The 54,580-nt window shown below is 65.4% G+C and carries 54 protein-coding genes and 3 pseudogenes (1 of these 57 running past the window's edge); 31 read left to right on the top strand and 26 right to left on the bottom strand.

All coding sequences use genetic code 11. The features are described 5' to 3' along the window. Positions 1–798, top strand: partial view of an NAD(+) diphosphatase gene (gene nudC / locus ACYQR9_RS02565; protein ID WP_461228583.1) — the 3' portion only. 108 nt of this gene lie to the left of the window's left edge; 798 of the gene's 906 nt are visible here — the last part of the coding sequence; its start codon lies off the left edge, out of view; it ends in the stop codon at positions 796–798. Positions 799–987: 189 nt separating this feature from the next. Continuing rightward, positions 988–1,848 (top strand): outer membrane protein, encoded by an 861-nt coding sequence (locus ACYQR9_RS02560; protein ID WP_461228582.1) that lies wholly within the window; start codon positions 988–990, stop codon positions 1,846–1,848. Between the two features lie 48 nt (positions 1,849–1,896). Here the strand turns inward: ACYQR9_RS02560 and ACYQR9_RS02555 are convergent, their stop codons facing one another. From ACYQR9_RS02555 to ACYQR9_RS02545, 3 genes are all read right to left on the bottom strand, one after another. Further along, entirely contained in the window at positions 1,897–2,409 is a 513-nt protein-coding gene (locus tag ACYQR9_RS02555) for an ureidoglycolate lyase (RefSeq protein WP_461228581.1), read from the bottom strand. Continuing rightward, positions 2,409–3,245 carry a bifunctional allantoicase/(S)-ureidoglycine aminohydrolase gene (locus ACYQR9_RS02550; RefSeq protein WP_207414044.1) on the bottom strand — a complete coding sequence of 279 codons (837 nt, stop codon included), beginning with the start codon at positions 3,243–3,245 and terminating at the stop codon, positions 2,409–2,411. The genes ACYQR9_RS02555 and ACYQR9_RS02550 overlap by 1 nt, the downstream gene beginning before the upstream one ends. A 127-nt stretch (positions 3,246–3,372) precedes the next feature. Continuing rightward, positions 3,373–4,674 carry a dicarboxylate/amino acid:cation symporter gene (locus ACYQR9_RS02545; protein ID WP_207414045.1) on the bottom strand — a complete coding sequence of 434 codons (1,302 nt, stop codon included), beginning with the start codon at positions 4,672–4,674 and terminating at the stop codon, positions 3,373–3,375. 214 nt (positions 4,675–4,888) lie between these two features. Between ACYQR9_RS02545 and ACYQR9_RS02540 the strand changes: the two genes are divergently transcribed. Both ACYQR9_RS02540 and ACYQR9_RS02535 read left to right on the top strand, forming a co-directional pair. Then, positions 4,889–5,788, top strand: coding sequence for a LysR family transcriptional regulator (locus tag ACYQR9_RS02540; RefSeq protein ID WP_207414047.1), 900 nt, complete (start codon positions 4,889–4,891; stop codon positions 5,786–5,788). A 465-nt stretch (positions 5,789–6,253) separates the two neighbouring features. Continuing rightward, positions 6,254–6,526 carry a hypothetical protein gene (locus tag ACYQR9_RS02535; RefSeq protein ID WP_156467623.1) on the top strand — a complete coding sequence of 91 codons (273 nt, stop codon included), beginning with the start codon at positions 6,254–6,256 and terminating at the stop codon, positions 6,524–6,526. A 19-nt stretch (positions 6,527–6,545) separates the two neighbouring features. Here ACYQR9_RS02535 and ACYQR9_RS02530 read toward each other — a convergent pair whose 3' ends face one another. Beyond that, the gene (locus tag ACYQR9_RS02530; protein WP_207414049.1) at positions 6,546–6,785 is read right to left on the bottom strand and encodes a hypothetical protein; all 240 of its coding nucleotides are present in this window, start codon (positions 6,783–6,785) and stop codon (positions 6,546–6,548) included. A 348-nt stretch (positions 6,786–7,133) separates the two neighbouring features. Here ACYQR9_RS02530 and ACYQR9_RS02525 point away from each other — a divergent pair, with 348 nt between their 5' ends. The 3 genes from ACYQR9_RS02525 (at position 7,134) to ACYQR9_RS02515 (ending at position 10,682) form a co-directional block, all read left to right on the top strand. Next, a complete protein-coding gene (locus tag ACYQR9_RS02525; RefSeq protein WP_461229719.1) occupies positions 7,134–9,227 on the top strand; it encodes a M48 family metalloprotease in 2,094 nt (697 codons plus the stop codon). Continuing rightward, positions 9,227–9,733 carry a hypothetical protein gene (locus tag ACYQR9_RS02520; protein WP_461228580.1) on the top strand — a complete coding sequence of 169 codons (507 nt, stop codon included), beginning with the start codon at positions 9,227–9,229 and terminating at the stop codon, positions 9,731–9,733. The genes ACYQR9_RS02525 and ACYQR9_RS02520 overlap by 1 nt, the downstream gene beginning before the upstream one ends. Before the next feature lie 307 nt (positions 9,734–10,040). Beyond that, positions 10,041–10,682, top strand: coding sequence for an HD domain-containing protein (locus ACYQR9_RS02515; protein ID WP_461228579.1), 642 nt, complete (start codon positions 10,041–10,043; stop codon positions 10,680–10,682). Positions 10,683–10,687: 5 nt separating this feature from the next. Here the strand turns inward: ACYQR9_RS02515 and ACYQR9_RS02510 are convergent, their stop codons facing one another. Further along, positions 10,688–10,852: a hypothetical protein gene (locus ACYQR9_RS02510; protein ID WP_461222146.1), complete on the bottom strand. Its 165-nt coding sequence runs from the start codon at positions 10,850–10,852 to the stop codon at positions 10,688–10,690. Positions 10,853–10,869: 17 nt separating this feature from the next. Then, the gene (locus ACYQR9_RS02505; RefSeq protein WP_461228578.1) at positions 10,870–12,009 is read right to left on the bottom strand and encodes an HPP family protein; all 1,140 of its coding nucleotides are present in this window, start codon (positions 12,007–12,009) and stop codon (positions 10,870–10,872) included. Between the two features lie 340 nt (positions 12,010–12,349). Here ACYQR9_RS02505 and ACYQR9_RS02500 point away from each other — a divergent pair. Further along, positions 12,350–13,270 (top strand): annotated as a pseudogene (locus tag ACYQR9_RS02500) (IS1595 family transposase). Positions 13,271–13,273: 3 nt separating this feature from the next. Here ACYQR9_RS02500 and ACYQR9_RS02495 read toward each other — a convergent pair. Both ACYQR9_RS02495 and ACYQR9_RS02490 read right to left on the bottom strand, forming a co-directional pair. Next, positions 13,274–13,555 carry a hypothetical protein gene (locus ACYQR9_RS02495; protein ID WP_461228577.1) on the bottom strand — a complete coding sequence of 94 codons (282 nt, stop codon included), beginning with the start codon at positions 13,553–13,555 and terminating at the stop codon, positions 13,274–13,276. A 252-nt stretch (positions 13,556–13,807) separates the two neighbouring features. Continuing rightward, entirely contained in the window at positions 13,808–14,077 is a 270-nt protein-coding gene (locus ACYQR9_RS02490) for a hypothetical protein (RefSeq protein WP_461228576.1), read from the bottom strand. Positions 14,078–14,285: 208 nt separating this feature from the next. Between ACYQR9_RS02490 and ACYQR9_RS02485 the strand changes: the two genes are divergently transcribed. The 4 genes from ACYQR9_RS02485 to ACYQR9_RS02470 all read left to right on the top strand — a co-directional run bounded on the left by ACYQR9_RS02485 (position 14,286) and on the right by ACYQR9_RS02470 (position 17,983). Next, the gene (locus tag ACYQR9_RS02485; protein ID WP_461228575.1) at positions 14,286–14,726 is read left to right on the top strand and encodes a hypothetical protein; all 441 of its coding nucleotides are present in this window, start codon (positions 14,286–14,288) and stop codon (positions 14,724–14,726) included. A gap of 39 nt (positions 14,727–14,765) precedes the next feature. Further along, on the top strand, positions 14,766–15,011 hold the full coding sequence (locus ACYQR9_RS02480; protein WP_461228574.1) for a hypothetical protein: 246 nt from the start codon (positions 14,766–14,768) through the stop codon (positions 15,009–15,011). 803 nt (positions 15,012–15,814) lie between these two features. Further along, a complete protein-coding gene (locus tag ACYQR9_RS02475) occupies positions 15,815–17,437 on the top strand; it encodes a Na+/H+ antiporter (protein ID WP_461228573.1) in 1,623 nt (540 codons plus the stop codon). 279 nt (positions 17,438–17,716) lie between these two features. Further along, a complete protein-coding gene (locus ACYQR9_RS02470; protein WP_311275739.1) occupies positions 17,717–17,983 on the top strand; it encodes a hypothetical protein in 267 nt (88 codons plus the stop codon). 34 nt (positions 17,984–18,017) lie between these two features. Here the strand turns inward: ACYQR9_RS02470 and ACYQR9_RS02465 are convergent, their stop codons facing one another. Together ACYQR9_RS02465 and ACYQR9_RS02460 are read right to left on the bottom strand one after the other, a co-directional pair. Further along, positions 18,018–20,033, bottom strand: coding sequence for a hybrid sensor histidine kinase/response regulator (locus ACYQR9_RS02465; RefSeq protein WP_461229718.1), 2,016 nt, complete (start codon positions 20,031–20,033; stop codon positions 18,018–18,020). A 137-nt stretch (positions 20,034–20,170) separates the two neighbouring features. Next, positions 20,171–20,581: a DUF1236 domain-containing protein gene (locus ACYQR9_RS02460; protein ID WP_207413376.1), complete on the bottom strand. Its 411-nt coding sequence runs from the start codon at positions 20,579–20,581 to the stop codon at positions 20,171–20,173. 296 nt (positions 20,582–20,877) lie between these two features. On the opposite strand from ACYQR9_RS02460, the gene ACYQR9_RS02455 reads away from it, so the two are divergent. Next, positions 20,878–21,102, top strand: a complete 225-nt coding sequence (locus tag ACYQR9_RS02455) for a hypothetical protein (RefSeq protein WP_056422077.1) — start codon at positions 20,878–20,880, stop codon at positions 21,100–21,102. 88 nt (positions 21,103–21,190) lie between these two features. Here the strand turns inward: ACYQR9_RS02455 and ACYQR9_RS02450 are convergent, their stop codons facing one another. After that, positions 21,191–21,427 (bottom strand): DUF6894 family protein, encoded by a 237-nt coding sequence (locus ACYQR9_RS02450; RefSeq protein ID WP_056422073.1) that lies wholly within the window; start codon positions 21,425–21,427, stop codon positions 21,191–21,193. A 255-nt stretch (positions 21,428–21,682) separates the two neighbouring features. Continuing rightward, positions 21,683–22,648, bottom strand: coding sequence for a calcium-binding protein (locus tag ACYQR9_RS02445; protein ID WP_461228572.1), 966 nt, complete (start codon positions 22,646–22,648; stop codon positions 21,683–21,685). A gap of 388 nt (positions 22,649–23,036) precedes the next feature. On the opposite strand from ACYQR9_RS02445, the gene ACYQR9_RS02440 reads away from it, so the two are divergent. Continuing rightward, positions 23,037–23,309 (top strand): hypothetical protein, encoded by a 273-nt coding sequence (locus ACYQR9_RS02440; protein WP_461228571.1) that lies wholly within the window; start codon positions 23,037–23,039, stop codon positions 23,307–23,309. Positions 23,310–23,412: 103 nt separating this feature from the next. Here ACYQR9_RS02440 and ACYQR9_RS02435 read toward each other — a convergent pair whose 3' ends face one another. Next, positions 23,413–23,772: a hypothetical protein gene (locus ACYQR9_RS02435; RefSeq protein WP_461228570.1), complete on the bottom strand. Its 360-nt coding sequence runs from the start codon at positions 23,770–23,772 to the stop codon at positions 23,413–23,415. 295 nt (positions 23,773–24,067) lie between these two features. Here ACYQR9_RS02435 and ACYQR9_RS02430 point away from each other — a divergent pair, with 295 nt between their 5' ends. Together ACYQR9_RS02430 and ACYQR9_RS02425 are read left to right on the top strand one after the other, a co-directional pair. Then, positions 24,068–24,955, top strand: a complete 888-nt coding sequence (locus ACYQR9_RS02430; RefSeq protein ID WP_461228569.1) for an MBL fold metallo-hydrolase — start codon at positions 24,068–24,070, stop codon at positions 24,953–24,955. Between the two features lie 266 nt (positions 24,956–25,221). Beyond that, on the top strand, positions 25,222–26,115 hold the full coding sequence (locus ACYQR9_RS02425) for a hypothetical protein (RefSeq protein WP_082470613.1): 894 nt from the start codon (positions 25,222–25,224) through the stop codon (positions 26,113–26,115). 106 nt (positions 26,116–26,221) lie between these two features. On the opposite strand, the gene ACYQR9_RS02420 is transcribed toward ACYQR9_RS02425, so the two are convergent. Next, positions 26,222–28,273 carry an ATP-binding protein gene (locus ACYQR9_RS02420; RefSeq protein WP_461229717.1) on the bottom strand — a complete coding sequence of 684 codons (2,052 nt, stop codon included), beginning with the start codon at positions 28,271–28,273 and terminating at the stop codon, positions 26,222–26,224. Continuing rightward, positions 28,273–29,790 (bottom strand): ATPase domain-containing protein, encoded by a 1,518-nt coding sequence (locus tag ACYQR9_RS02415; RefSeq protein ID WP_207413394.1) that lies wholly within the window; start codon positions 29,788–29,790, stop codon positions 28,273–28,275. The genes ACYQR9_RS02420 and ACYQR9_RS02415 overlap by 1 nt, the downstream gene beginning before the upstream one ends. Positions 29,791–30,124: 334 nt before the next feature. Between ACYQR9_RS02415 and ACYQR9_RS02410 the strand changes: the two genes are divergently transcribed. Continuing rightward, a complete protein-coding gene (locus ACYQR9_RS02410) occupies positions 30,125–31,015 on the top strand; it encodes an NAD(P)H-dependent oxidoreductase (RefSeq protein ID WP_461228568.1) in 891 nt (296 codons plus the stop codon). Between the two features lie 154 nt (positions 31,016–31,169). Here the strand turns inward: ACYQR9_RS02410 and ACYQR9_RS02405 are convergent, their stop codons facing one another. Next, on the bottom strand, positions 31,170–31,910 hold the full coding sequence (locus tag ACYQR9_RS02405; protein ID WP_461229716.1) for a 3-oxoacyl-ACP reductase family protein: 741 nt from the start codon (positions 31,908–31,910) through the stop codon (positions 31,170–31,172). Between the two features lie 81 nt (positions 31,911–31,991). Here ACYQR9_RS02405 and ACYQR9_RS02400 point away from each other — a divergent pair, with 81 nt between their 5' ends. Both ACYQR9_RS02400 and ACYQR9_RS02395 read left to right on the top strand, forming a co-directional pair. Then, on the top strand, positions 31,992–32,639 hold the full coding sequence (locus ACYQR9_RS02400; protein ID WP_461228567.1) for a TetR/AcrR family transcriptional regulator: 648 nt from the start codon (positions 31,992–31,994) through the stop codon (positions 32,637–32,639). 510 nt (positions 32,640–33,149) lie between these two features. Next, positions 33,150–33,383: a hypothetical protein gene (locus tag ACYQR9_RS02395; protein WP_207413358.1), complete on the top strand. Its 234-nt coding sequence runs from the start codon at positions 33,150–33,152 to the stop codon at positions 33,381–33,383. A 115-nt stretch (positions 33,384–33,498) separates the two neighbouring features. Here ACYQR9_RS02395 and ACYQR9_RS02390 read toward each other — a convergent pair whose 3' ends face one another. The 6 genes and pseudogenes from ACYQR9_RS02390 to ACYQR9_RS02365 form a co-directional block, all read right to left on the bottom strand. Then, the gene (locus ACYQR9_RS02390) at positions 33,499–33,768 is read right to left on the bottom strand and encodes a DUF6894 family protein (RefSeq protein WP_461228566.1); all 270 of its coding nucleotides are present in this window, start codon (positions 33,766–33,768) and stop codon (positions 33,499–33,501) included. 235 nt (positions 33,769–34,003) lie between these two features. Beyond that, positions 34,004–34,222: pseudogene (locus ACYQR9_RS02385) on the bottom strand (nitrate ABC transporter substrate-binding protein); the annotation flags it as partial. Positions 34,223–34,430: 208 nt separating this feature from the next. Beyond that, on the bottom strand, positions 34,431–37,007 hold the full coding sequence (locus ACYQR9_RS02380) for a TonB-dependent siderophore receptor (protein ID WP_461229715.1): 2,577 nt from the start codon (positions 37,005–37,007) through the stop codon (positions 34,431–34,433). A gap of 119 nt (positions 37,008–37,126) precedes the next feature. Beyond that, the gene (locus ACYQR9_RS02375) at positions 37,127–38,071 is read right to left on the bottom strand and encodes a FecR family protein (protein WP_461228565.1); all 945 of its coding nucleotides are present in this window, start codon (positions 38,069–38,071) and stop codon (positions 37,127–37,129) included. 96 nt (positions 38,072–38,167) lie between these two features. Continuing rightward, a complete protein-coding gene (locus ACYQR9_RS02370) occupies positions 38,168–38,677 on the bottom strand; it encodes an RNA polymerase sigma factor (RefSeq protein ID WP_056422051.1) in 510 nt (169 codons plus the stop codon). Between the two features lie 329 nt (positions 38,678–39,006). Further along, positions 39,007–40,947, bottom strand: a complete 1,941-nt coding sequence (locus tag ACYQR9_RS02365; RefSeq protein WP_461228564.1) for a methyl-accepting chemotaxis protein — start codon at positions 40,945–40,947, stop codon at positions 39,007–39,009. 574 nt (positions 40,948–41,521) lie between these two features. On the opposite strand from ACYQR9_RS02365, the gene ACYQR9_RS02360 reads away from it, so the two are divergent. Both ACYQR9_RS02360 and ACYQR9_RS02355 read left to right on the top strand, forming a co-directional pair. After that, positions 41,522–41,788, top strand: a complete 267-nt coding sequence (locus ACYQR9_RS02360) for a hypothetical protein (RefSeq protein WP_461229714.1) — start codon at positions 41,522–41,524, stop codon at positions 41,786–41,788. Positions 41,789–42,049: 261 nt separating this feature from the next. After that, positions 42,050–42,388, top strand: a complete 339-nt coding sequence (locus ACYQR9_RS02355; protein ID WP_056422045.1) for a hypothetical protein — start codon at positions 42,050–42,052, stop codon at positions 42,386–42,388. Between the two features lie 134 nt (positions 42,389–42,522). Here ACYQR9_RS02355 and ACYQR9_RS02350 read toward each other — a convergent pair whose 3' ends face one another. Next, complete coding sequence (locus tag ACYQR9_RS02350) at positions 42,523–42,672, bottom strand: hypothetical protein (RefSeq protein WP_156467615.1); 150 nt, start codon at positions 42,670–42,672, stop codon at positions 42,523–42,525. Positions 42,673–43,203: 531 nt separating this feature from the next. Here ACYQR9_RS02350 and ACYQR9_RS02345 point away from each other — a divergent pair. The 9 genes from ACYQR9_RS02345 (at position 43,204) to ACYQR9_RS02305 (ending at position 49,355) form a co-directional block, all read left to right on the top strand. Beyond that, on the top strand, positions 43,204–43,713 hold the full coding sequence (locus tag ACYQR9_RS02345) for a ferritin-like domain-containing protein (protein WP_056422041.1): 510 nt from the start codon (positions 43,204–43,206) through the stop codon (positions 43,711–43,713). Positions 43,714–43,889: 176 nt separating this feature from the next. Beyond that, a complete protein-coding gene (locus tag ACYQR9_RS02340) occupies positions 43,890–45,044 on the top strand; it encodes a zinc-dependent alcohol dehydrogenase (protein ID WP_056422038.1) in 1,155 nt (384 codons plus the stop codon). 92 nt (positions 45,045–45,136) lie between these two features. Then, positions 45,137–45,577: a hypothetical protein gene (locus ACYQR9_RS02335; RefSeq protein ID WP_461228563.1), complete on the top strand. Its 441-nt coding sequence runs from the start codon at positions 45,137–45,139 to the stop codon at positions 45,575–45,577. 98 nt (positions 45,578–45,675) lie between these two features. Continuing rightward, a protein-coding gene (locus tag ACYQR9_RS02330; protein ID WP_461227386.1) for an IS630 family transposase occupies positions 45,676–46,631 on the top strand; the annotation gives its coding sequence in 2 pieces (ribosomal slippage) (positions 45,676–46,015 and positions 46,015–46,631; 957 coding nt in all). Between the two features lie 274 nt (positions 46,632–46,905). After that, the gene (locus ACYQR9_RS02325; RefSeq protein ID WP_207413348.1) at positions 46,906–47,766 is read left to right on the top strand and encodes an SDR family oxidoreductase; all 861 of its coding nucleotides are present in this window, start codon (positions 46,906–46,908) and stop codon (positions 47,764–47,766) included. A 311-nt stretch (positions 47,767–48,077) separates the two neighbouring features. Beyond that, positions 48,078–48,263 (top strand): hypothetical protein, encoded by a 186-nt coding sequence (locus ACYQR9_RS02320; protein ID WP_461228562.1) that lies wholly within the window; start codon positions 48,078–48,080, stop codon positions 48,261–48,263. Continuing rightward, positions 48,263–48,481, top strand: a complete 219-nt coding sequence (locus tag ACYQR9_RS02315; protein WP_056422031.1) for a hypothetical protein — start codon at positions 48,263–48,265, stop codon at positions 48,479–48,481. Before ACYQR9_RS02320 ends, ACYQR9_RS02315 begins: the two co-directional genes overlap by 1 nt. Positions 48,482–48,526: 45 nt before the next feature. Then, positions 48,527–48,847: a hypothetical protein gene (locus ACYQR9_RS02310; protein ID WP_461228561.1), complete on the top strand. Its 321-nt coding sequence runs from the start codon at positions 48,527–48,529 to the stop codon at positions 48,845–48,847. Between the two features lie 148 nt (positions 48,848–48,995). After that, positions 48,996–49,355 carry a hypothetical protein gene (locus ACYQR9_RS02305; RefSeq protein WP_056422027.1) on the top strand — a complete coding sequence of 120 codons (360 nt, stop codon included), beginning with the start codon at positions 48,996–48,998 and terminating at the stop codon, positions 49,353–49,355. A gap of 79 nt (positions 49,356–49,434) precedes the next feature. On the opposite strand, the gene ACYQR9_RS02300 is transcribed toward ACYQR9_RS02305, so the two are convergent. The 3 genes and pseudogenes from ACYQR9_RS02300 to ACYQR9_RS02290 all read right to left on the bottom strand — a co-directional run bounded on the left by ACYQR9_RS02300 (position 49,435) and on the right by ACYQR9_RS02290 (position 51,879). Further along, positions 49,435–49,929: a DUF2243 domain-containing protein gene (locus ACYQR9_RS02300; protein WP_461229713.1), complete on the bottom strand. Its 495-nt coding sequence runs from the start codon at positions 49,927–49,929 to the stop codon at positions 49,435–49,437. Between the two features lie 30 nt (positions 49,930–49,959). After that, positions 49,960–50,904 (bottom strand): annotated as a pseudogene (egtD, locus tag ACYQR9_RS02295) (L-histidine N(alpha)-methyltransferase); the annotation flags it as partial. Positions 50,905–50,922: 18 nt separating this feature from the next. After that, complete coding sequence (locus tag ACYQR9_RS02290; protein WP_461228560.1) at positions 50,923–51,879, bottom strand: methyltransferase; 957 nt, start codon at positions 51,877–51,879, stop codon at positions 50,923–50,925. Between the two features lie 470 nt (positions 51,880–52,349). Here ACYQR9_RS02290 and ACYQR9_RS02285 point away from each other — a divergent pair, with 470 nt between their 5' ends. Then, positions 52,350–54,356 carry an OPT family oligopeptide transporter gene (locus ACYQR9_RS02285; RefSeq protein ID WP_461228559.1) on the top strand — a complete coding sequence of 669 codons (2,007 nt, stop codon included), beginning with the start codon at positions 52,350–52,352 and terminating at the stop codon, positions 54,354–54,356. The last annotated feature ends 224 nt before the right edge of the window (positions 54,357–54,580 follow it).

The raw sequence follows: 54,580 nt of genomic DNA, 5'->3' as shown, positions 1-54,580 counted from the left end.
GTGCTCGTGGCGGGGGACCGCATCGTCCTTGCCGGCGATACGGCGCTCCTCCCCTCTAGGCAGGCGGCGAGTGCCTGCCACGCCGATCTCACGCTGTTCCTCGGCCGCCTCGATGGGGCTCCGGTCTTCGCCTGCGCGGTCTCACCGGAGGCCGCCGACGGGTACGAGTCTGATCCCGGCTTCCGCACCACCGACCTGCGCAGCCTCGCCGCCGAGAACGCGGTGGCGCCGCACGAACTCGGCCTCCTTGCCACGGCGAAATCCATCCTGGCCTGGCATGCTCGCCACGGCTTCTGCGCCAATTGCGGAACGGCCACTCGTTTCGCCGCCGGCGGTTTTCGCCGTGAATGCCCGAGTTGCGAGACCCACCACTTCCCCCGTGTCGATCCCGTGGTGATCATGCTGATCCGCCGTGGAGAAACCTGTCTGCTCGGCCGCTCGCCGCGCTTCAAGGAGGGGATGTATTCCTGCCTCGCCGGCTTCCTGGAGCCCGGCGAGACCATCGAGGACGCGGTCCGCCGCGAGACCCTCGAAGAGGCGGGGCTGAGGATCGGCGCGGTGACCTACCACGCCTCGCAGCCTTGGCCGTTCCCGTCGTCGCTGATGATCGGCTGCGCGGCGGAGGCCCTGGACGAAGCGATCACCATCGATCCGGCAGAGCTCGCGGACGCCCGCTGGTTCACCCGCAACGAGGTGGCGGCGATGATCGCCGGCACCCATGGCGAGGGACTGACCGTGCCGCCGCCTATGGCGATCGCTCATCTGCTCATGCGTGCCTTCGTCGAGGAGCGGCTTTAATGGGCTGTGGAAACCGGTCGACAGACTCACGGCAGTGGCATTTTTGTACCTCCCCGAGGAGGAGTTAGCCACGTCGCGTCATGGTTAAAAATTTCGGACGATCGGTCCGAAATTGTGTCTTCCCGGCACTATCCCAGGATCGCTCCGTTGATTCACGTCGCTGCCGTCAATGGAGGCGGCGAGGGGAAGATGGCGAAAGTTTTGTTGGGTGTCGGCGCGATAATCGGGCTGATGACCGGGACCGCGGCTGCGGCGGACCTACCCCGCCGCGCTGCGCCGCCACCCGTCTTCGTGCCGCTTCCGAGCTTCAGCTGGACCGGCTTCTACGCCGGTGTGCAGGCCGGATACGGCTTCGCCGACCGGCAGACCGTCCGCACGGCGGCGACCTCGGTGAATGGCAGCAACGCCGATCTCTTCATCGAGCGCGCCGGCATCGCCTCCCTGTCCTCCCGGCAGGAAGGCTTCGTGGCCGGCGGTCAGGCCGGGTACAATTACCAGTTCACCCCCGGCGCGGGCCTCGTCCTCGGCGTCGAGACCGACATTGCCTATACCGACCTGGACGAGACCAAGCGCAGGTCGCGTGGCATCTTCGGGTCGGGCAGCGATTCGGCCGTGGTGACCACCACGCGTCAGAGCCTCGATTTCCTCGGCACCGTGCGCGGCCGGCTCGGTTACGCGTTCGATCGCGTCTTGGTCTACGGCACCGGCGGTCTCGCCTACGGCAACGTGAACTACCAGAACGCGTCGAGCTTGCAGTTGGGGGGAACTTCGACCCTCGACCTTTTCGCCGGCGGGATCGACCGTCTCGAGACCGGCTTCGCCTATGGCGGGGGCATCGAATACGCCCTGCCGACCGAGAGTTTCCTCAACGTCTTCCCCTCCTCCGCGGTGACGCTGAAGGTGGAATACCTGCATTACGATCTCGGCAAGCGCAGCGTCCCGCTGACGGGCTCCAGCGGACTCGCCCAGTCCCTCGTGGAGGCGACCTCGCGCTTCCGGTCGGAGGGAAGCGTCGTCCGGGTCGGGCTGAACTACAAGTTCGGCTCCTGAGCCATCGGGACATCCGGCTCGCGATGCCCTCCGGGGCATCGCGGCGGCTTATCCCTCCGACATTGTCGGCAGAGCGACCGTCCAAGGCTCGTCGAGCCGAACCTCTTCCAGGTTGGTGCCCGTCCCGCCGCGATCGATCACCAGAAAGTCCTGGGGCGCACCGAAGGGGGTCAGCACGCCGTGCCACGTGCCGATAGCGTAGCAGACCCCCTGGCCCGGCGCCGTGACGAAGGCCTGTGGTGGTCCGGGCCGCCCGTCCTCGTCGGGGCACACGACGACGAGGAACGGCGCGTCGTTCAGCGGTACGAAGGCCTGCGCGCCGAGGGGATGGCGCTCGATGAGACCGACCCTTAGCGGCAGGGGATAGGGCTCGGCTTCCACGAGGCCGATCACCACGCGCGCGTCCTCGCCGAGGGTACGGACCTCCGCCAGATCGTGGAAGCGGCGCGCCATGCCGGCATTCATGGGGCGCGGATCGACGGCCGCCCTGTCGATGACCGTCCCGAACGGGGCGAAGGCCTCGGGCGTGAGCGGGCGGGCGACGATGTGGCGGGCGCTCATCACCCGATCCTGCGCGGCGTCAGGGCCGGGTGGCGGTTGACGTCCTTGTAGAGCAGGTAGCGGAAGGGACCGGGGCCGCCAGCGTAACAGGCCTGGGGGCAGAAGGCGCGCAGCCACATGAAATCGCCGGCCTCCACCTCGACCCAGTCGCGGTTGAGCCGGTAAACCGCCTTGCCTTCGAGCACGAAGAGCCCGTGCTCCATCACGTGGGTTTCCTCGAAGGGAATCGAAGCACCGGGCTGAAGCGTGACGATGTTGACGTGCATGTCGTGGCGCACGTCGTCGGGAGAGACGAAGCGGGTCGTGGCCCAAACGCCGTTCGTGCCGGTCATGCCGAGCGGTTCGATCTCCGAGTCGTGGCGGATGAAGGCCGGCGGGATGTCGATGCCCAATACGTGCTCGTAGGCCTTGCGGATCCAGTGGAAGCGGGTCGGCTCGTCGCCCTGGTTGCGCAACGTCCAGGCGGCGCCCGGAGGAAGATAGGCATAGCTGCCGGGGCGGAGGGCATGCGTGGCCCCCTCCAGGACGAGGCTGGCATGACCGCCGACCACGAACAGCACGCCCTCGGCGCGGTCGTCGAGTTCCGGGCGCTCGCTGCCGCCGCCGGGCGCGACCTCCATCAGGTACTGAGCGAAAGTTTCGGAAAAGCCGGAGAGCGGGCGGGACAGGATCCAGGCGCGGGTGTCGTCCCAGAACGGCAGCACGCTGGTGACGATATCGCTCATCACGCCTTTCGGGATGACCGCATAGGCTTCCGTGAATACGGCCCGGCCGGTCATCAGCGCGGTCTGGGGCGGCAGTCCACCGCAGGGCGGGTTATAGGAAGAGGCGGTCACGGGCTCGTCTCCAACAATTCATGCGACTCGTTCGAGCCGTTAACGTCGCGGGCCCAGCGCGGATCGTGCCAGGGCGGACCTGGATTGGCCTGTTCCGACCTGGGCGCGCCGGATGTCGCCCCGGAGCTTACGCCTTGGCGAGGGGGCTATCGAGCACCGCCGCCGTGTCGGTGGCGACCTCTCCGTTCAGGACGCGATGGGCCTGAGCCCGATCGATATCGCCCTCCCAGGCGGCGATGACCACCGTCGCCACGCAATTGCCGATGAGGTTGCCGAGCGCCCGGGCGATGCCGACGAACCAGTCGATGGACAGTACCAGCACCAGCCCGATCACCGGGATTTCCGGCACCGCCGACAGGGTCGCCGCCAGGACGACGATGGCCGATCCGGGGACGCCGTGCGCGCCCTTGGAGGTCAGGAGGGCGATGCCGAGGATCAGCATCAGGTGTCCGAAGGACAGGGGCGTGTTGGTGGCCTGCGCGATGAAGACGGTGGCGAGGGTGAGGTAGAGGGAGAAGGCGTCGAGGTTGAACGAGTAGCCCGTGGGGATGACCAGGCCGACGGTGGAATCGCGGATGCCGAGCCGTTCGAGCTTGCGCATGATCTGCGGCAGCACGCTGTCGGAGGAGGCCGTGCCCGCCACCACCATGAGTTCCTCGCGCAGATAGGCCAGGAGCTTCAGGATGCTGAAGCCGGCCGCGCGCAGGATCGCGCCGAGCACGACGAAGACGAAGAAGGCGACGCCCAGATAGAACAGGGCCACCAGCATCCCGAGTTGCCGCAGGGAGCCGATGCCGTACTTGCCGACGGTGAAGGCGACGGCGCCGAGGACGCCGAGGGGGGCCAGCCGCACGATGAAGCCGATGATCTTGAACAGGACGGCGGTGATCCGCTCGATGCTCTGCGCCAGGGGCTGCCCGTGCTCGCCGAGTAACGCCAATCCCGAACCGAACAGGATCGCGATGATGAGGACCTGGAGGATGTCGCCCTTGGCGAAGGCATCGACGATCGTGGTCGGGATGATCTTCATCAGGAAGTCGACAGTGCCTGTCACCTGCCCGACCCGGTCGGTGTAGCTGGCGATGGCCTTGGCATCGAGGGTGGAGGGATCGATGTTCATGCCGGCCCCCGGCGCGAACACGTAGGCGAGGACGATGCCGAGCACGAGGGCCAGGGTCGTGACCGCCTCGAAATAGATCAGCGCCTTGAGACCGACCCGGCCGACCTTGCGCAGGTCCCCCGCCCCGACGATGCCGTGCACGACGACACCGAAGACCAGGGGCGCGATCGCCATCTTGATCAACTTGATGAACCCGTCGCCGAGGGGCTTCAGGGCGACGGCGAAATCCGGCCATACGATGCCGAGGACGATCCCGAGGACGAGGGCCGCGACCACCTGACCGAACAGGGACGCAAAAAAGCGCCGCATGCGAACCTCCAACCGTTGCTTCAGGCCGTTCGTCGCTCCGCGTGCCCGGCCCCGGTGCATCGGAAGATTCACTGACAGGAGGTGGGACGTCCTGCGGAGTCATGCAGGAATTACATGTCCTCGCCAATCGCCGAGCGCAGCATTGTTCGACCCGAGGCAGCCGTCAAATATATCTTTCATCGCCATTAAGAGGCTCAGGGTATGAATGGCGGTCATGGAACTTCGCCACCTCCGCTACTTCGTGGCCGTCGCAGAAAAGCTCAGCTTTACAGCGGCGGCGGATGCTCTCGGCGTGGCGCAGCCGCCGCTGAGCCAGCAGATCCGCGATCTCGAAACCGAGATCGGAACCCGACTGCTCGAGCGGACGACGCGCCGCGTGTCGCTCACGCAGGCGGGCCAGGATTTTCTGGTTCGCGCGAAAGCCATTCTCCACAGCGCGCAGGACGCCACCGAGCGGGCGCATGCCATCGGCTGCGGCAGCGTCGGTGTGCTCAATGTCGGCCTGACGGGCTCGATGCTCGCCGGACCGCTCGGCGGACTGATCTATAAGTTTCAGGAAACCTTCGTCGGAGTCGACATCCAGATCCATGAGATGTCGCCTGACAAGCAGATCGCCGCGCTGAAATCGGGGCAGACGGACATCAACTTCCTGCGAACTCCGCCGCAGGACCCGGACCTCACGAGCGAATTGGCCTGGAGCGAGGGTATCAACGTCGTCCTGCCCAAAGGCCACAGCATCACCACCGAATCGGTGACGTTGAGCTGTCTGAAGGACGAGAAGTTCGTCTTCCTGCGTTTGCGGGATTCGCTCTTTGCCAGGCACATCCTGCAATGCTGCATCGGCGCCGGTTTCTACCCGACGATCTCGCAGCAGGCGGTGGAAGCCGCCTCGCTCACCAGCCTCGTGGCGGCGGGATTCGGTGTCGCCCTGATCCCGGAATTCGTGGCGAAGCTCGCCCATGCGAACGTCACCTACCGGCCCGTCGTCTCGCCGATCCTGTCGGCGGATGTCCACGCCCTCTATCATCTGCGGTCGGGGCCGATGGCCCGGAATTTCCTGGCTCTGATGCGCAGCGACGCGGAGCGTCTGGCCGCCGAATTACGGCAGGGATGACGCCTCGATCGGCCGCCGACCGGTGTTCAACATTGGCTAACCAATCGGGCCCACCCTGGCTGCCATGTCGAAACAAACCGTCAAAACCGCACGATGCGCACTCTGGCTGGCTTCGCTGGCCCTCTGTTGCGTCTGCGCCTTCCAGCTCATGAAGATCCCGAAGACCGCGCCTCAGCCGGGCAATCACGCCACGCTCAGGGGCGAGCCCGAGACGACGGGATCGATTGAGACGCGGCCTGTGAAGATTTGCCGCCCCACTGTCTGTTAATGACTTCTCACCGATCGGAGGGCGTGAGTACCATTCATTAACCACGGCATCGCAGTGTCGGGGCAACCCAACTTGCAGGTACCCGAGTGTTCCAGGCCCGTTCGATCGGCATCGAAGATTTTAACGACGATTGCCCTGTCTCAGGCGATCAGCTTGGGAAGATATACCGCGCTCACGCGGACGCAATCCCCGATTTGGTGGCGGGCATTCCCGAGAGGACCCGGGCGCGCCTCGCCGCCTTCCTCTATGGCCGGAGCCATACCCGTGAACTCGCGACGCAGGTCGCGGCATCCTGCCAAGCAACCACCCTGCGACAGGTCGCCGGCGACCTCGGCGACGCGATCCACCGGCAATCCCGACAGGGCTACACGCCTCCCACCTACGGCGACGGACACCGTGTGTCGAAGAAGGGCGTCAGCCTTGCGGGGTCGGGTGCAGCATTGGGAATGACGGCCAGTCCCCGTTTCTGACCCAGCTGAGCCGGCGCGGCTAATCCATGCCGCGCGCGGCACGCCATGCCGCCAAGGCGCTCTCACGGGCGTCGTAGAGATGCCGGAGGCGACTTCCCCCCTCGCCCCGGCCCGCGCGCTGAGCCGCCATCTCGTCGATCCTGTCGGAGCCGAACACGCTTGCCAATTCGGCGATCCACTCAGCATCCGCGGCGATGAGATCGGCCTCTGTGGAGGCGAGCGCCGGGGTGGAGAAACCTGGGAAGACGTCGAGATTCATCCGCCTCCTTACGGAGCGGCACATAATGAAGTTTCATACCTCATCCCAGGGGCCACCCTGGCGCTTCCGCAGCGTTCCTGCTCCGGGACTCCTTGCGAATGCTGATGGAGCAACCCGTCCCGGACACGATCCATGCCGCCCTCCACATCGAGATGCCAGAGTCGCCCGGATCGTGTCCGCAGCCTGACGGGTGATTTTTCCTAGGAAGTGGCCTATCTGCATGCCCGTTTGCGCTAGAACGCATCCTGGGAGGCAGGCATCGCCGACGCAACGATCACGCGCGCCCCGTCGCGGCTACGCTCTCTCGCTGGCCTCGTGGCCGCCACCGTCCTGCTGCCCCTGGCCATCATGCTCCTCGGCCTCTGGGAACAGGAGCGCGCCGCCGCCGATTGGGCCGAACTCGATGCCGAACGCCTGCAGCTGATACGGGTCGTCGAAGACCTTGAGGCGCGCCAGCCTCGGGACGGCCGCATCGATTTCCGCATGCAGTTCCGCCGCAACGGCCAAGTCTATGGCGGCCCCCTCGCCCTGGTTCAGGCCCGCGCGGCCCGCGACGAGGCCACCACCCTGACCATGCTGATGGATTGGCGCAGGAGCCTGCCGCCGTTCGTCGTCGCGGCCGGTGCCATCGCGGCCGCTCTGTCGATCCTCGTCCTGCTCGCCGGCGCCGTCCTGGGATGGATGGGCCGGGGCTCGCGGGACGTGCTGGTCGTCGGCTTCTCCCTGGTGCGACGACTCTTGCCTCCCATCCTCGCGGTCCAGGTCCTCCTCACCGCCGGAGGGGTCGTTGTCGCCGTGATCGTCGAGGCCGGTATGCTCGCCCGACCCGGCCTCGGCAGCGGAGAGATCAAGCTGCTGCTGGTCGCCGCCGTAGCTATCGGCGCCGTGCTCATCACGGCCGGTGCGACCGTTCTCGGTCTGCGCCGGGCCCTCGCCGCGTTCGAGCCCGACCCGCTGCCGATCCTCGGCCGGACCGTCTCGCCAGCGGAGGCGCCAGGCCTGTGGCGTCTCACCGAGGGGCTCGCCGAACGGCTCGGAGCGCTCAAGCCCGAGGCCGTGGTGGTGGGCCTCACCGGGGGCTTCTTCGTCAGCGCCGGGCCGGCCGTGGTGGAGCCGGGCGGTGAGCGGCTGACGGGCCGCATCCTCTATCTCCCGCTGCCCTATCTCGCCCTGATGCGCGGCGACGAGGTGGCGGCGATCATCGGCCACGAACTCGCCCATTACGCCGGGGGCGACACCGCCTACAGCCAGCGCTTCCTGCCAATCTATGCCGGGGTCGGGCGCTCCCTCGACGCGGTGGAGGAGGGGCATGCCGGATCCTTCGGGCTGCTGACCCCGTCCTTACGCCTCGGCGCCTTCGTGATGGAGCGGTTCCACCTCGCCGTGCGGCACTGGAGCCGGGCGCGGGAATTCGCCGCCGACGCCGCCGGCGCTGGGCCGACCTCGGCGGATGCCGCCGCGCGGGCGCTGCTCCGCACCGGCGCGGTTCAGCCGCGCATCGCCGAGGTTCTCGATGCCGCCGCCGAGAAGCCCGGATCGGCCCCCGCCGATCTCGTCGCCGCCATCCTCGACCATGTGATCGCGCGCGGGCTCGACGACCCGGCCGCGCATCTGGAGGCCGAGCAGCCCCACCCCACCGACACCCATCCGCCGACCCGCGAGCGCATCGCCGCCCTCGGCAGGACGCTGGATGCCGAACTCCTGGCCGCGTCTGCCATCGTGCCGCCGCCGCGCGCGCTGGGCCAGCTCGCCGCCTATTTCGCCGACCCCACCGGCCTGTGCCGGGCGGCCACGGCGGATTTCCGCGGGGCGGTGGAAGAGCATGACGCGGCCGTGCGGGCGCATCTCGAAGCGGCGGTGGCGGCGATCGACACCGAGGAGCGGATCCTGCGCGAGAACAGCCGGCCCGGCACCATCGTCCTCGCGGTCACCGGCCTGCTCTTCGCCACTTTCGCTCTCGCCCTGGTGACCCTCGGCTTCCCGGGATTGTCGGCCTGGGAGGCGCGCCTCGTAGCGGCAGTCTCCCTTGCCTGCGGGGCTATGCTTGGGGGCTTTGGCCTGTTCAGGCTGTGGCGGGGCGAGCGGACCACGATGATCCTGCGGCCCGAAGCGCTGGTGATCCCCGGCCTGGACCGGGCCATTCCGTGGGACGACATGGCCGACCTCGACATGACGCTACAGCAGACGGGAATCGTCACGCGCCTGCTCCTGCCGCCGGAGGCGCTCTTTCCGCAGAGGGTGCCGGGGGGCCGGAAGATCCGCCTCGATCCCAAACGCCGCATCGTCACGATCAGGGCCAGCCTTCCGCGAAAGATGACGCTGGAGGACTTCGCCGACCTGATCGGCCGCTACCGGCACGCGGCCGAGGCGCGCCGCATCCTCGCGGAGGCCGGTTCGTCTCCGGCCCCTCCCATACATGATGCCAGACGAGGCTCGCTTTGATGACTGCCCCTGCGAAAAGCCCGGCCTCCTTGCGCCTTCCCCCTCCGAGTCAGGGCTGGGGTAATATCCTCTGGACGCTGTTCGGCCTCGTGGCGTTGGCGGGTCTTCTGGCCGCCTGCCTCGTCTACACGGCGCCGCCGCTGCTCTCGGATTGGCAGGTCCGCGAGACGGCCCATCCGGTCGCCGACGCGCGGGTGACGGACGGCAAGTGCAGCGCCAAGATCGTGCTCCATATCTGCGACGCGACACTGAGCCTGCGCACCTCCACCGGAGCCGTCGCGCGCCGGGTGAACTACGTGTTCAGTGGCTTTCATGTGGGCGATTACAGCATCCGGGTGATGGCCGATCCGGCCCGGCCCGACCTCGTCACCACCGATCTCGGCCTAGACCGGTTGTGGAATCGCACCCTGACTTTCCTGGCGATCACCGGTGCCATCGCGGCGATCATCGTGCTGGCGATCGCCGGAATGGTCCGCAACCGGCGGGCGGCCTCGGGGGGCCTTTGACGGCGGGACCGGTCGCGCGAGCCGGGATTTCGGTCGGACGCGACCCCGTTTCCCACCGCCACGCGGCGGGCCTTCGGCGTGTTTCGTCGTGGCGACGGATGGCGCCACGCGCGAGGGGGCGGCAGTGACCCGAGCGCGGGAAAACGCGTGATCCGGCAAGCTCTTGAGCCACCCTGAGCGTGGCGCGACCATGGCGGATCGGCGCGGCGTTGCGCCGATGACGGCAAACCGCGCCGCGTTCCGGTCACACAGGTGGGCGACGGACCTCACGCCCCCATCGCCCCCGCTATCCGAACCGAGGTTCCGCATGGACCGATGCCTGCGCCAACGTTTCGACGGAGTCTGGACACGGGCGGTGGGAGGGTCCGGCGCGGAGGCCGCATGGCGGGCGCTCGATGCCGGCTACGGCGAGGCGGCGCGGCATTACCATGGCTGGCCCCATGTCAGGGCTCTGCTCGCGGGGCACGATGCCGTGCGGGGGCTGCCCGACGTTTCGGGGCTCGACGGCGACGCCATCGATCTCGCCATCTACTTCCACGACGCCGTCTACGATCCGGCCCGCTCCGACAACGAGGTGCGGAGCGCCGACCTGCTCGTCACCTGCTCGGGGTCCGACCTCGGCCGGGATTGCATTCGCTCGGCCGTCGCGATGATCCGGGCGACCGCCGCGCATGGACCCAGCGAGGACCCGGAAACGCGGTTGATGCTCGATCTCGACCTTGCGGTGCTCGGCGCACCGCGGGCGATCTACGAGGCCTATGCGGCGGCGATCCGGCGGGAATACGCGATGGTTCCCGACGCGGCATGGAGGATCGGGCGCGCGGGCGTGCTCGATCGGTTTCTCGACCGGCCCCGTCTCTACCAGACCGGGCATTTCCACGACCGCCTGGAGAGTGCCGCCCGTGCCAACCTCGCCGACGAGGCGGCGGCGCTTCGGGCCGGAGGGTAACGCTCTCAGGCGCGGCCGAGAAGCCGGTGGACCTGCCACGTGATCATCATGCTCGACGCCATCAGGATCACGTAGAGGAGGTGGAGAAGAAGCGGCGTGTCGTGCATCGGCCCGAACCCGTGCTGGTACGGTGAGGGGGAAACACCCTCTCCACGCAACAATCGGGCCATGCTCTCCGACCTATAGATCACGCCGCGTGCGGCGTGGGCACTGCGAAGGCCTTGTTCGAGACCAGGCGCGTGAGGACCGCAACGAGGTCGGTCTGGGTGACGATGCCGAGGATGCTGCGGTCCTCGGCGGTGACCACCACCGCATGCGTGCGCCCGTTGCTCAGCGGCTCCACCAGCGAGAGCACCGGCTCGTCCGCCATAGCGGTCCTGGCCTCGGACATGACCTGCGCGATGGCCCCGTCGCCCCGCAAGGCCAGCTCGCGCAGGCCGAGCGTGCCTGCGAGCCGGCCCGCGCCGTCGACCACGGGCAGGGTCCGGATGTTGTGCTTGAGCAGCAGCTCGCGCGCCTTCGCGACGGAATCGTTCACGCCGATCGTGACCACGTCCCGCGACATGACCGTGCCGCAGTCGAGCTCCCCATGGGCGCGGGACATGGCCTGGCTCTCGACCTCGCGAAGCAGCCGGTCCAGGTCGGTCCGGTCGATGTCGAGGGTTTCGTTCAAGGACTCGAGCGCCGCGTCGACGTCGCGGGCATTGAAGCCGACGCGGAGCGGAGGTGGCAGATCGGCCGTTCCATGGACGTTGACGGGCGCCGCCTGCGGAACATGCGGATATTGACGCCCCGACAGCCGATGGAAGGCGATGCCGAGGCCGACCAGGATGAGGGAGTTCAGGCAGACGGGGACGAAGGGAAACAGGAAGCCGGACGACGCGATGGCCGGCCCGCCGATGAGCGCCGTCAGGGCGGCGGCACCGCCCGGCGGATGCAGGCAGCGCGTGAACGACATCGCCGCGATGGCGAGCGAGACGCCGACACCGATGGCCAGCACGGGGTTGGGAATGAAATAGGCGGCCGTGACGCCGATCAGGGCCGAGATCGTGTTGCCGCCGATGATCGGCCAGGGCTGGGCGAGCGGGCTCGCCGGCACCGCGAAGAGGAGTACCGCGGTCGCCCCCATCGGGGCGACGATCAGGGGAATGTGCGGCCCCTCTCCGACGATCCAGCCGCTGACGAGGCCCGTCAGCGCGATGCCCAGGAGAGCACCGAGGCAGGCGATGAGACGCTCGCGCAGCGTCGCCCCCGCCAGGATCGGCCGAAACAGGCGAGATCCGAGCAGGTCGCCGAGACGACGTCCAGGACCGGCAATGTTGGACATCCTCTCGTTCTCCCCCCGTGCGACCACCCGCCCCGCCGATCAGAGCCGCCTCGCAGGCTCACAGCTCTGGTATACCAGATGGAGTTTTACAGGCCGCATCGAGATTTGCAATCTCGATAGGCATTCTGCCTGTTGGTCAGGCAGATTGGGAGCCCGATCGGGTCGCGAGACGCTTTCGCCCTGGAGGGGCTCACGATTTCGGCCTCTCTCCTCCCTGCGGACGCCAAAGACCGTGACATCGATCACTGTCATGTGATCGCCGACGCGGGTCATCCGGGGGCCATATTATACTTTACGTACCCATTGATTGAGGCAAGGCAATCCACAGAAAGGGTTACCGATGTCCAAGGCTGTTTTCAGCGCCAAGCACTTTCACAACGAGGAAGAGGCCTACGCTTACGTCGAGTCGCATGTCTGGCCGCAGGGCCCGACTTGCCCGAAATGCGGCACCTTCGGACGCATCGGTAAGCTCAAGGGCAAGTCTACCCGGATCGGCACCTACAAGTGCTACGAGTGCCGCAAGCCCTTCACCGTGAAGGTTGGAACGGTCTTCGAGGACAGCCACGTCCCCCTGCATCTGTGGCTTCAGGCAACGCACTTCATGTGCTCATCCGAGAAAGGTGTATCGTCCAACCAGCTTCACAGGACGCTAGGCGTCACATTCAAAACCGCATGGTTCATGTCCCACCGCATCCGTAAGGCCATGCGTGACGGCTCCCTGGCTCCCATGCCCGGCGCCGGTGGTATTGTTATGGCTGACGAGACCTTCATCGGTGGCGAGCTTGGCATGCCGAAGGCCCGCGCCCATCATCACAAGATGAAGGGCGTGTCCCTGGTGGACCGAGATAGCAGTCAGGTCCGCTCAATTGTCGTGGACAATCTCAAGCCCGAGACCATCCGCCCGATCATCGAAGCGAACATCCTCAAGGAAGCTAGCCTCTTCACGGACGAGTCCAGCATCTACACGAAGGTCGGCGCCACCTTTCCCGACCACCAGATGACGATGCATTCGGCCAAGGAGTACGTTCGCGGAATCGTCCACACGAACACGGCCGAGGGCTACTTCTCCGTCGTTAAGCGCGGCATGAAGGGCGTCTACCAGCACTGCGGCGAGCAGTATTTTCACTGCTACCTCGCCGAGTTCGGTTTCCGGCATAACAACCGGGTGAAGCTCGGTTGCGGCGACGTGTAGCGGGCCGAGCGGGCGCAGGAAGGTATTGTTGGCAAGCGACTTGAGTATTCGCAGGCAGATTATGAGTAATTGCTAACCCCCAACGCCTCTCGCGCGTCTTGCTTCCGGCGATAGCGTCTTTGATTGCTCTTCATGGCGGTGTTTTTCGAACATAATCAGCACACAAAATGCTCGAAGGTGCCTTTCTTCAACTGCAAGAAGTTTAATAATCTGGGCATCTGCTAATTCTATATCTGTAATAACATCGCCTGCGTCCGGCGAGTAGCCATACTCATAGTCGCCTTGATGCCTTTTGTATTGAAGTTGAAGAAACAGTTCTGCAAAATGCACAATATCAGGCGGAAATTTTGCCATGTGACGACTCGCGCACTTCGTCGCTATGCGCGTATGATCGTGAGATCTATAGATGTGACGCCAAGCACTTTCCGGTCTATTTGGACTAGGTTCGCCTATAAATAGGTCGGCCGAAACCTTCGCGAGCGCTTCAAACAATGCGTAATATGTTGTGCTTATAGCAGCACAAAGATCTTCGCGCGTACTTCCCCCCGGCCGCTCGGTTAAATACCGAGCAGTCTGGAGCGTTGCGTTAGGCAATTTATCTCAGTCCTAAAGGGGAGCGGGCCGAAAGCGAACGACCGGGAAGGCATGATACGCCTCATCGACGTGCGCCCGCAGCTTCGAAAGGAAGCCAAGAGGTCCCTTCTGGGCGAAGTCGGAAGGAGTTCCTCGAAAAACAACCGTAATATCCAGAACCGCTATCTCATCACGAACACGATCATCATCGACCTTGACCGACATGATGTCGCCAGCATCAAAGCCACCCTTGATGAATTCCTCGATCGACCGGTGAAGGTCGTCAGCATTCTCGCGCGCCATGCAGACCTCCTGATCTCGCGTTAGACAGCCCCCTTATGACATAAAAGTTGCAAATCGGATTGCGCTATTGTGAAACCGGCTTGCGCCAAACTGAGACCAGTTTGGCGCAAATACCATATTTGCAACAAATGTGCAATCCATACAAACGACGCATTCCCTTGCGTTTTTTGCCAATATACGGAATGTTGCAAAAAATCAGGAGTGCAACATGCGTGCAGACGAGGCGGTGAAGAAGCAGCTGACAGCAAGGCTGAAGCGGCTGCGTCGGCGTGCGGCCGAAGTTGCGGCAGAGATTTCCATGGTCGAGCAGATGATGGCCGACGTTGAAATCAGGGCTATTGACCCGCGGCTTAAGCTGCGTAGCAACAGTGTATCAAAGCTCTCCGTGCAAAGTACTGTCAGACGTATTCTAAAACAAAATAACGCGCCCTTACGGGCAGGAGATATTTTTGATTTAATTCGTGACGCTGATCCAAGCCTTAAATCGTCTACGTTTCGATCTCATCTCAGACGAATGGTGGAGGCTGGATACATAATACGCAATGAGGCGCGGGGATATTATAGTATAGCTGAAAACTCCCCGCAGGAGGCAGAGGTGGTTCATCGTCCACGCCGCAGATCAGAGATCCTCGAGTGGAGCCATAACTAGCTTGCTAAATGCCTGAGGCGTCATTGAAAGGAGCAAACTATGACCGCCAAGACACCCACCAAGCCCAAGCCGTCCTCAAAGCTCCGCCCCGACAAGATGGCGCCGGAGTGGGAGCGCCCAAGGCCGCCCGGAAAGAATGTTGAGCCATTGACGCCAACCGAGCAGGGCCGTCGCTTTGAAGAGCTATCCCGCGAGCTAGGGACGGACAACGGCGAGATGCTGGACCGGGTATTCGGGAAGATCGTCCCGGCAAAGACTGTGTCAACGGAGAAATCCCGTGGGTGAATTTGACTGCGCTAATGCCGCGTCACAACTAGAATCGAAGCACCTGGAGATTGCGGAACAAAAATTCAGATTAAAGAAGAGAAGCTTGAAACGGAAAAATCGAAAGCTCAGATCGAAGAGCACAAAGCCCGGTGGACGGTGATGTCAGTTATTTCGACGCTAGCGGTAAGGGCTCTAACAATATTTTACGGCATATACACCTTGCAGGAACAGGCTGAAAGCCGGTTTCGGATTGAAATTACAAATTCTATTCCTAACGATACGAGCAATCCGTAGTCAGTCCAAAATTTAGATTTTTATAAAGAACTTTACCACAAAGAATTGGCAATGATTTTGCTAATATTCCGGCTGCTGGCAGATGGGATATTTCGGATATCAATTCTAAAACAGACTTCATAAAAGCCACCTCAGATCGTGGCCTTTCGCCGCAGCAAAGCGTAGCTTCATGGATGGCAACATTTCCAGGCGATGATTGGATCAAAGCTCCCGAGATTGCGAAAGCACTAGATCCAGAGCAGGGCCATAGTCCCAGCGGCACGCGATGACTTAGGCACGTCAAGTGCAATATCGCCTTCGCTTTAGAGGGGCTCACGATTTCGGCCTCTCTCCTCCCTACGGACGCCGAAAACCGTCACATCAATCGCTGTCGTGCGATCGCCGATGCGGGTAATCCGAGGAGGCTCGCGCCGCTGCGCCCTACGGTGCCCCGCAGGTGACGATGGCCACGACGCGCCATCGCGCCCCTATGACGCCACACCGCCGGGGCATCGACACCGCCACCGGCTCCACCATGAAAGAGGCGCATGGAAAGCGTTACCGTCGTCCTGGCCCTGCTGCTGTCCGTTCTCGTCAGCGGCGCCCTCGGCCGCCTGCTTCCGCTGCCGTTGCCGCTGATCCAGATCGCCATCGGCGTGGCCCTGGCCCTGGGTCCGCTGCCGAGCACGTCCCTCGACCCCGAAATCTTCTTCCTGGTCTTCCTGCCCCCGCTCCTGTTCCTGGACGGCTGGCGCATTCCCAAGCGCGACCTGTTCCGGGACGGCAAGACCGTTCTAGCTCTCGCGCTCGGCCTCGTGGTCCTGACCGTGCTCGGCATCGGAACGCTGATCCACGTCATGATCCCGGGCATTCCCCTCGCGGTGGCCTTCGCCCTCGCGGCCGTCCTGTCCCCGACCGATCCCATCGCGGTCTCGTCCGTGGCGGCGCAGGCCCCGGTGCCGCGGCGTCTCATGCACATCCTCGAAAGCGAGGCGCTTCTCAACGACGCCACCGGCCTCGTCTGCCTGCGCTTCGCCATCGCCGCCGCCCTGACCGGAACCTTCTCGCTGCCCCAGGCCGCGACGACCTTCGTCTGGCTCGCGCTGGGCGGCATCGGCATCGGCGCCGCGACCACCTTCCTCCTCATGGGCGCGCAGGACCTCCTGCGCCGGCGCACGGGGGAGGACCCCGGCCTGCAGATCCTGTTCAGCCTGCTCACGCCCTTCGGCGCCTATCTCGCCGCCGAGCATGTCCACGCCTCCGGCATCCTCGCCGCCGTCGCGGCCGGCATCGCCATGACCTATGTGGAGATCCAGGGGCGCAGCCTGGGGGCCACGCGCGTCCGGCGCACCGCCGTCTGGGACACGGTCGCCCTCGCGGCCAACGGCTCGATCTTCGTCCTGCTCGGCGAGCAGCTGCCGGCGGTCCTGCGGGAGGCCGCCAAACAGTCCGATGTGGAGGGCGCGGGCTGGCTCGTCGCCTGGATCCTGGCCATCACCGGCGGCCTGATGGCCATCCGCTTCGTCTGGGTCTGGGTCTCGCTCCAGTTCGTGCTGATGAAGGCGCGCCGGAACGGCGACCGGCGAGAGGCGTCGACCCTGCGCCTCGTGGCCGCGACCACCCTGGCGGGCGTGAAGGGCGCGATCACCCTCGCGGGTATCCTGACCCTGCCGCTCACCCTGGCGGACGGCACGCCGTTCCCCGCGCGCGACCTCTCCATCCTGCTGGCGATGGGGGTGATCCTCACCTCCCTTCTCATCGCGAGCACGATCCTGCCGCCGCTCCTGCGCGGCCTTCGCCTCCCGCCCGAGCCCAGCCACGATTCCGAGGAGGATGCGGCCCGGGCCGCCGCGCGCGACGACGCCGTGAAGGCGATCGAGGCCCTGCAGCATCGCCTCGTGGAGGAGCAGGAGGATGCCTCCATCGCGGTGGAAGCCGGCGCCCGCGCCATGGATCGCTACGAAGGTCTGGAATCGCCGACGGAGACGCCCCGCAAGGATGTCAGCCGTGTGAAGCAACTGGCGCTCACCGAGAAGCGCCTGCGCCTCGCGGGCATCGATGCCGAGCGCCAGGCGCTCTACCGCCTGCGCCGTTCGCAAGCCATCGACGACGTTCTTCTGCGGCGGCTCGTCCGGGAGATCGACCTGATCGAGGCGCGCCTCGTCGCCTAGAGCTGCGCCCGACCCCATTGGGTCGGGGCACATCTCCAGGCCTTTGTTGTGCCGCGCTCTTTCTCGCCGAACCGGCATCCACTTCGGCGGAGAGCGCTCTCGTCGCGGCTCGGTCCGGGAGACGCGCGGGAATGCGAGATCCGGCGGCGCATCTTATAATCCGCGATCGCGCGTGCGGGTCGGCACGTCAAGGATCGCGATGACACCCCATATTGGTTTCCAACAGCAACAAGCAGACACCCTTTCAGGTCTGCAGCTTATAGGAGCCAAGCAATCCTCATGAAGTCCCGTATTGCCGCCATCGCCACCGCCCTTGTTCTTGGTGTGGCCCCGATCTCGTCGGCAATGGCCTACGATAGTCCTTCCCGTTACACGACGGTCTCGCCTTACGATGTCGAGACGACAGGTTCGATCCAGTCTCGGGACGATCTCTTTTCGCGCAACCCGGCCACCTGCCCGATGAGCTCCGCCGCCGAAGGCAATGCCAACCAGCAGAACTTCCCGGTCCAGCAATACGGCCAGACCTCCGGCGGAAACCGCTGCTGATCGGTGGACGAAGGGGCGACGATAGGATCCCCGCTCAATGGGCGGGTGAGCCGGAATCGTCGCCCGTCCTGGCACTGACCGGCTGGAACGCCGGCACTTGAGGATCGGCCTGCAATCGCGTCAGGATGGCGCGCGCGAGATCCGCCTGGTCGAACGGCTTGGTCAGGCGCACGAGATCGGTCTGCGCGTGCTCCGTCGGTTCGGCGTAGCCGCTGGCGAGGATGACCGGCAATCCCGGATACACCGCCTCGATCGCCGCGATGAGCTGCAGGCCGTTCATGCCGGGCATCAACTGGTCGGTCACCACGAGATCGAACGGTTCGGCATTGCCGAGGACGTGCAGGGCCTGCGGGCCCGACACCGCCTCCTGCACCCCGTGACCGAGATCTTCCAGCATGGCCGCGGTGTTCATGAGGACGAGCGGGTCGTCGTCGACGACCAGCACCCGCAACGGCCTCGTCTTCGGCAGGGGAAGCCCGTGTTCGGGCGCTCTCTTGTCCGGGCCGCCGGCCTGGGCCACGGGCAGCCACAGCTCCGCGACGGTGCCCTGGCCCGGAACGCTCTTGAGGATCAGCCGTCCGCCGGATTGCTCGGCGAACCCATGGATCATGGAGAGGCCGAGCCCGGTGCCCTTGCCGACGCCCTTGGTGGTGAAGAACGGCTCGGCGGCGCGGGCCAGGGTCCGCTCATCCATGCCTTCGCCGGTATCGGCGACCGAAAGACAGACATAGCGACCGGGTGCGAGTCCCGGAATCTCGTGGGGGCCGATCTGTGCCTCGCGGGCCGAAATGGTGATCCGGCCCCCCTCCGGCATGGCATCGCGGGCGTTGACGCTCAGATTGAGCAGGGCCAGTTCCAGCTGGTTGGCATCGGCGCAAGCGAGGGGCAGCTGCAGGGGAAACTGCGTGTCGACCCGGACGACGGAGCCGATGGAGCTCTGCAGCAGCTCGGCCATGCCGCGCACGAGAGCCGGCACGTCGACGGGGCCGGTCTCCAGGGTCTGCTGGCGGGCGAAGGCGAGCATGCGCCGGGTCAGCGTCGCCCCGCGCTCGGCCGCCTGAATGGAATTGTCCACCAGTCGCAGGAGCTTGCCATCCGGCGGCAGACGCTTGCGGGCGAGATGCAGATTGCCCAGGACGACCGCCAGCAGGTTGTTGAAATCATGGGCGACGCCGCCGGTGAGCTGGCCGATCGCCTCCATCTTCTGTGACTGGACGAAGCGCGCGCGGGTCTCTTCGAGGGTCTGTTCGGCGTTTCGCCGCTCCGTGACGTCCCGCGTGATCTTGGCGAAACCGATCAGCTGGTCGTGCTCGCCCCGGATCGGATCGATGACGACATGCGCCCAGAAGCGCGTGCCGTCCTTCCGGACGCGCCAGCCTTCCGCTTCGAAACGGCCTTCCTTCCCCGCCGTCCGCAGGGCGTGGCCGGGCAGGTCCGAGGCGCGATCCTCGTCGGTATAGAACCGCGAGAAATGCTCGCCGATGATCTCGTCATCCGCATAGCCCTTGAACCGCTGCGCGCCACGGTTCCAGCTCGTCACCTTTCCCTGCGGATCGAGCATGTAGATGGCGTAATCGTGCACGCCCTGGACGAGCAGGCGGAAATGCTGCTCGCTCTGCCTGAGCGCGGCCTGGGCGGCATGCCGCTCGGTAAGGTCGCGGGTGACCTTGGCATAGCCGAGGAGGGCGCCGTCCTCATCGCGGATCGGGTCGATCAGCACATGGGCCCACATCAGGCTTCCGTCCTTGCGGACGCGCCATCCCTCCTGCTCGAATCGCCCCTCGGTCGCGGCGATCTTCAGCGCGCGGCCGGGAAGATCGGTGGCCCGGTCGTCGTCGGTGTAGAACCGCGAGAAATGCTCGCCGATGATCTCCGCGTCGGTATAGCCCTTGAAGCGCTGGGCGCCGCGATTCCAGCTCGACACCCGCCCCTCGATGTCGAGCATGTAGATGGCATAGTCGACGATGCTCTCAACTAGTAGACGATACCGGTCGTCACCTACAATCGATGCATTGCTTGCTTGCGAGGCCTTCAGCACTTGCTCGGGCATTGCAGAGTGATGGATTGAATCATCGGGCATGGGCCCACCATACGGGATACCGAACGCGATGTCGGCTGCGTCGCATTACGGACGCAGCTCATGGCATGACGGCCGTCACATCGGCCCCGGCAGGGGAGGATCGGCGCTCAGTCGATCACTTCGACGATGCGGCGGGTGCCCGGCTCGACCAAGACGGGGAGATCGTTGACGATCGTGTAATTGTACCCTTTCAGGGCGAATTCCGGGGGCACGTCGTAATAGACGACGCCGTTCTCGGGCAGCACGGTGCCGACATGGACCTTGCCGCGATACGCGAAGGAGGGACGCCTTTCGCCGCGCGTATAGATGCGGAACCGCTCCCGGCGGTCGATCCCCAGAATGTCGTTCGCGGTTCCGACGGCCCCTCCGATGACGCTGCCGACGGCCGCGCCCAGCGGCCCGGCGATGTTTCCACCGCGCTCCGCGCCATCCTGCGCCCCTCGGGCGAGGCCCTGCGCGTGGGCGGCCGTCCCAACGCTCAACGCCGCGAGCACACCCACCGCAACACGCATCCGCATCGGTTTCGCTTCCGTCTCTGATGGGCCGAACGGGAAAGAGCACTTCCGATCCGCGCTGCCTTTTCTTGCCGATGGATGGTTAACATAATCCACTGTCGGGACGGGTTCGCGTGCGAGACGCCCTGCGTCGTCGGACCACGACCTCATCGTGTCTCGACGCGGCCCCCGACGCGCAGCCCCGGTCCGCCGGATGGTACGAGACCGGACGAAAGGTCGGAAAAAAACTTAAGTTATTGCCGGACAGGCCTCGTGTGCTTTCGAAAGGCATCAGGTCCCCTGTGCTGTGATGGCCCCTGATGTCCGATCCGCCCCAGCCTCCAGCCACGATCGTGGGAACACAGCCACGACCGGCCTACCGGGTGCTCGTCCTATCCAAGGAGGGAACGATCCTCGACGTGAGACGGATCTCCGTCGATAGCGACGACGACGCCATCCAGCACACGCAAAGGCTGGTGGACGGGCACGCCCTCGAGCTCTGGGATGGTCTGCGCTTCATCGAGCAGTTCCTGCCGACCGAGTGACCGCATTTCCGTCGCCGGGAGGGAGATGTCCCCGATCCCGTAGGGCGACCGAAGCAATCTCGATGACCGGACCCCGGGGGGAGGGCCGCTAATCCAGCTTCAGGGCCTCCTTGAACGGCACGACGGCGCGCAGTTCACCCGAATCGTCCATGATCTCGAAGCACTGCCCGTCCACGAGCCGCCCGGCCCGGACGAGTTCGGCGAGGATGTCCCGTGCGGATGCCAGCGCCTCCAGGCGAGCCGCATCCACATCGACGAGAACGCTCCCCTCCTGATCTTCGATGAGATCGTCGCCGTCGCGAATGTTGAGGTAAAAACGAGGCATACCAGTCAACGGCAGGCTCTAGCCCAAGTTGCTGTATGAAAGAAGACATAGCTTCCTCCAGCCCGATGCTTTTGCGTCGCCGCACCGGATGCGAAGGTCGGGATTCGGGCACGCGCCTCTCGAAAATCCTCCCGGCTCGCGCGGACAGGCCTCGATGAGGCGAGCTCACCGAGGCCAAGCGTCATGTCACAAGTCTCACGTCACACGTCTCACATCACGAAAGCGGCCGGCCGTGGACGGACGCTCGTATGCCGATCACACGACATGCACATCCGTGTGGGTGAGCGTGGCGAGGTTCTCCAGCGTGGCGAATTGCTGTTGGGCCTGGCTGCCGCTGCCATCGGAATCGTAGTAAAGGGCGCCGGTGTTGCTGTCGTAGAGAACCCGGTCGTCTCCATCGACGGTCGAACCCGCCGTGCCGATGTCCTTGAATGCGGACTCGGTGAGTTCGCCGGGGGCCAGCGCCTCGAAGATCTCCTGCGACAGGCTGATCGTGTCGAGATCGTGGGTGAAATCGGTGATCCGATCGACATTCGTCGGGCCCAGTCCCGTATCGAAGACGAATGTGTCGTCGCCACCGCCACCCGTCAGGATATCCCTAATTTGGCCGCCCGCGAGCACGTCACGGCCCGCACCGCCATTGAGCTCATCGAGGCCGGCGCCGCCGAGGAGTTCGTCCCTGCCGGTGCCGCCGAACAGCCTGTCGTTGCCGGCATCGCCGAACAGGACGTCGGAGCCGTCGCGACCGAATAGAATGTCGTTGCCGGCGTCACCGTCGACCAGATCATCGCCCTCGCCCCCGTCGAGACGGTCGACGTCAGCGCCGCCGGTGACGAAATCGTTGCCGCTGCCTCCGAGAACGGTGTCTCGCCCCAGCTCTCCGACAAGGAAATCATTGCCGGAGCCGCCACTTATGTAGTCGTCACCCGCATTGCCGGCGATGTAATCGTCGCCGAAGATGCCATAGAGGATATCGTTGCCGTCTTCTCCGATGATCTGGTCGCTACCGGCATTTCCTCTGATCACGTCGTTGCCGAGGCCGCCGGCTATGTAGTCGATACCGTCACCGCCCGTGATCCGGTCGTTGCCGTCCTGGCCGTCGATGCGATCGAACCCGCCATTACCATTGAGGACATCGTCGCCTGAGAGACCGAGGATGATATCTTCATCATCCGTACCATTCAGAACATCACTTCCAAGAGTACCGTTCAGCTTAGCCATGGCGTTTGCCTCCGCTTCATGCGTGATCGCAGGGTTTTTATAGAGGCAACTGAAACATCGTCCATTGCTCATCATGAAAACAATTGTTTGCGGCGCCGCAACATGCTTTGCAGTACAGATGGATATTTAACCTCCGTTTTTCTCATAGTATAAAGATATATCGAGAATTCGACCTGCCTGGGAGCACATCGCTTCGCACCATTCGAATGCCTGCGACATTTCATCCCGCATAGATTTCGATGGCGCGTTCTACGTATTTCACCTTGGGGCGATGGCACGCATCCGGGGAGCGTGACTTGCGGTTATTCTGTTCGGACGGATCTTCACCGCAGGAACATTCGCCGTCGAACCGGATTGATGCGTCACTCTTGGAAAACAAGGACGTTCGATGAATAGCCTACGCATCGTCGTGAGCGCGGGAGCGCTCACATTGTCGGTCATGCCCGCTTTCGCACAGGGGTTGATATCTCCCAACGGGGAACGTGGCGTGGTGATCCAGAACCAGCCGAACACGACCGGCAACAGCCGTGATCGCGTCATCTCCTATGGGGCGACGGGGGCCGATACCGTGACGACCAATTCCGCCGCGGGCGGCAATGCGAGCCGACCGGAGCAGGCCATTCCGAATGGAAGTGCCGGTGGGGGTCAGGGCGGTCGCTGAGAGCCGGCGACGCCCACTCCCTCCACGGTCTTTCAGTCCGCGTATCGGGGATCGGCGCTGACGCGACCGGTCGCCGGTCGGGCCACCATCACCGAGCCCGGCATCAGCCCTTCGTTCCCTTGAAGGGGCGGAACAGCCAGGCCAAGCGCTTGGCGTCCGCCTCCTCGCCCTCGGCGGGTTCAGGCACGGCCTCCTCGTCTTCGCGGTCGGCCGCCGGTTTTGCCGAATCCTCGTCCTCGAGCTTGCCGATCATCTGCTCCAGCAGCGGCGGCAAGTCCCGTTCGTATTTTTCGAGGATGATGGCGGCATCGAGCAGGGCGTGAATATGCGCTTTGGGAATGGGTTGACTGGCGATCTGTGCGCTGAGGACGCGGTCGGCCAGAAGACTGGCGAGCCGCGAGACTTCGGACAACCGACCGATGGGATCCGTGGCGTTGGCGGACGGGTCCGGGCTCTCGTTCATGACAAATGTTCTCCCCCCCTCAGATGTTTAACCCATTATCCGCCGTCCCCCTACATGCGCCAAGCACTTCTGCCCCGGTCGACTATGCCGTGGTCGAGTGGGAGGCGCTGCCGGAGCCCTAGAGCGCTCACCGCCGAAGTGGATGCCGGTTCGGCGAAAAAGAGCGCGGCAAAACAAAGGCCTAGAGTTGCACCCGACCCAACGTGGTCGGGCGCAGCTCTAGGGGAACCGGCATCCGCGGGATCGATTGGCCTATCGACCGGGCAGCGATGCAAACCCTTTTACGAGGTGCCCCATGGCGCAACAGGTTCCCGTCGACGCGACTGCGCAGATCGAAACGCCTCTGGGTGCGGACGGTACCCACACCATCACGGAGGATCTCGTCTACCAGCGCCATGCCATCGTGAATGTGATCTTCCATGGTCCGCCGGGAGCGGGCGACCGTGGCTGGACGCTGATCGATGCCGGGATCATGGGGTCTAAATCCGCGATCCGGAAAGTGGCGGAGCAACGCTTCGGCCCGAATGCCCGTCCGGCGGCCATCGTGTTGACCCATGGCCATTTCGACCATGTCGGGGTCGTTGAAGACTTGGCTCGCGAATGGGACGTGCCGGTCTGGGCCCATCCGCTCGAACGTCCGTATCTCGATGGGACCGCCGCCTACCCGCCGCCGGACCCCTCCGTCGGCGGCGGCCTGATGGCCCGGCTCTCGCCCCTCTATCCGCTCGCGCCGGTCGACGTGTCCGCCCATCTCCGGGACCTGCCGGAAGACGGCTCGGTGCCCTCCATGCCGGGCTGGCGCTGGATCCACGTGCCGGGCCATTCGGTGGGTCAGGTCGCCCTCTGGCGGGAGGCGGACCGCACGCTGATCGCGGGCGACGCCTTCGTGACGACCGCTCAGGAATCGGCCTACGCGGTCATCGTCCAGGAGCCCGAGATCCACGGTCCGCCGATGTATCTCACCACCGATTGGGAGGCGGCGGGCCGTTCGGTGGCGATTCTCGCGGCTCTCGAGCCGGAGCGGGCGATCACGGGCCATGGGCGCCCGCTGGAAGGGCCGGCCCTTCGCGAGGCGCTTCATCTGCTGGCGGATCGTTTCGATGCGGTCGCGATGCCGAGGCAGGGCATGTATGTCGATGAGCCGGCCCGAGCCGAGGACGGATCGGCCTACAAGGAACCCTGACGCGCCTGCGTGGCCGCGTCGGGTGACGGATCGGCGATGCGGGCTCGCCCCCATGCTGCTTGGGCGATCGTGCCCGCGCGATCGTGGAGGACCGGGCCGGCACGACGAATCCCCACGTCTTATTCCATCGAAAAAGCATTCGCCGGGGCCGGATGCCACTTTTCGCGCGTCCTGTGGCAGAACAATCGCAGTCATGGACCGGCTCGGCATGGTCTAACGGCCGAGCCCATTCGGCTCATGCAGCGTTGAGTTGCCAAGACATCATCATGCGACTTTCAATCTATTGCCTGCTGGCGGCCTGTTTGCTGGCGCAGCCCTCGCTCGTCGACACAGCCTCTGCCGAGGAGGTGGACACCGAACATCTGTTCGGCTTCACCGAAGGGGCCGATGTGGGCAAGAAGGGCGAACAGGAGGTGGTGCTCGATACCGTCACCCGTATCGGCAAGCGCCGGGCCGGACCGGGTCCGTCATCCTATGACGCGGTCGGCACGAAACTCAGCTATCAGATCGATCTCGTCGACGGTTTCAGCGTCCAGGTCGGGCTCTTCGGCGACCACCATCGCGTCCGCAACATCCTCGATCTCGACGACAGGAACGCGGGCAATTTCGACGGCGTCTCGGTGGAGTTCAAGTATCAACTCGTCAAAAGCACGCCCGAGCAGCCCTTCGGCCTGGCCTTGGAATCGCGGCCGCGGTTTGCCCGCGTTCTGCCCATCGAGGGGCGCGGAGCCGACATCTTCGACTTCGAGAATGTCGTGCACGTCGATTGGCAGATCGTGCCGAACAAGCTCTGGTATGGCACAAACATCAGCTACGATCCGGCCGCCGGACGCCAGCGCGGCTCCGGGGAGGGGTACCGCTCCTCGACATTCCTGTGGTCGAACGCCCTCGTTGGGGAGGTCGCGGACAAGACCTATCTCGGACCGGAACTGCGCTATCTTCGCGGCTATGAGGGAATTTTCCTGAACGGGCTGCAGAGCGAAGCTCTGACCCTCGGCCCCGCCCTGCATCACCGCTTCACCGAAAAGGCCTGGATCACCGTCGCCTATGCCGGTCAGGTCTGGGGCCGGGACACCGACAAGGCCCTCGCCAACCGGGGATTGGGTCTGAACCAGTTCGAACGCCATGCCCTTCGGGTGAAGCTGGGCATGGAGTTCTAGGGGGCGGTCCCGCGCCGTGGTGATGGCCGTACGGTCGCCGGTTCGTCGCGCGCGCTCGTCAACGAACCGCCTCTCGGATCGCCGGAATTCCCGTGGCTCGTATGGATCAGCCGGTTCCGCCCGTCAGGACCAGCCGTAGGGAGCGGGCGAGTTCATCGCGGCGGTACGGCTTGTTCAGGACGGTGAGTTCGCCCTTGCCGATGATCTGTCCCTCGTCGAGGTTGGCGACGTAGCCGGAGGTGAGGAGCACCTTCAGGCCCGGTCGCAGACGCTGCGCCTCGACCGCCAGCTGCGAGCCGTTCATGCCGCCCGGCATCACCACGTCCGAGAACAGGATGTCGATGCGCTCGACCCCTTTCAGATGCTCCAGCGCTTCGGCGGCGTTGCGCGCGACGATCACCCGGTAGCGCAGTTCCTCCAGGCTCTCGACCGCCATGCCGAGGACCTGCTCGTCATCCTCGACGAGAAGGACGGTGTCGCCGTCCCCCGCCCGCTTGAGCGGGAGCGCGGTGCCGGAGCCCGTCCCCGCTTCCTCGCCGACCGGGTCGGAGGATCGCGGGATGAGAAGTCGGAACGTGGTTCCGGCCCCGACGGTGGATTCGATGGCGACGTAGCCGCCGGCGCTGCGGGTGAAACCATAGACCTGGGAGAGCCCGAGACCGGTGCCCTTGCCCACTTCCTTCGTGGTGAAGAACGGTTCGAACACCCGGGCCAGGGTCTGGGGCGGGATGCCGCTGCCGGTGTCGGCGACCGAGACCTCGACGTAGTCGCCGGGGGGCACGCCTTTGTCGGCGACGGCGGCGGTGTCGAGGCGGACGTTGCGGCTGCGTACGTCGATGCGGGCTGCGCGGTCGCTGCCCTCCATCGCGTCGCGGGCGTTGACGACGAGGTTCAGCACCGCGGCCTCGAACTGGGCGGGGTCGATGCGGATCGGATCGAGCGCCGGGTCGAGATCGAACGTCATCTCGATGGCGCCGCCGGCCGCGCGCTGGGCCAGGGGCCGGAAGTCGAGGAGGAGGCGGTTCGGGTTGAGGGTCTGGGGCCGCAGCATCTGCCGCCGCGAGAAGGCAAGAAGCTGCTGGGTGAGCTGCTCGCCCCGGCGCGCCGCGTTCATCGCGGCCTCGGCCAGGCGCACCACCCGCTCGGTGTTCTCCGGCTTGCGGATCACCATGTCGAGGCCGCCGACGATGACGGTGAGCAGGTTGTTGAAATCGTGCGCCACCCCGCCGGTCAATTGCCCGATGGCCTCCATCTTCTGGGCCTGGCGCAAGGCGTCCTCGGTCGCCCGCTGGTCGGTGCGGTCCATGACGATACCGGCGAGGCGGACGGGGTTTCCCTCGCGACCGTATTCGGCGCGGCCCCTTGCGGCGATCCATCGGATCGCGCCGTCCGGACGCCGGATCCGGCATTCCATGTCGAGGTTTCCGGTCTCGACCGCCTGCGCGAAGGCCGCCGCGACGATGGAATGGTCCTCCGGGACGACGTGATGGAGGAAGTCCGCCCATCCCCAGAAGGGCAGAGGCTCGTCGTAGCCGAAGATGGCGTCGTGGCGTCTCGAACGCCGGGAGGTATCGTGGACGAGGTCCAGGTCCCAGGAGCCCATGCCGGCGGAATCGAGGGCGAACAGGAGCGTCTCGCGCGCCGCATCGACTTCGCGGGTGCGCTCGGCGACCCGGCATTCCAGCGTCTCGTTGGCGTGCCGGAGGCGCTCCTGCGCCTGTTCCCGCTCCAGGATGTGGCCGCGGGCCTGATATTGCCGGCGCCGGCCCCGAAGCGCCGACGCGACGGCGCTCGCCAGAGTCTCGGCGTTGATGGGCCGTTCCAGCAGCACGACGTTGCCGAGCCGCTCGATGATCGCGGCCGCACGCGCGGGGCGGCGACCGACCTGTCGGGTCGCCAGCATGATGAATGGGAAGTCCGACCAGGGCGGCTGGGTCTCGACCCAGGCGTCGAGGGCGGCCGTATCGGCCTCGGCCAGGGCCTCCTCGGTGACGAGGGCCGCGGCCGCGCCCGCCCGCAGGCCGGCGATCAATGCCGGCGCATCCGCACAGATGGCGGCCGGCGTGCCCGATTTGGCGAGCAGCTGCTGGACGACCCCGGCGTCGCGCCCGCGCGGCGCCAGGATCAGCACCCGCTCCTCGATCTCCGACGATGGCATCACGCGGCGGGTCCGGACGTCTCGGCGTTGCCGTCCAGCATCGCGACCTTGCCGCCATAGGCCGGCAGCCCGGTGAGCACGCCCTGGAAGTCGCTCAAGGCCTCGCCGACCTGCAGGCCGGTCGGGGAGATCCGCAATTCCCGGATGGTGCGCTCGTGTGCGTTGACCCGGCTCTTCACTACGGAGATCGCGGTGCGGACCGCGCCTTGGGCCTCGAAATACCGGAACAGCACGATGCCGTCGCTGAGATAGCTCAGGTCGACGTCGGTGCGGACCTCGCCGATGACCCCGTGCTGGCCCAGCACGAGGACGGTCGTGGCGCCCTTCTGGTTGAGGTAGCTCAGGAGCTCGTGCATCTGCAGGACGAGATATTGCTCGCCCGGCATGGCGTGGACGTAGGCGTTGAGGCTGTCGATGGCCACGAAGGACGATCCCTGCGCCTCGACGGCCTCGCGCACCCGGCAGGTGAACTCGCCCGGCGAGATCTCGGCCGGGTCGATCTGCATCAGGTCGAGCGCGCCGCTCGCGATATGGGGACGCAGGTCCATGCCGAGGAGCGCGGACCGGGCGAGCAGGGTCGCCCTGCCCTCGTCGAACAGGAAGTAGGTCGCGCGCGATCCGCCCTCCAGGGCGGTGAGCAGGCAGCGGATGGCGGTGGTGGTCTTGCCGACGCCGGACGGCCCCATCAGCAGCGTGTTGGTGCCCGGCACGAGGCCGCCCCCGAGCAGCAGGTCGAGCTCCACCAAACCGGTCGAGGTGGTGACCGGGTCGAACTCGTCCGCGTGCTCGGCCGCCACGAGGCGCGGGAACACGGTGAGGCCGCCGGTGCGGAGCACGAGGTCGTGGAAGCCGCCACGGACCTTGACGCCGCGCATCTTGACGACGCGGATGCGCCGACGCTCCGCCCCGAACTCGCGCTCGATCTGCTCCACGACGATGACGCCGTGGGCGATGCTGTGGAGCTGGACGTCCGCCGTGTTGTCGTCGAGCAGCAGCACCGTGCAGCCGCGCGACGCGAAGAACTGCTTCAGGGCAAGGATCTGACGCCGGTAGCGCAAGGGATTCTGGGCCAGGAGCCGGAGCTCGGACAGGCTGTCGAACACGATCCGGGCCGGCTGCAGCGCGTCGACGCGCTCCATGACCTCGCGCACGGTCTCGCCGAGCTCCACATCGGACGGGTGCAGGATCGACTGCTCGCTATCGGGGTCGAGGCCGAGTTCGCTGACGAGTTCGTAGACGTCGATGCCATCCAGGGACCAGCCGTGGGACGCCGCACCGGCCCGGAGCTCGTCGGCACTCTCCGACAGCGTGACGTAGAGGCCCTTCTCGCCCCGGGCGACGCCTTCGAGGAGGAACTGCAGCGACAGGGTCGTCTTGCCGGTGCCGGGCCTGCCCTCGACGAGGTAGAGCCGGTCACGGGTGAGGCCGCCGGCGAGGACGTCGTCGAGCCCGGATATGCCGGTGGAGAGCGCGTTGCGGGAGCCGGTCGGGGCGGTAGGCTGACTGTCGTCTGGCATGGTCACCATGATGCGGGAGAGGCGCATCGGGCGGCCGCCCATCGAGGGGGCGGCCCATGGCCTTCTGTCGGAATCTATCATGCATCAGCCCGTGTCGGCGCGATAGGTCGGATTGGACACATCGCCCGGAACAATGGTGGAGGCTCTGTCATCCTTCACACCAGGACATGGCGTCGGCACGTCGAAGATCAGGCATAGGTTGAAGGCGATCAGGAACCTGCCATTGCGCCTCCTGTTTTTGTTGGGCGGGGTCGCGGTGCGGTGCCGGGACCGTATGGACACTTCAGCCGGTGAGCGGAAAACGTTGGATCACTTGCAAGCCGAAGTCGAAACGTTGCCACTGGAGACACGCCCATTCCAGGTCCTCGTGGTCGCCGGATCGGCAAGGCGGCTCGATGGATGCCCCGGCATGGACGGCAAGGCCCGGTTTCTGATGCACCGGATGCTCGGGCGCCTGCCGGCGCGCTGGCAGGTCGACCACGTCGATATCGGCAACCAGCACGGCAAGCCCAAGATCCAGGGCTGCAATGGCTGCGTCGGCTCCTCGATGGCGCTCTGCGTCTGGCCCTGCAACTGCTACGGGCCGGACAGCGACCACCAGCCCGACCTGATGTGGAACGAGAAGCTCTACCAGCGCCTCGCCCGTGCCGATGCCTGGGCGATCATAGGGCCGGTCTGGTGGTATGGTCCCTCCACCAACCTCAAGGCGATGTTCGACCGCCTCGTCTGCATGAGCGGCGGTAACCCGCGCCCCGACCTCATCGACAAGAAGAGCACCCTGAAGGCGCAGGCGCTGGAAAAATCGCCGCTCTGGCGGGAGCTGACCCGGAACCACCTGGAGGGGCGCACGGCCGGGTTCTTCTGCTACGGCAACGAGGGCGGCAACGAACTCGACGTCGATCGCCGCCCCCGCATCCTCCGGCAGAAGGACTGGTTCGACCCGGCGCGGGAGCCTTACCAGGGCGATGAGCGCAAGGCTTACCAGGGCTTGGTCTGGCAGTGCCGCTACAGCGGCATCGAGGTGCCGGACGAGCTCTGGCGGCATGCCTCGGTCGGTCTGGAGCGGCCCTATGCCGACGATCAGGCCGACGACATGGTTCAGGAACGCGACGCCATGGCCTGCTTCGATTCCTGGGTCGACGCCTTCGTGCGGCACGTCTCGGCCAAGGGCATCGTGCCGGGGACGACCGAGGCCGAACGGGGCGCGCGATCCACGACGGATTGATGCCGGCGGCCTCGGTCTTTCCGCTAGAGCTGCGCCCGACCACGTTGGGTCGGGACACATCTCCAGGCCTTTGTTTTGCCGAACCGGGATCCACTTCGGCGGAGAGCGCTCCAAGGCCGTGTCTCGGATGCGCGCGGCGGGGTCGGATCCCCGCTCAGGCGTTCACGCCGCCATCCACGGTGACGACCGATCCGGTGATCTGCCGCGCGGCCGGGCTCGCGAGGAAGCCCACGGCGGCGGCGACGTCCTCCGGCGTACCGTAGCGGCCGAGCGGCGTCAGCGCGCGGATACCATCGGATTGGGGACCGTCGGCGGGGTTCATGTCGGTGTCGGTTCCACCCGGCTGGACCAGGTTCACGGTGATGTCCCGAGGCCCGAGTTCGCGGGCCAGCCCCCGGGTGAAGGCGAGAAGCGCCGATTTGGTCATCGAGTACACGGTCACGCCGGGAAAGGGGACGCGCTCGGCGAGGCACGAGCCGATCGAAATGATGCGCCCCCCTTGTCCGAGATGCGGAATCGCGGCCTGGGAGGCCAGCACCACCGACCGCACATTGACGTTCAGGAGCGCGTCGATGTCGACGAGGCCGATCTCCGCGACCGCGCCGTAGCGGGCGATGCCGGCATTGTTGACGAGGATGTCGAGACCGCCCAGTCCCGCCACGGCCTCGTCGACCGAGCGTTTCACGGCCGCCGCATCGGCGCTGTCGGCCTGAATGGCGAGCCCGTGCCGGCCTTTCGCCTCGATGGCGCCCACCAGCTCGGCCGCGCGGTCGGCCGACCGCTCGTAGGTGATCGCCACGTCCGCCCCTCTGTCCGCGAGATCGAGCGCGATCGCGGCGCCGATGCCTCGTGAACCACCCGTGACGAGTGCGCGCTTTCCAGCCAGTTCCTGCATCACTCAACCTTTATGTATCGATCGACACAAAAATAGCTAGGCGTGTTGGTGATCGGGGTCAAGAGATTTATATATCGATCGATGCAGAAATCAGAGCAGAAACCGGGACGCGTCGCGGCAGGGTCGGTCCGGGGGCGCGGACGCCCTCGTGCCTTCGACCGCGAGGCCGCCCTCACGCAGGCGACCCACCTGTTCTGGCGCAAGGGCTACGAGGCGACGTCCATCGCCGACCTCACCGAGGCGATGGGGATCGGATCGCCCAGCCTCTACGCCGCTTTCGGATCGAAGGAGGCGCTCTTCACCGAGGCCCTGCGCCACTACAACACGACCTACGAGGCGCTGGTCTGGGGCAGGTTCCGATCCGCCGGGACGGCGCGTGAGGCGGTGCTGTCCTTACTCATGGACTCGGCCGCGGCCCTGACCGGATCGCTCGCCGACAATCCCCTCGGCTGCATGGTGACGCTCTCGTCCGTCGGAGGCGAAGGGCGATCGGACCTCGGCGATCTGGTTCGGTCGGCGCGTGCCGTGACGCTGGAGCGTCTGGAGGCGTGCCTGGCCGGGGCCGTGTCCTCGGGCGAGCTTGCGGGCGAGACGGACGTTCACGCCCTCGCCCGCTTCGTGCAGACCGTCCAGAGCGGCATGTCGATCCTGGCCCGCGACGGCGCGAGCCGGGCCGAACTGGAGGGCGTGGCGCAGGTGGCGATGCTGAGATGGGACGCCTGCGGCTGAACTTCGCCGGACTGTGCCAGGGCTGCGCCCGACCGCGTTGGGGCGGGGCACATCTCAAAACCTTTGCTTGGCGATCGTACCGTTCGCCCATACGGCCTGACGGTCTGGCTTCCTCTTCGTAGAGTTGCCCCGATATCCGCCCATTCCGCCAAGTTCTTTCACGACGAGGCCGCAGCTTTCGAGACGCTGGAGGGACTCTTTTAGGCGGAAGGCCCCGTATAACCTCATCACGGCGGCATGTCGGCAGCGGTGACGGCCTTGTCGAGGGCGATGAGACCTTCGTCGGCAACGACGGCACCGTGAAGCCGAAGGGCGAGAAGACGGTCCGTGGCTACGCTCACAGGCACAGGGCGACGAGCCAGGCTCGCCGTAACGTGTCCTCCCAGGGCGGCACGTCATGAATCACGGGACACGGATACTGCAAATGCGGGGCTGCCGGATCGGGTTCGGAGGCTTTTTGCTGTCCGCCGCGTTGGCTCTACATTCCTCGACGATGCAGGAGCCACAGTCATGACCGCCGACACACCCTCCAAGCCGGGGCGGACAGCGTACCCGCTGACGCCAGGACAGGCCATGCAAGCCAGTGACGCCGAGTTCCTCGACTTCATCTTGCAATCGGCTGCGGACGCCCGACAGTCCGCCGCAAAATCCAAAGCGGTGGTCGAAGAAACGAGGGCGATTCTGGACGAGCCTGAGACCGAACCAAGGCCGCCCGCAAAGCGGGGCGGGGTCGTCGACGCGTGAGGAACAAGTAGCGCCGCTTCATCGAAGCCGCCCGTGACGCCGGGGCGAGCGAGGATGAAGCGGACTTTGTTCGTGTGTTAAAGCCGATATCGAAGCCGTGCAGATCAGATGAAATTCATGTTTGATAGCTTGGCCGTCTTCTCATGGTTTCGACGATGGGCGACTCGATCATCGTAAAATCCAGCCAGATCAGCAAAAGCCCATTTTCATCCGCGACCTCGAGGCGCCACTCATCGCTCGAGCAAATGTGCTTGAAGTTTTCGAGAATGATCCTGCCGGCTAGGCACACTGCCGCAAACCTGGCTTCCTCGATGCTGTTGAGCTCTGTACCCTCCTGATCGAGGGTGCTCTTTCCATCGTACACGTTGAAATGATAGCGCGGCATGTCCCGCCTCATCCTGGTGGAGGCGGGAGCGATGACGCTCTCACTCACGGGCATGCCTAGGATAGGGCGCGCGATTGCCCTGACATTAGGCAACTATATTTGTTGCTGCTATTTCTTGCGTTATTTTTTGACGGCGCTCGACCACATGTCGCATCCGGCTGTGCGATCCGACCATGCCGATGGGGATGATCGGGGGGACGATTCCGGCGCGGGGCGGGAGGGAGGCCTCCATGGCTCAGCCCGCCCGCTTGATCGCGAAGGAGTTCAGGTACTCCTCGGGTTTGGCCGGATCGAAGGCCTTGCCCATCACCGAGAAAGTCTTGGTGGTCGCCGTCGGCGGGGTGAGGCCGGCCTCCCTCATCAATCTCGCGGCATCGGTGGCGAGATAGACCTTCTCGGCCACCGCCTTGTAATCGACATCGCCCTTGATCTGACCCCAGCGCTTCATCTGCGTTCATCGGTCACGCGGTGCACCTCGGATTCGTGATCGACCGCCCGACGGTTTGCAAGCTTCGTACACATTGCCCGACGCGCCGGCGCGTCGAGCAAAGGGCACGGCCCCTAGAGCTGCGCCCGACCACGTTGGGTCGGGACACATCTCTAAGCCTCTGTTTGCCGCGCTCTTTTTCGCCGAACCGGCATCCACTTCGGCGGAGAGCGCTCTAGAAATCGACGGAGGCGGAGACGATGACGGTTCGGGGGGCGCCGACGGCGAGGAAGCCGCGTGCGGCGGAGGCCCAGTACGAATCGTCGAACAGGTTCTCGACGGTAGCCCGCAGCACCACGGGTTTGCCCGAGACGCCCTCGAAGGCGTAGCGCAGGCCGGCATCGAAGCGGGTCCAGTCGGGGACCGACTGGGTGTTGGCCTGATTGTAGAACTGGCGGCTGGTATGGATGGCCCGCCCGGTGAGGGTCAGGCCCGGGGCCAGCCATGGCGGTAGGTCGTATTCGCCGTAGAGGTTGATCGCCATGTCGGGGACGCCGGGAGCGGCGTTTCCGTCGAACTGCCCTCCGAGCGTCCTCACCAGTTCCGCGTCGATGAAGGCGATGCCGCCGAGCAGGCGGATCCCCGTGACGGGCTCGCCGAACACGGTGAACTCGGCGCCCCTGTTGCGCTGCAGCCCGCTCACGGAGAAGCGCCTCGTGCCGGGATCCGTGAAGGCGCTCGGCTGCTCGATCTCGAACAGAGAGGCGGTGACCGAGACGGTGCCGAAATCGTATTTGGCGCCGACCTCCTTCTGCCGGCTCACGGTGGGGGCGAAGATCTCGTTGGCATTGACCGCGGTGACCGGCGCGCTCGGGCCTGCGTCGAGGGACTCGATGTAATTGCCGTAGAACGACAGGTTCTCGAAGGGGCGGATGACCAGGGCGATGGCGGGGCTGAACCGGCCCTGGTCGTAGCTCGATGCCAGCGACCCCTGATTGGCCACCGGGCGGGTGACGTAGCTGTTGACCGCGATGTCCTGGAAGCGCCCGCCGAGCGTCAGCATGAAGCGATCCTCACCCAGCGACAGGGTGTCGGCCACGGCCACGCTGCGTGCGCTCAGCTCCGTGAAGAGGGGTTGCCGGCTGGAGCGGGGATAGACCCCCGTGGCGACCGACCCGAACGGCAGGTAGGTCGGAGCGTAGATGTTGGTCTGGAAGCTCGGGAGGCTCGGGGGGAAGTAGCCGCGCGAGAAGTTCTTGTTCACGGCCTCGGTCGCCGAGACCGAGACCTGGTGCCCGATGAAGCCGGTGTGGAAATGCGAGCGCAGCCCGATCTCGCCGGTCAGGCCCTGCAATTCGAGGGGAGCGATGGCGAGCGTGTTGGTGGCCTGCCCCGAGGCTCCGGTGATCAGGTAATAGGAACTCAGCGAATCCTCGCGGTAGCGGCTGATGCCGCCCGCGGCGTAGATCGTCGTCTCCGGCAGGAGATCGAATTCGACCCGGCCGGCGGCCATGCCGTAGGTGGTGTCGATATATTCGTTCGTGTTCGCCGTGTTGCGCCGGTTGTTCGGGGCGCGGGGCACCGCGATGTTCGGTGCGGCCGCGTTGAACAGCGATGTCGGCGCCGTGATGTTCTGGTTGGAATGGTTGAGGTCGAGCGAGGCGCGGAACCGGTCGCCGCGATAATCGAGCCCGAGGGCCGCGATGCCCACCTCGATGGCGTTCTTGTCGAGGGGGGTGCCCCCGTTGCGGTAGGCGCCGTTGAAGCGGATGCCCCATTCCTTGGCGGCGCCGTAGCGGCGTCCGAAATCCAGATGGGTTCCGACCTGGGAATCGCTGAAATAGCTCGTCGTGATCCGCGTGAGCGGCTCGTCGAAGGCGCGCTTCGGGATGAGGTTGATGGTGCCGCCGACACGGCCGACGCCGCCGTTGAGGAAGGCGGTGGGGCCCTTCAGCACCTCGACGCGCTCGAGGCCTTCGGTGAAGGTTCGGCGCGCATTGGCGATGTAGAACAACCCGTCGAAGGCGGTGTCGAGGTTGGTGACCGAGAAGCCGCGGATGAAGAAGGAATCGCGTTCGCTATAGGGCGGCGCGTCGTTGCGCACCGAGGGATCGTTCTGCACGACGTCGCCGACCGTGCGCGCCTGCTGGTCCGTGATCAGCTTTTCCGTGTAGCTCGTCACGTTGAAGGGCGTGTTCAGCACGGAGCGGTTGCCGAGGAGGCCGAGCCGGCTTCCCGTCGCCACCTGGCCGCCGGCATAGGGAACCGGCGGCTGGCCCACCGTTCCGCTCGACGGGGGCAGCCCCGCATGCGACGCCCGGTTCAGGCGCTGGGCCTCGACGCTCAGCTCGGCCAGGGTCACCGCCCCGGCCGGCTCCGGGCCGAGCTGGACGTAGCTCGGATTGACGAGGGTGATGGTGGAAGGGCCGACCGCCCGGTGAGTCAGGCCGGTGCCTTCGAGGATCTTGGCCAGGCCGTCGAGGGGCGGGAACGCGCCGTCGACGCCGTTGGTGTTCAGTCTCGCCGTCAGCTCGGTGGCATAGACCAGCTTGACCTTCGCCTGTTCGGTGAAGGTGACCAGGGCCGTTTCCAGAGGCCCTTTCGGAATCGACAGGGACACGCTGTCCCCCTGTCGCGGGGCCGAGGCTTCGGGAGCGAGGGCGATGATGCTCGCCTTCCGGTCCTTGGCCGATGGCGGGCGCTTCGCCTCCTGGCTCTGCGCGGCGGCGGGGACCATCACCAGCATCGACACGCCGGCGAGGAACACCCTCGCGCGCCGCTCCCCTGCAAACCCAAGCTCTCGCGCCGCCATTGCACGCCCCATCCGTCGGTTGAACAGGACGGTGCGCTTCGCGCTCTCTCGTCCCTTACCGATTGAGATCAACGGGCCCGCGATCTCCTGACGTCCGAGAACGGAATTATTTCGGCCTCCTATAGCGGCGACCCGACCAGGACGAGGAGGGGCGTGAGACGGGTGACGCGCACGTTCATCGTCGCCGCGATCACGTCCAGGGCATCGTCCGTGTTGTGGGGGTCGAAGGCCCCGGTGACGCGCCGCTCGCCGGCCTTGGCGTCGATGAGGACGACGCGGCCGTGGCGGTAGCGGTCGAGTTCACCCAGGACGGCGGAGAGCCGTTCGCCCGAGAAGACGAGGCGACCCTCCCGCCAGGCCACGCTCCGGCTCGGATCCGCCGTGACGACGCCGAAGGACGCCCCGTCCTCGCGGCGAACCGCCTCGCCCGCCGATACCAGCATGTGCCGGTGCTCGTCCGCCACATCGACGCGTCCTTCGGTGACCCCGACGGGGCTGTCCGCACCGTCCGCGCGGACGAAGAAGCGCGTGCCGATCGCCCGCACGCTCAAGCCATTGCCGCGCACCACGAAGGGGCGCCGGGAATCCGGGACGACGTCGAAGAACGCCTCGCCGCGCAGGAGCTCGATTCCGCGTTCGGTGTCCGTGAACCGCAGCGCCACCGCCGTGTCGGTGTTGAGATCGATGCGGCTCCCATCGGCCAGGACGGAATGGCCGATCTCGCCGACGCCGCTCCAGAGGTCGGAGCGGAACCGGTCGATGAGGCCGAGTTGATGGATCAATGCCGCGCACAGGATGGCCGCCACGGCGAGGGCGGCGAGTCCTGTCGGCGAGGTGCGGCGTCTGCGTGGGTCGGGCACATGGCCGAGCCTGCGCCAGAGCGCATCCATCTCGGCATGGGCCTCGGCATGGGTGGGGTCGGCATCGCGCCATTCCGCGAAGGCCTCGCGGTCCTCGTCCGTCGCATCGGGGGAGGAGAGCCGCGCGACCCAGCCGGCCGCGGCCTCGAAGACGGGATCCTCGTCGTCGCGCGCGTCCGCGTCTGTGGTTTTGTCCTTGGTCACGGTTCTGCTCTCCGGACCCGATCCCGGCTCGGATCGCCGAGCCGTGTGTCCCTACCGTCTCTGATCAACGAGGCGGCCGATCCCTGACGTCGCGTGTCACGAACGTTCGCGGCTCCGGCTGCGGCAATGCAGGAGGGCCTTGATGAGGTGCTTCTCCACCATGTTGCGGCTGATGCCCAGGCGTGTGGCGACCTCGCCGTTGGAATGGCCGTCGATGCGGACGAGGAGGAACACCTCCCGGCACCGGGGCGGCAACGCGTCGATATCGGCGGCGAGCCGCCGGAGCTCCTGGCGCGCCATCACCTGCCGTTCCGGCAACGCATAGGCATCGACGATGTCCGACATCTCCGCGTCGCTCACGGAATGGAACAGCGTTCCTTCCAGCCGCTGCCGGTTCCGCATCCGCAGGGCGACGTTGTTGGCGACCTGGAACAGGAAGGCGGAGGGGTTCTCGACGCTGGTGCGCGAGAGCGCCGCGAGCATGCGCAGGTAGGTCTCCTGGTGGGCGTCGGCCGCGTCGGCGGAATTGCCGAGCAGGCGCAGGAGGAAACGCTGAAGCTTCGCGCCTTGGCTACGATGCAGCGCATCCATCGATACCAGCTGCATAAAACCAGCTCCCACCACCTTGGGATCACCGCGGGACCGCACGATCTCCTGGCGCCGAAACAAGCGGGTGGATTCAAAATTATGCAAGCACGTCAATAGTTTATATGATTTCTAAAATGTCCTGCCCCTGACGGATCAAGCCCTTGTGTTTCTGTCGGAAACATCTTGCCGGCCGGCCTTGCCCGCCGGGACGCCCTGCTTCTCACTGGGCGCGAAAGCCCCTGTCCTGTTGCGCTGCGGACACAGATATCGGCCATCCCGCCGCCGGACGGGCCCCCGGAGCGTGTCGGGATGGCCGGCCCGGCGCGGAACGCCCTGAGGCATCGGCGTCACGCCACGCGGTCGAGGCTCGTCTCCGTGGCGTCGCGGAACTGAACGTTCAAGCCCGCGCCCGAGCGATGCCGGACTTCACAATCGAACCGGCGTCCGTCCTCGTCGATGGTGACGGCGAACCGGTCGGGAACGTCGGCGCGTCGCGACACATGCAACCGCGCGCCTCCCTCCGACAGGTCGCGGACCGAACACGCGATGCGTTCGCCGCCGGGGAGGTGGATATGGGCCGGCAGCAGGACGCGCCTCCGGCGCTCCGCGCGGCGTTCCTCCATGCCGACGGTCCAATTGTCGAGGCCCGTGCTGATGCTCGACACGCCATCGGCCGCCTGCCGCATGCTGACCAGGATGTCCCCCGTCGTCCGTGCCTGCTCATCCACCGCCTCGGTGACTCCGGCCACATGCGTGCTGATCGTCCCGATCGCCTGTGTGATGGAGGCCAGGGTCGCCGCCACTTCGGTCGAGACCGCCTGCATGCCGGCGATCTCGCTGCTGATCCGGTTCGTGGCGGATGCCGCCTGACTGGCGAGGCTCTTGACCTCTGTCGCGACCACCGCGAAGCCGCGCCCCGCGCTGCCGGCCCGCGCCGCCTCGATCGTCGCATTGAGCGCCAGCAGATTGATCTGCTGAGCGATGCCGGCGATGACCGAGGCGACGCCGCCCATGGCCTCGGTGGCGGTTCGCAGCCGCTCGGTGGCGGCATCCGCTTCGCCGGCACGCCCATGGATGTCGTCCACCACCGTCTTGGACTGGGCCATGCTGCGGGAAATGGCCTCCGCGGACGCGTTCATGGCGTCGGCGGCGTCGGTGACGGACTGGACGTGGTCGAGGGTCCGCTCCGCCGCCTCGACCGCGACGGATCGCGCCTCCATGTTGGCGGTGACGTCCGAAGCGTATTTGACGATCTTGGTCAGCCGGCCGCTGGGATCGAAGATCGGGTTGTAGCTCGCCTGGATCCAGACCGAGCGGCCTCCCTTGCCGAAGCGCTGGAACATGCCGGAGGAAAATTGTCCTGCCCGCAGGCGGTCCCAGAAGGCGGCGTAATCCGGCGTCCGCGCATAGCTGGGCTCGACGAACATGGCATGCGGGCGCCCCCTTATGTCGTCCAATTTGTAACCGACCGCGTTCAGGAAGTTCTCGTTGGCGTCGAGGACCGTTCCGTCCGACGCGAACTCGATCACCGCCTGGGACCGATTGACGGCCTCCAGTTGCCCCATGGCATCGGCGGTCTGCAGCTTCTGCCGTGTGATGTCGCTGGCGAATTTCACCACCTTGATCGGGACCCCATTCCGGTCGCGGATCGGGTTGTAGGTCGCCTGAATCCATACTTCGCGGTCGCCCTTGGCGATCCGTTTGAACTCGCCCGAACGAAACTCGCCATGGGCGAGCGACGTCCAGAATTCGCGGTAGGCGGCGCTCACCCGCTCCAACGGGTCGACGAAGAGGCTGTGATGCCGCCCGCCGATCTCCTCGAGCGTGTAGCCCATCGCCGACAGGAAGTTCGCGTTGGCGGTCAGGATGGTACCGTCGAGGGCAAACTCGATCACGGCCTGCGAGCGATGGAGGGCGTCGAGTTGCCCGTCATGTTCGATGTTGCGCAACACTTGAGCGGTGACATCGGTCGCAAACTTGACAATTCGGCTGACCTTCCCGGCCCGGTCCAACACGGGATAGTAAGTCGCCTGGATCCATACCTCGCGCTCATGCTTGGCTATGCGCTTGAACTCGCGCGTCTGTGCTTCGCCGCGGCGTAAGGCCTCCCAGAACAACCGGTAATCGTCGCTTTTCTGATCTTCGGAAGAAACCAAGAGTGAGTGATGCCGACCCTTCAACTCGGAGAGAGAATATCCCATCGCATCGAGGAAGAGAGGATTGGCATCCAATACTATGCCGTCTGGGTTGAATTCGACCCGAGCGCTGGACTCGTCTATCGCGGTCATGAGCGCGCGGCGGTCTGTATCGAAAAATAACACAGGTCTCATTTCCTGTAGCATCGGTGGCGTTCCGCTACCCTTGGCACGACTTGGTTAAACGAAAACAAGTCATCCCTCAGCTTTCGGGCGCGGCGCTCGCCAAAGATGGACGGGCCGCGTGAGGCATTTCGTACCAGGGAGTCTGCGTTCGACGTTCGATGGAGACGGGACGTGAAAGCTTTTCTCCGCAGCCTCGTGGTCGATCCTCGTCGTCGCGACATCCGGCTCGCCTCCGAAACCGTCCGGCTCGCTCCTCCCGGTCCGCTGGGGCCACGGTGCCGATGTCGCGCTGCCGGCTGACATCGTCGAGCCTCATCGGCCCCTCGCGACCTGCTCGTCCTCTTCGATCGCCGGTCGCGCGGCGGCCAAGCAGTTGTTTTGCCTCTGGTATATCACTGACAGAAGAGTAGCTGGGTCTAATCCACGATGCTGAGTGCGGCTCAGCACGTCAGGAATGAGATTGCTGCCCCATATTCAGATCACACAAGACGAACGAGCCGAGTTGTTCGGCATCGGCGTCAAGAAGGAGCTCGTAATACAGATGAAGACCCGTATCGCCGCTATCGCCACTGCGTTTGTTCTTGGCGCTGCTTCGATCTCGTCCGCGATGGCTTTCGAGCGCCCGACCCGTTACAGCTCGTTCAATGCCTACGACGTCGAGGTCACGGGGTCTCTCGGTCTCCGCGACGGCAATGCCGGGCGCAACCCGGCCACCTGTCCGATGAGCTCCGCCGCCGAAGGCAATGCGAACCAGCAGAACTTTCCGGTCCAGCAATATGGCCAGACCTCGGGCGGGAATCGCTGCTGAATGAAGATCTTCTCATACGCCATGGCGGCCGCCGCCACCCTCATGCTGGCAGCGACGCTGGTGAGCTCGGCAAGCGTTCTGATGAGCGTCTGAACTCCGGCTCGAACGCGGATCGTCGCGCAGAAAGGCCGCCCCTCGGGCGGCTTTTTTTGCTTTCTCGGATGAGAATGTGAACTAAGTGAAAGATGGGGACTTAAGCAGTTTCGCGGGCAGATGGACTGCCCGTCAGCGAACCGGCGCCGTAGCCGACAGTTTTACCCCATGAACGACAACCCGCTCAATATCTGGCAGCTTCGCAGCCATGCCAGCGAGGCTATGCCGTTCAGGGACGGCGTCGACCGGGCCATGGCAAAGGCTTTTCCGCCAGTCGAGGGGGAAATCCCCGACCGTATCGCGAAGGCCCTGCAGGCCTTGGAAGCCGCGATGGGCGGGACGCTGGCGAGCCGGCCGTCGTCACGCTGCGGATCGAGCGGGACTCCTCGGGATGCGGCGCATTGGCATCTGATGTCGCCGATGGCGGCGATGACCAGTTCGGCCTTCCTCCCGAACGGCATCCGGCACGGCCTGCGCCATCCCTCCGAGATCGGTATCCGTCCGTAGAACGCGGAGGGTTGTCAGGTGCACGATTAGGCTGTGCGCCTCGGTAACCGCAGGTTGAGCGAATGTGACGAAGCCCCGGCGACCCGAGAGGTCCGGGGCTTCGCGCGTTGAACACACCGATGAAGGATGCGGAGTCAGCTCGGCTGCTCTTCTGTCTTTTCGATCTCCGGATCGTCTTCCTCCGGGATCGAGGGCGGCTGCCGCTCAGGCTTTTCGGGGGCAGCCGGCGGAGTGTCGATGGGCTGCAGATCGGCGCCAGGCTGCGGTGTGTCGGCTGTCTTCACGGATGTGCTCCCTCGTCGTTGCAGGGAGCAAAGCCCCTTGGATCGGAAGCGTTCCAGTGCGCGCCTTGCGTCATCCCCCGCGCGAGCCTCACGGATATCCAAGGCCGCGCTAAGCCGTTGCGCGATCACGGAATGCGCGCTGACGTCGCGAGTCCGATCCACGCCGCCGGCCTCCCTCTCGCCTGAGCCATTCCGACCTCTTCGCCGATCCGATGCGGGTCAACTGTCCGCCTTTAACTGTCGGTGCAAGTCGTCGGCGCATGTGCCGCCTGCCGGCTCGCTTTCGGAGCGAGGTGGCGAGACCGGCGATGTCGCGACGACGAGCGACCCCGGTCCGACCCGGCCAAGCTCGATCCGCTCGAGGGTATCTCAGGAAATGAGATCGCATTCGCCGCAGCTTATGGGCGCCGAGCAAGCGTATCCGCATTTTGAGCGAGGCTTTAAGCAACCGGCTGCAGCGTTAACAGTTAGAGAGACAAGGATTTCGTCCAATCGAAACATAACACAGTTTAATATTCGGAGACAGTCTACATGGCACTCGACCCGCGCTCCATCTATGTTACTGCCCTGAAGAACACGCATGCCCTGGAGTTGCAGGCGCTTCAGATCATGGAAAGGCAGGTCGAACGCCTGCAGCGCTATCCTGAAATGGAAGCGGCGTTGCGTCGCCATATCCAAGAGACGCATGGCCAGCGTGACCGGCTCGAAGAGGCGCTGTCATCCCTCGGCGATGGCCCCTCGGCGATCAAGGAAGGGTTCCTCGGTTTCGTCGGCAACATGATGGCGCTGGGGCACGTGCCGGCTCAGGACGAAATCCTGAAGAACACCTTCGCCAATCATGCCTTCGAGAATTTCGAGATCGCGGCCTATACCTCCCTGGTGACCATCGGGGATGCCGCCGGGCAGAGTGCGCACCGCACGGCGTTCGAGCAATCCCTGAGGGAGGAGCAGGCCATGGCGAAGACCGTCGCCGAACTCATCCAGCCGACGACGTTGCGCTATCTGGAACTCAGCGCAGCCGACGAAAAAGCCGACCGCTGAATACTGGGCGCTGAGTATTCGCCGGGCGCCATGGGGTCGACGATCACCTTGGCGAACGGTGGAAGCTCGGCGCCAATCCGTGTGAGCCGAATACCGTCCGGCTTGGCTGCGAACTGTCGCCGCGGGGAGCCTCCGCGGACGGTCCAGGGATCAGGATTCAGGGGAGGATCCGAGACATGTTGGCGATGAACTATCGCGGGCCCTACAGGGTTCGGGTCGACAGGAAGCCGGTTCCGGTCTGCGAACATGTCCAGGATGCCGTCGTGCGGGTGACCCGCACCTGCATCTGCGGCTCGGACCTTCATCTCTACCATGGTCTCGTTCCCGATACCCGGGTGGGCATGACCTTCGGCCATGAATTCATCGGTGTCGTCGAGGAGGTCGGCTCGCAGGTCGGCAACCTCTCGGTCGGCGACCACGTGATCGTCCCGTTCAACATCGCTTGCGGCCAGTGCCATTTCTGCCGGCAGGGTCTCTTCGGCAATTGCCATGAAGCCAACCCGCAGGCGAGCGCGCTCGGGGGCATCTTTGGCTATTCGCACACGGCCGGCGGCTACGATGGCGGGCAGGCGGAGTATGTCCGTGTCCCCTATGCCGATATAGGCCCCTGCAAGATCCCATCGACCATGGATCTCGACGACGCGGTGCTTCTCACCGATGTCGTGCCGACAGGGTACCAGGCGGCCGAGATGGCCGGCATTCAGCCGGGCGACACGGTCGTGGTTTTCGGTGCCGGTCCCGTCGGGATCATGGCGGCCCGGTGCGCGTGGCTGTTCGGTGCCGGACGTGTGATCGTCATCGACCACATCGACTACCGGCTCGATTTCGCGAGGACTTATTGTCCGGCCGAAGTCTACAACTTCCGCTCGATGGACGATCCCGTCGTCTTCCTGAAGAAGACCACCGATTCCCTCGGTGCCGATGTCTGCATCGATGCCGTCGGCGGCGATGCGGCGGGCAGCGCCCTGCATACCCTCCTCGGTACGAAGTTGAAGCTCGAGGCGGGTGCCGCGACCGCGCTCCATTGGGCGATCAATTCGGTGAAGAAGGGCGGCGTCGTGTCGATCGTGGGCGTCTACGGTCCCACGGGCAACCTCATCCCCATCGGCAATGTCGTGAACAAGGGCATCACGATTCGCGCCAACCAGGCCTCGGTGAAGCGCCTCCTGCCGAGACTGATCGAGCATATCGAGGCCGGACGCCTGAACCCGAAAGCACTGATTACGCACAAAGTGCCTCTGGAGGAGATCGCAGACGCGTATCACATCTTCTCGGCCAAGCTCGACGGATGCATCAAACCCGTACTCGTCCCCCCTTCGGCGCGCGGGTGAGGAAGACCGACATGCGAAACCTTCCGATCGACCCATCCAAGATCCCCGGCTGGGGTGCCGATGCCAATCCGGAGAACAATCCGACCTACCCGATGCGCGACCGATCGCGCGACGACAAGGGCGGGATGAACTGGCCGCGGCCGCCGCAACAGCGACAGACGGTCGAGATCCTGCAATCCATCGAGCGGAACAACCTCACGGCGGTGTTCGGCACCTCGACACCGCCGAGCGGCGTCAGTGGCGCCATGCGGCGTCAGGCCTTCAAATACAGTGAGTCCGAATGGGCTCATTGGTTGATGTTGATGGCGGCCGACCGGGTGAATGTCGTCGAAGGTCTGGTGCAGGATTTCGGTCGCGGCACCGTTCCGAACATCCCCGCCGAGATGGGTTTCCGTTCGGAACTCCGACACAACCGTGCCGGGCTGGTCAGAAAGGCCGCGGTTTCAGGGGCCGTTCTGGCCCTCGGTGTTCTGGCCTTCCGCCTGCTGTCGTCAAAGGACGGCAGCCGCCATACGCGGCGGCGTGGTGGTTGAGCATCGCTAGAGCGGTGTCCGATCGGCTTGAATCGACCGGGGTTTCGGGGGCGGCGCAGATGTGATTCGATGCGCGGCTTTCCGAGGAGGAGAGCCGGATGCCCTCAGCCCTGTCAGTCGATCTGCGTGAACGGGTCGTGATGGCGATCGAGGCAGGAGCCTCGCGCCGGGAAGCCGCCAGACGGTTCGAGGTTAGTCCGGCTAGCGCCGTGCGCTGGCACGAGGCCTTCATGCGGGAAGGACGCACATGGGCCAAGCCGATGGGCGGCGATCAGCGCTCGCACGCCATCGAGGCCCAGGCTGGCCTGATCCGGCGGACCTATGAGGCCAAACCGGAACTGTTCCTGCGGGAGCTACGCACCCATCTGGCCGAACGCGGCCTGCGGGTCGGGGTCAGCAGCCTGTCCCGCTTCTTCAAGCGCCACGGCATCACGCGTAAAAAAACACCGGCCACGCCGCAGAGCAGGATCGAGAGGACGTGAAGGCCGCGCGCCTGGCCTGGTTCGAGGGCCAGCTCGACCTCGATCCAGACCGGCTCGTGTTCCTGGACGAGACCGCAACCAACACGAAAATGACGCGTCGCTACGGATGGGCGCTGCGTGGCAAGCGCTGCCGGGTGGCCGTGCCGTTCGGTCACTGGAAAACCATCACGGTCACAGCGGGACTGCGGGCCAGCGGCCTGACGGCGACCGCGCTCTTCGACGGCCCCATGACCGGGGTCCGCTTCCGCCGCTATGTCGATGAGACCCTGGCGCCGACTCTGAAGCAGGGTGACACAGTCGTGCTCGACAACCTGCCCGCCCACAAAGTCAGCGGCATCCGCGAACGCATCGAGGCGGCCGGTGCCCGCCTGCTCTACCTGCCGGCCTACTCGCCCGACTTCAATCCGATCGAACTGGCCTTTGCCAAGCTCAAGGCCTGTTTGCGAGCCCAGGGCGCCCGCACGGTTGTGGAACTCTGCGACACCATCAAGCAGGCCTTCAGGCGCTTCACACCGAATGAGTGCCGCAACTACCTCGTGGCCGCAGGCTACGATGCTTTCGATCCAACCTGATCGGATGCCGCTCTAGAACCGCCTGATTTTTAAAACCGTCTTCGCTTTCGAAACAATAGCCTTCGCCATGAATTGTCCCGTCGAGTGAGGTGATCGACAGCAGGGCCCATGGCAACATAGCTATTGTTTTTGTTAATGCTGTGTGTTTCAGCCGTCATTTCTGAATAAGAATGGATAATGGCTTTTGATGGCTTGCCGGGCTGACGGATAAAGCTTGCGGTCACCTCATGCGCCGCCAACGCAGATATGATTGTTCTTGCAAGGATCGCTTGAGATGACCGATTTCCCGAAGCCGCCATTCGAGAATCAGCGGCCCCTGACGCCACCGGGCCGCGATGCCGATATGGACCCGCGCCCGGATTACGGCGAGGCGCATTACAAAGGGTCGGGGCGCCTTTCCGGTCGCAAGGCGATCATCACCGGCGCCGATAGCGGCATCGGGCGGGCCGTGGCCCTGGCCTATGCCCGCGAAGGGGCGGATGTCCTGGTGAGCTATTATGACGAGCACGAGGATGCCGACGAGACCTGCCGGCTGGTCGAGTCCGCCGGCCGCAAGGCGGTGCGGATGGCGGGTGATGTGAAGGATCCCCGGCATTGCCGCGCCATCGTCGAGACAGCCGTCTCCGAGTTCGGCCAGGTCGATATCCTGGTCAACAACGCGGCCCACCAGAAGACATTCGCCAGCCCCGAGGAGATCTCCGACGAAGAGTGGGAGATTACCTTCGCGACCAATATCCACGCGATGTTCTACCTGGTGAAAGCCGCACTCCCGCATATGAAGCCCGGGAGTTCCATCATCAACACGACCTCGGTCAATGCCGATACACCGAGCCCGCAGCTCCTGGCCTATGCGACCACCAAAGGGGCGATCCAGAACTTCACCGGCGGTCTGGCCCAGATGCTGGCCGAACGAGACATCCGGGTGAATTGCGTGGCTCCGGGTCCGATCTGGACGCCGCTCATCCCCGCCACGATGCCGTTGGAGAAGGTGAAGAGCTTCGGATCGCAGGTGCCGATGAAGCGACCGGGGCAGCCCTGCGAACTCGCCCCCGTCTATGTGATGCTGGCAGGCTCGGAAGCGAGCTACGTCTCCGGCGCCACCGTCGCGGTGACCGGAGGCAAGCCGATCATCTGAGACGCACCCGGTCTCGGATGGACCGGACTTCGGAGGCGGCCCCAAACGCTGCCCCGAGGGCTTTACCGTCCGCGAGACCCACGAAAGATCCCTGCCGTCATCGCGGCGGTAGCAGGCGGCTTCGTCGTGCCGCCTGCATTCCTGCGTCAGTCGATGAAACCGCGGCTGGATCTTGTTGCCTGCCTCTGACAATAAACATGCAGATAAATACGATTCAGGCTTCGCGATGATTTGCCAGCGATAAATATCGGAACTGACAATGCGATGAATCGTTCTCTCTGCAAGGCAACGCTATTCGATAGGTGTACCGAATGACTGCTAAGCCGCCACCCGTTCCACCTGCCAACCAATCCGAAAAGGGGCCCGGCAGCGCGCCGGAGGCGCCCGTGTCGACGGCACCGAAGGGCTCCGCACAGACGCAGAATCCCGACAAGATGGGTCAGGCCGGAAATTCCAAGGTCAACACGACGCATCAAGGCTATCAACAGGACCGCTGATGAGCACCTCGAAGAAAACTCCGGCTGCCGATCGTCATCATGGCGGGCCCGGTAGCAGCCACCAGGATGCCACGGAACCTCGGTCCGAACCGGATCGCGGCCCGCGCCCGGGCAGTCCCACCAACGATCCCATCTCGCATGTGTCGGGCGGCGGCGGCGAGCGCGACCGCCACCATGCGCATGACGCGGAAGGGAAGGGCGGTCACCGCTCGCATTGAGCGACGATATCGGGCTTCGAACTCGGACACAGGAGGAGATGTTTCATGGCCAAGGCCGATCGCCATTCCATGGGGCCGGGTGCTCAGGGCAAGGGCACCGGAACGGGCGCGATGACGGATCTGCCCGAGGGAATCCTCGAAGAGAACATGGTCTTGAGTAACCGCGACAAGTCTCGGCATACCGATCAGCGCGGATTGGACAGCAAGACGGTCCAGACCGAGCAATACCAGGATCATGCGGCCAACCGCGAAATCTCCCCGGATGCCATCGAATCCGGTGTTTCCGGGAACACGAGCGGCCTGGCCAATCCGAAAACCGATCTTTCGGGCGGGGAAAGCAGCCTGAAAAGCCAGGACCGGGACTAAAACCCGTTTCGATCGTTCACCTAGCCAATGGTGCTCCGGTCTTCACGAGGCAGCGGGGGCGATCCGGCCCCCGCTGCCTCGACGCTGGGACGTCGAGCACGAGGTGGCGTCGCGTGTGCGGGCCATGAACCGCCAGTGGAGTTTTCTCATGGGCCTACGATCCGAGACGCCTCCGCCGCCCGCCGACCTCGCGGTCGAATCGCCTGCGGATTCCGATCGCCCCACCAGCGCGATGCTGAAAGCCGACATCGATTCCGGCAGGACGGGTGACAAGATCCCCCATTACGATGTCGGCCTTTCGCCGCTCGGGACCGATGACGAGGCCGCCGGGAATACGCCCTCGAAGGAACGGATCGCGATGGCGCGGGGCACGGAGGCGGCCTCGCCACGGGTTCAGGCCACCGCCCGAGCGACGGGACGCGATTCCTGGGTCATGCCGCTCTATATCGGCCTCGTGGTGCTCGCGGCCGTGGTGATCGGCGGTTCGCTGTATCTGTTTCGGGCCTGACGCGAGGGCATCGACGGAAGCTGAGGCTGGCAATCCTCAGTCGCTACGCGAGCCCGCCTACATCGCTGTGCGAGGTCGCCTACACCGCTGCGCGAGCCTGGCCGCGCCGGTACAGGACCCAGCCGGCGACGAGCATCGCCGCGCCCCATAGCAGGAAGCCGACGTCCCAATAGATCCATTGCGCCCGTGGCACGGTCTCGTTGACGTGGTGAAGGCCGAGGAGATGGTGATTGATCGTCCCCTCCACGAGATTGAAGATCCCGGAGCCCATCAGGATGCCGCCCGGAAGCAGCCAGCCCGACCATCGGAGATGGTTCTGCCTCGAGTAACGCCACAGCACGAACAGTCCGGCGAGGGTGAAGAGATAGGTGCAGGCGTGAAACAGACCGTCCCAGAGCGTGTTGATCTGCAGGTTCTCGACGCTGTCCGCGGGATATCCGGCGCTGCTGAGCATGTGATGCCATTGCAGGATCTGATGGAGCACGATTCCATCGAAGAACCCGCCGATACCCAGGCCGAAGAGAATGGCCGCCGAGAGCGGGAAGCCGGTCGGACGCGCATCGTCGGTTGTCATGAGGATGTCCGGGTGATCTGGGGGAAATCCGGCGGCGAACAGGTGAAGGCTGAAGAGGCCCGCTCGGTCGAGCCAGACCCGGTCCGGCCGCCACCCGGCGCGCTCGGCGAGCGTCCGGAACGTATCGGGCGCGTATTTGTGCGAGTTGTCGGTGTGGATGCTCTCGCCGGCCTCGAACCGGATTTCCGTCCCCGCGAGTCGGTAGCGGCCCGGCTCCCGCGCCACGAGATGCGCTTCCACCCGGAAGGGATCGGGCAGGATGCGGGGCTCGTGCCGGAAGTTGTCCAGGTCGAAATCGGCGTCGAACTCCCGGTTCAGCCGCTCGAGGAGGTTGCGGTGCAGGGCCGGCATCAGGCCGTCGGCATCGCCATAGGCGCGGCGCAGGCGGTCCGCGTCCCGGTTGGGGTCGGCCCCGATGAGAAAACGGCTCGGCCCCAGGGTGGCGCGTGCCCGCCCCAGGAACAGTTCGGCCTCGGCGGGCGTGAAATTGCCGATGCTGGTGCCGGGAAAGAACCCGAGCACCGGCCCTCCCGACAGGTCGACCGGTAGCCGGACCGGTTCGGAGTAATCGGCGCAGACCGGGATCATCTCGATCTGCGGATAATCGCGAGCGAGCCGCCGGATCGCGGCGTCGAGATAATCCCCTGAAATGTCGATGGCGATGAAGCGCGCCGGCCGGTCGAGGGCGTCGAGCAGGGTGCGGATCTTGCGGCTCGCTCCGCTGCCGAATTCGACGATGGTGGCGCCGGGTCCGATCAGGGGGGCGATTTCGGCCGATACGGCCGGCAACAGCGCCATCTCGGTGCGCGTGGGATAGTAATCGCCGCTGCTGCAGATGCGGTCGAACAGGTCGGAGCCGGTCTCGTCCCACAGGAGCTTGCCGGGAAGACGCTTCTGCGGCTGCGCCAGTCCCGCCAGAACGTCCTGCAGCAGGTCGGCCTGGTTCGGGGACAGGGCGGCGTCACCATCGATCATGGAAGGGCCTTCCTCGGTTCAGGCTGGGCGCGTCGCCGTCAACACTACCAGGGCGATGCGATCGGCTTCGGCATAGGCCGGGTCCTCGAGTTCCTCTCCGTAAGCATCCGGATCGAACTCGCGATACTGCGTGCGCAGCCCGTGTCGTTCACAGGTCGCCAACGCGGCGTCGCGGAAGGGATCGGCGCCATCGACGATGACGGAGCCGGTGAACAGAACGAGGCTGCCCCCCGGTGCCAGGCGTTCGGCCGCCGCCTCGACCACGGCCTGTGACAGCCCTTCGCCGAAGGCGCCCCCACCATGGCGGTAGGTGCGGCCGCTCCGGTCGATCATGAAGGGCGGATTGGAGACGATGAGGTCGAAATCGCCCTCGACGTCGTCGAGGAGGTTGCTCCGTCTCGGCTCGATGCCGGCGACCCCGGCGGCCCGGGCATTGATCCGCCCGGCCTGCAGAGCGGCCGGATTGATGTCGACGAGGAGTACTTCGGCGCCCGCGGCGCGCTTGGCGATGGCGATCCCGGCCGCTCCCGATCCCGAGCCGATATCGACCGCCCGGTGAACCGGTTTCTCGCGTTGGGCGAGATGAGCGATGACGGCGGAGACGAAGCGCATCGTATCGGGGCCGAAGAAGACCGCGTCCGTCGAATCGGGCGGATAGGCCGAATGCAGGAAGAGTTCGTCGTCGAGGCTCGAGAGGCGGATCGTGGCGCGCCGGAGCTCACCCTCGCTGTCGACGACGCCCGCCCGTTGCAGGGCGGCGAGAACGTCCGACGGCACGGCGTCGTCCGAGAACGGGCGGCTCCAGCCGAGGACGTCGCGCAGGTGGCGGGCGCGCGCCGCTTCCGGGCGTGCATTGACGCGGGCATGGCTCGCCGGCGTCACGGTCGTGAACGTGTAGCCCGTGTCCCGCACCGTGCGGATGAGATCGACGAGGGCGTCCTCCGTTTCAGGTCCCACACTCTGCACTCCGGTCATCTCCCATGGTCTGTTTGCCGGGTTCGGCCCATCTTTTCGCATCGGAGCCGGATCGCGCATCCGCCCGTATCGGGTTCCTCGTTCGCCGGCCGTCGGGCTCGTCGCGCGGGTGGACGCGCTGGCCCCCTCTTGGGCGGCGTAGATCTCGGTTCACCAGCGGGCGGCGTCCGAAAGGAAAAGCGATCCGTGTTCGGCCAATGTTGCGTCGATGGGGCGCGATCCAGGCTGAATATACGCGACCACAACCGGGCTTGACTGTGGTTGTTCCTAGTTATGGCGGCGTTGCATTGGTAACCTCGGTTAAAACTAACTTCGATCAAGCATTATGCAGATGTTAATCAAGGTGCCTTGCCTGATACTGGATTGGGTTCAGGCGAGGCCGATGACCCGAAGAGCGCCATCCCGGACGTATCGCGCGCCGCCGCTTCACTCACCGATGACGAGCCCGATGGGCCGATGAGGCATGATCGATGGATGCGCGGACCGGCCGACAGCTTCACGGAGAAGAGCGGCGTTTCCGGGAATTGACCCTCCGAGGCCTGGTGCTCGGAGCGGCCATCACAATCGTGTTCATGGCCGCCAACGTCTATATGGGCCTGAAGACCGGCATGACGTTCTCGTCGTCGATTCCCGCCGCGATGCTGTCGATGGGCCTGCTGCGGTTGTTCGGCGAGACCTCGATTCTCGAGAACAACATCGTGCAGACGCAGGCCTCGGCCGCCGGCACGCTCTGCAACGTCATCCTGGTCCTGCCCGGCCTCGTGCTGATCGGCCATTGGCAGGGATTTCCGTTCTGGCAGACCGGAGGGGTCTGCCTCGTCGGCGGATTGCTCGGCGTCGCCTTCTCGATCCCGCTGCGGCGGGCGCTCGTGGCCGAGGCCGGGCTGCCGTTTCCCGAAGGCGTGGCCGCCGCCGAGGTGCTGAAGGCCGGTGCCGGAACCGAGGACGGAGACGGCAGCCGGCACGGTCTGCGCGATCTGCTCCGCGCCGGAGGGGCGGCGGCCCTGATCGCAGTCGCGACGAGCGGCTTGCGCGTCCTCGGCGAGGGTCTCCACACCACCCTGCAGGCCGGTGGGGCCGTGTTCCGGCTCGGGACCGGCTTTTCCCTTGCCCTCGTCGGCGTCGGCTACCTCGTCGGCATCGGTGCCTGCCTCGCGCTGCTCACCGGCGTGATCATCGCCTGGGGGGTGGCGGTCCCGGTCCTGACGACCCTCGGGCAGGGGGAGGGGATGGACCCTGGCGCGGCCGCCGAGGCGGTGTGGTCGGACCGCGTCCGCCTGATCGGAGCCGGGATCATCGCGGTCGGCGGCGCCTGGACCGTGGCGACGCTGGCGCGGCCGATCCTGGCGAGCATCCGCGCCGCCCTGACATCGGCTCGCGGCAGCCATGGGGGCCTGCGCGACCTGCCGCGCCAGGAGCGGGACATTCCGATCACCTGGGTCGGCGGAGCGGCCGTGACCCTCATGCTGCCGATGGCGCTCCTGCTCGACCAGTTTTCGGCCGGGGCCGAACTCGGCGCGCTCTATCCCGTGCTGATCGTGGTGGCGACCGTGTTTGCGGCGGGGTTCGGCTTCTTGATGGCGGCGGCGTGCGGCTATCTCGCGGGCCTCCTCGGCTCGTCGTCGAGCCCGATCTCGGGGATCGGCATTCTCACTACCATGCTGGTGGCTCTCCTGCTGCCGCTCCTCATCGGACGGAGCGCGGGACCCGAAGGCGACCGTTTCGTCATCGGCCTGGCGCTTCTGGTCGCCTCGGTCATCGTCACCATGGCGTCGATCGCCAACGACAACCTGCAGGATCTGAAGACCGGCCAACTCGTGGACGCCACGCCCTGGCGGCAGGAGGCGGTGCTGGTCGCGGGTGTCGGCGTCGGCTCCCTTGTGATCGGTCCCTTGCTGGCGCTCCTCTACAACGCTTACGGGTTCGTCGGCGCCCTGCCGCGAGACGGCATGGATGCGAGCATGGCCCTGCCGGCGCCTCAGGCGGCGCTGATGACGCAGATCGCCAGCGGCATCGTTCACGGCGAGTTGCCCTGGAACATGGTGCTGACGGGTATGGGGCTGGGCGCCGCCCTCGTCGCCGTGGAGGCGCGGCTGCGCCGAAGCGGGCGCGTGTTCCCGGCCCTCACGGTGGGCATCGGCATCTATCTTCCGCTGAACGTGGTGGTGACGATCGCGATCGGAGGCGTGATCGCGTGGCTGAGCGAGCGGTCGTTCCGGAAGCGGTTCGAGGGGGAGGGGGCCGAGTCCGCCTATGAGGCCGTGCGTCGCCGTGGAATCCTGCTCGCATCGGGCTTTCTCGTGGGCGAGAGTTTCGTCGGCGTCCTGCTCGCCGCCGCCGATACCGTCACCGGACGCAGCGCCTCCCTGACGATCGCCGGTCCCGAGCTTTCCACCGTCACCGAAACGGCGGGCCTCGCCGTGTTTCTGATCGCGATCGGGATCTTCTACCGGGTCGTATCCCGCTCTCCGCGCTGACCGGAACGATCTCGTCATCGGGATCCCGTGCCGCACCGGGCCCCTTTTCGAAACCTCGCCGCCGGACTTGCGGATCGACCATTATCCGGGGCGGTCCGGCGTAGTTTTACTTGAGTGTCATGTTTTCCACTTCACCGCGCGATCAAGTCTATCATTTCCATCGCATTGTAATTCAATATGCATTCTGGCGACTTGCTTTTGTGCTGCGAGAGAATTGAAAAATA

It is taken from the genome of Methylobacterium sp. CM6241 (assembly GCF_054817845.1).
This window is presented reverse-complemented; position numbering and strand designations above follow the sequence as displayed.

Excerpts from the sequence above, each read along its gene's own strand:
- ACYQR9_RS02560 (WP_461228582.1), top strand. The coding sequence starts at position 988 with ATGGCGAAAGTTTTGTTGGGTGTCGGCGCGATAATCGGGCTGATGACC.
- ACYQR9_RS02555 (WP_461228581.1), bottom strand. The coding sequence starts at position 2,409 with ATGAGCGCCCGCCACATCGTCGCCCGCCCGCTCACGCCCGAGGCCTTC.
- ACYQR9_RS02545 (WP_207414045.1), bottom strand. The coding sequence starts at position 4,674 with ATGCGGCGCTTTTTTGCGTCCCTGTTCGGTCAGGTGGTCGCGGCCCTC.
- ACYQR9_RS02540 (WP_207414047.1), top strand. The coding sequence starts at position 4,889 with ATGGAACTTCGCCACCTCCGCTACTTCGTGGCCGTCGCAGAAAAGCTC.
- ACYQR9_RS02530 (WP_207414049.1), bottom strand. The coding sequence starts at position 6,785 with ATGAATCTCGACGTCTTCCCAGGTTTCTCCACCCCGGCGCTCGCCTCC.
- ACYQR9_RS02525 (WP_461229719.1), top strand. The coding sequence starts at position 7,134 with ATGCTCCTCGGCCTCTGGGAACAGGAGCGCGCCGCCGCCGATTGGGCC.
- ACYQR9_RS02520 (WP_461228580.1), top strand. The coding sequence starts at position 9,227 with ATGACTGCCCCTGCGAAAAGCCCGGCCTCCTTGCGCCTTCCCCCTCCG.
- ACYQR9_RS02515 (WP_461228579.1), top strand. The coding sequence starts at position 10,041 with ATGGACCGATGCCTGCGCCAACGTTTCGACGGAGTCTGGACACGGGCG.
- ACYQR9_RS02510 (WP_461222146.1), bottom strand. The coding sequence starts at position 10,852 with ATGGCCCGATTGTTGCGTGGAGAGGGTGTTTCCCCCTCACCGTACCAG.
- ACYQR9_RS02505 (WP_461228578.1), bottom strand. The coding sequence starts at position 12,009 with ATGTCCAACATTGCCGGTCCTGGACGTCGTCTCGGCGACCTGCTCGGA.
- ACYQR9_RS02495 (WP_461228577.1), bottom strand. The coding sequence starts at position 13,555 with ATGGCAAAATTTCCGCCTGATATTGTGCATTTTGCAGAACTGTTTCTT.
- ACYQR9_RS02490 (WP_461228576.1), bottom strand. The coding sequence starts at position 14,077 with ATGGCGCGCGAGAATGCTGACGACCTTCACCGGTCGATCGAGGAATTC.
- ACYQR9_RS02485 (WP_461228575.1), top strand. The coding sequence starts at position 14,286 with ATGCGTGCAGACGAGGCGGTGAAGAAGCAGCTGACAGCAAGGCTGAAG.
- ACYQR9_RS02480 (WP_461228574.1), top strand. The coding sequence starts at position 14,766 with ATGACCGCCAAGACACCCACCAAGCCCAAGCCGTCCTCAAAGCTCCGC.
- ACYQR9_RS02475 (WP_461228573.1), top strand. The coding sequence starts at position 15,815 with ATGGAAAGCGTTACCGTCGTCCTGGCCCTGCTGCTGTCCGTTCTCGTC.
- ACYQR9_RS02470 (WP_311275739.1), top strand. The coding sequence starts at position 17,717 with ATGAAGTCCCGTATTGCCGCCATCGCCACCGCCCTTGTTCTTGGTGTG.
- ACYQR9_RS02465 (WP_461229718.1), bottom strand. The coding sequence starts at position 20,033 with ATGCCCGAGCAAGTGCTGAAGGCCTCGCAAGCAAGCAATGCATCGATT.
- ACYQR9_RS02460 (WP_207413376.1), bottom strand. The coding sequence starts at position 20,581 with ATGCGGATGCGTGTTGCGGTGGGTGTGCTCGCGGCGTTGAGCGTTGGG.
- ACYQR9_RS02455 (WP_056422077.1), top strand. The coding sequence starts at position 20,878 with ATGTCCGATCCGCCCCAGCCTCCAGCCACGATCGTGGGAACACAGCCA.
- ACYQR9_RS02450 (WP_056422073.1), bottom strand. The coding sequence starts at position 21,427 with ATGCCTCGTTTTTACCTCAACATTCGCGACGGCGACGATCTCATCGAA.
- ACYQR9_RS02445 (WP_461228572.1), bottom strand. The coding sequence starts at position 22,648 with ATGGCTAAGCTGAACGGTACTCTTGGAAGTGATGTTCTGAATGGTACG.
- ACYQR9_RS02440 (WP_461228571.1), top strand. The coding sequence starts at position 23,037 with ATGAATAGCCTACGCATCGTCGTGAGCGCGGGAGCGCTCACATTGTCG.
- ACYQR9_RS02435 (WP_461228570.1), bottom strand. The coding sequence starts at position 23,772 with ATGAACGAGAGCCCGGACCCGTCCGCCAACGCCACGGATCCCATCGGT.
- ACYQR9_RS02430 (WP_461228569.1), top strand. The coding sequence starts at position 24,068 with ATGGCGCAACAGGTTCCCGTCGACGCGACTGCGCAGATCGAAACGCCT.
- ACYQR9_RS02425 (WP_082470613.1), top strand. The coding sequence starts at position 25,222 with ATGCGACTTTCAATCTATTGCCTGCTGGCGGCCTGTTTGCTGGCGCAG.
- ACYQR9_RS02420 (WP_461229717.1), bottom strand. The coding sequence starts at position 28,273 with ATGCCATCGTCGGAGATCGAGGAGCGGGTGCTGATCCTGGCGCCGCGC.
- ACYQR9_RS02415 (WP_207413394.1), bottom strand. The coding sequence starts at position 29,790 with ATGCCAGACGACAGTCAGCCTACCGCCCCGACCGGCTCCCGCAACGCG.
- ACYQR9_RS02405 (WP_461229716.1), bottom strand. The coding sequence starts at position 31,910 with ATGCAGGAACTGGCTGGAAAGCGCGCACTCGTCACGGGTGGTTCACGA.
- ACYQR9_RS02400 (WP_461228567.1), top strand. The coding sequence starts at position 31,992 with ATGCAGAAATCAGAGCAGAAACCGGGACGCGTCGCGGCAGGGTCGGTC.
- ACYQR9_RS02395 (WP_207413358.1), top strand. The coding sequence starts at position 33,150 with ATGACCGCCGACACACCCTCCAAGCCGGGGCGGACAGCGTACCCGCTG.
- ACYQR9_RS02390 (WP_461228566.1), bottom strand. The coding sequence starts at position 33,768 with ATGCCGCGCTATCATTTCAACGTGTACGATGGAAAGAGCACCCTCGAT.
- ACYQR9_RS02380 (WP_461229715.1), bottom strand. The coding sequence starts at position 37,007 with ATGGCGGCGCGAGAGCTTGGGTTTGCAGGGGAGCGGCGCGCGAGGGTG.
- ACYQR9_RS02370 (WP_056422051.1), bottom strand. The coding sequence starts at position 38,677 with ATGCAGCTGGTATCGATGGATGCGCTGCATCGTAGCCAAGGCGCGAAG.
- ACYQR9_RS02365 (WP_461228564.1), bottom strand. The coding sequence starts at position 40,947 with ATGACCGCGATAGACGAGTCCAGCGCTCGGGTCGAATTCAACCCAGAC.
- ACYQR9_RS02360 (WP_461229714.1), top strand. The coding sequence starts at position 41,522 with ATGAAGACCCGTATCGCCGCTATCGCCACTGCGTTTGTTCTTGGCGCT.
- ACYQR9_RS02355 (WP_056422045.1), top strand. The coding sequence starts at position 42,050 with ATGAACGACAACCCGCTCAATATCTGGCAGCTTCGCAGCCATGCCAGC.
- ACYQR9_RS02345 (WP_056422041.1), top strand. The coding sequence starts at position 43,204 with ATGGCACTCGACCCGCGCTCCATCTATGTTACTGCCCTGAAGAACACG.
- ACYQR9_RS02340 (WP_056422038.1), top strand. The coding sequence starts at position 43,890 with ATGTTGGCGATGAACTATCGCGGGCCCTACAGGGTTCGGGTCGACAGG.
- ACYQR9_RS02335 (WP_461228563.1), top strand. The coding sequence starts at position 45,137 with ATGCGCGACCGATCGCGCGACGACAAGGGCGGGATGAACTGGCCGCGG.
- ACYQR9_RS02325 (WP_207413348.1), top strand. The coding sequence starts at position 46,906 with ATGACCGATTTCCCGAAGCCGCCATTCGAGAATCAGCGGCCCCTGACG.
- ACYQR9_RS02320 (WP_461228562.1), top strand. The coding sequence starts at position 48,078 with ATGACTGCTAAGCCGCCACCCGTTCCACCTGCCAACCAATCCGAAAAG.
- ACYQR9_RS02315 (WP_056422031.1), top strand. The coding sequence starts at position 48,263 with ATGAGCACCTCGAAGAAAACTCCGGCTGCCGATCGTCATCATGGCGGG.
- ACYQR9_RS02310 (WP_461228561.1), top strand. The coding sequence starts at position 48,527 with ATGGCCAAGGCCGATCGCCATTCCATGGGGCCGGGTGCTCAGGGCAAG.
- ACYQR9_RS02305 (WP_056422027.1), top strand. The coding sequence starts at position 48,996 with ATGGGCCTACGATCCGAGACGCCTCCGCCGCCCGCCGACCTCGCGGTC.
- ACYQR9_RS02300 (WP_461229713.1), bottom strand. The coding sequence starts at position 49,929 with ATGACAACCGACGATGCGCGTCCGACCGGCTTCCCGCTCTCGGCGGCC.
- ACYQR9_RS02290 (WP_461228560.1), bottom strand. The coding sequence starts at position 51,879 with ATGACCGGAGTGCAGAGTGTGGGACCTGAAACGGAGGACGCCCTCGTC.
- ACYQR9_RS02285 (WP_461228559.1), top strand. The coding sequence starts at position 52,350 with ATGGATGCGCGGACCGGCCGACAGCTTCACGGAGAAGAGCGGCGTTTC.